Below are 57,671 nucleotides of genomic sequence, written 5' to 3' on the forward strand. Positions count from 1 at the left end.
TATCAGGACACCAATCGCCTGCAATCGCGCATCCTCCAGGGGCTGAAACCCGATGGGGCGGGGTTGACGGTGGTGGGCGACGATGCCCAATCGATCTATGCGTTCCGTGCGGCGACCGTGCGCAACATCCTCGACTTCCCCGCCGCCTTCACGCCGCCCGCCGCCGTGGTGACGCTGGAGCGGAACTACAGATCGACGCAGCCCATTCTCACCGCCGCGAATGCCGTGATCGCAGAGGCGCGGGAGCGGTTCAGCAAAACCCTCTGGAGCGACCGTGCCTCCGCCGAGAAGCCCCGGCTCGTCACCGTGGCGAACGAGATGGATCAGGCGCGGCATGTCGTTGATCAGCTTCTCGCCAACCGGGAAGACGGGATGCGCCTCCGGGATCAGGCGGTGCTGTTCCGCACCTCCAGCCATTCCGGCCAACTGGAGGTGGAGCTGACCCGGCGCAACGTGCCCTTCGTGAAATTCGGCGGCCTGAAGTTTCTTGACTCGGCACATGTGAAGGACCTGCTCGCCGTGCTCCGGTTCGGGCAGAACCCGAGGGACAGGGTGGCGGGCTTTCGGGCGTTGCAGCTTCTGCCCGGCCTCGGGCCCGGAACGGCGGGCAGGGTGCTCGATGCGATGGCCACAGCGCCGCGGCCGCTGCAGGCGCTGTCCGATTTCCCGGTTCCGGCCCGCGTGACCGGCTGGGCTGAACTGGTTCAGACCCTGCGCCCCCTTGGCTGGCCGGAGGCGTTGAGCCGGGCGCGGCTGTGGTATGAGCCGCACCTGGACCGGCTGCACGAGGATGCTGAATTCCGCCGCGCCGATCTTCTTCAGCTGGAGCAGATCGCCATGGCCTATCCCTCGCAGGAGCGGTTCCTGACCGATCTCACCCTCGACCCGCCGGATGCCACCAGCGGGCCTTCCGGCGTGGCGCTCAAGGACGAGGATTACGTGATCCTCTCCACCATCCACTCCGCCAAGGGGCAGGAGTGGCGCTCCGTCTTTGTCTTGAACGCGGTCGATGGCTGCATCCCCTCCGACCTCGGGGTTGGCGATACGGCTGAACTGGAGGAGGAGCGCCGCCTGCTCTACGTCGCAATGACGCGCGCGAAGGACCGGCTGACGCTGGGCATTCCGCTCAAGTTCCATGTCACGCAGCAAAGCCGCAACGGGGACCGTCACCTTTATGCCGCCCGCACCCGTTTCATCACGCGGGACATGCTGGAGCATTTCGACGTGACCTACTGGTCTCCCCCCATCGCCGCAGAGGCCGCGCCGCCGCCCAAGATCGACATTGCCCGCAAGATGCGCGGCATGTGGCAGTAGCCCCACCGGAAGCTGCTGCCCTGCCCGGCGGTGCTGCCCGATGACGCGGCTTGCCCCTCTCCGGTCCGACGCTAAGTCCTCCGGGCGCGGGGCTGCCGTGCGGGAATGGTGGAGATGGTCATGACCAACGCGAAATCCGGCCCGCAGCGGCCCCTGTCCGCCCCGGTGGTTGAGGCGGATGTCGGGAAAAGCTACTGGCACAAGGGGCCGCAGGATACCCTGCCGCCCCCGGATTTCGCTGGCCCCTACATGCGCAACCGCCCATTGCCCGTCACGCCGGTCGAAGGACGGAAGGCGTGGATCATCGGCGGCGGCATCGCGGGCATGGCGGCGGCCTTTTACATGATCCGCGACGGGCGCATGAAGGGTGAGGACATCACCATCATCGACACGATGCAGATCGAAGGTGGCTCCCTCGACGGCTCGGGCAATGCGGAGGAAGGCTACCTGATCCGCGGCGGCCGGGAGATGAACTGGACCTATGACAATTTCTGGGACATGTTCCAGGACATTCCCGCGCTGGAATTGCCGGAGCCATACAGCGTTCTGGATGAATACCGGCTGATAAACGACAACGATCCGAACTGGTCCAAGGCCCGTCTCTTGCACAACCGCGGCCAGATCCGCGATTTCTCCACGCTTGGCCTGACACGGGCGCATCAATGGGAACTCCTTCGCCTGCTGCTGAAACGCAAGGAGGAGCTCGACGACATCACCATCGAACAGTATTTCAGCGAGAGCTTCCTTCAGACCAACTTCTGGTTCTTCTGGCGCTCCATGTTCGCCTTCCAGAACTGGCAGAGCCTTCTCGAAGTGAAGCTCTACATGCACCGGTTCCTCGATGCGATCGACGGGCTGGCCGACATGTCGGCCCTGATCTTCCCGAAGTACAATCAGCACGATACGTTCGTGGTGCCGCTTTCCCGTCACCTGCGCGGACTGGGTGTGCAGATCCGCTTTGGCGTCAGCGTGCAGGATCTGGATATGGAGGAGGAGGACGGGCAGCGTCGGGTGACCGCGCTTCGCTGCACCGTGGAGGGTGGGGAGCAGGTCATTCCCGTCGGGCCGAAAGACGTGGTCTTTGCGCTTACCGGCTCCATGACCGATGCCACCGCCTATGGCGATGACGCGACCGCCCCGGAGCTCGAGGCGCGGCCCGGCCTGCCGCCGAAGGGGAGCGACTGGGATCTGTGGCTCAACCTCGCGCGGAAGTCACCGGTCTTCGGCAAGCCGGAAAAGTTCTGCGGCAACATCCCCGGGTCCATGTGGGAATCCGCCACGCTCACCTGCCGGCCCTCGCCGCTCACGGAAAAGCTCAAGCAACTGTCCGTCAACGATCCCTACTCCGGCAAAACGGTGACGGGCGGTGTCATCACCTTCACCGACTCCAATTGGGTGCTGAGCTTCACCTGCAACCGCCAGCCGCATTTTCCCGATCAGCCGAAGGATGTCCTCGTGCTCTGGGTCTATGCCCTGCTGATGGACAAGGACGGCAATCACATCAAGAAGCCGATGCCGCAATGCACCGGACGAGAAGTGCTCGCGGAGCTATGCTACCATCTTGGCATCGATGACTATATCGACGCGATTGCTGCGGCGACCAAGGTGCGCCTGTCGCTCATGCCCTATATCACCGCGCAGTTCATGCCCCGCGCAGCCGGCGACAGGCCACGCGTTGTGCCGGAGGGATGCACCAATCTCGCCCTGATGGGGCAGTTCGTGGAAACCTCGAACGACATCATCTTCACCATGGAAAGTTCGGTCCGCACCGCGCGTATCGGGGTTTATACGCTGCTCGGCCTGCCCAAGATGGTCACCGATATCGACCCGAGCCAATATGACATCCGCAATCTGCTGAAAGCCGCGCGGGCCATCAACAACAACGACCCCTTTCCGGGGGAGCGGCTGCTGCACCGCCTGCTCGACCGGACCTACTACGCCCACATCCTTCCCCCGCTGCCGGATAGGGAAAGCGCTCGGGAGCGGGTGGAGAGCGAGCTGGCGAGCATTCTGGGCAAGGGAAGTGTCGCTGCCGGTCGGCTGGCGACGCTTGCCGAGCAACTGCGCGAGCGCCTCTCCCGCCCGAAGGGTTAGATTTCCCCCTGCGGGAACGCAGGTGTCACGTCCCCCCTCGGGCTTCCGCTTGTCCTTGCAGAGGGACGTCACGGCAGAGCGCTAACTTTGCGAGGTGTGCCGTTCGGTTGGTCTGTCGTCCCGGTAGCGCTTCCGCTTCGGTCGCAACGAGCGACGGCTTTCATCCTTCCGGCCGGGAACTTGAGGGGCTGACAGGTACACGGGTTAACGCCGAAAGGCCGTCACTGTGGATCATCGTGGCTGCACGACCGTCCCCGGCTTCCAATGCCGACACACCATGCCAGTAGGGACAAGGCGCGCGCCGCTTCCGTCTGCGAATCCGCGACTTGATGTCCGGTGGATGCTCTCCATGGACAGACCCCAAACGCCGGAAGGGAGGATGACGGCGTGCCGTCAAATTCCGATACCCGGGAACATCGCCAGCCGCGAAGGGTTTCTTCCTCGACACAGGGAGATGACGAGATGAAGCACACGACGCGAAAAGGCGCACCTTGCGAACCGCTACGGGAGCGTCAGGCCGATGCCGGCCAGTCGCAACACCGCGAGCCGATTGATGGAACCGAACAGGCAGATGGCAACAAGCAGGGCTTGTGTGACTGATGGGGTTGGAGAGGACATGCGTGCTAGCTTGATAGCTAACAAGCCCAGAAAAGTTCTGATGTCCATGTCATTCTGTGACATCGGTTAATTTGTCCCGGAGGCCTCCCAAGCGTTTGGATTGCCTTGTTAATTTCATCAGGTTGCGCAGGCCTAAAATCTTTCTGCAGCAGCGTTCTAACGGGCCGCTGCAAAAGGTTTTTTGGCCTGTGTTGGAGCGAAAATCGTTCGCCATCTGACGAAATCCAGCCGGAAATATATTTCCGGGGTTTTCCGGGCGATTTTCCGATTTCTGACACATAAGCATGACACTTCAGGACTTTCTCAGCAGGCTTCTAACGCGCTGTTGTCCTGAGAGCTTCCTTGAGATCGAAACCAACCTCCTCCAGTTCCTCGCGAGGAGTGCCTATGAGCTTTCGTGCGGCAAGGTGCTGGACGGGGGCATTCACGGTCTCAACGGCGGCAAGCTGCCCTGCCCGGAACAGCAGCATGACCGGTTGATCGGCAGACTGCGGCAGGGACAGAACCTCATCCGCCCCGGCGCCCAGTCCCGCAATCTGAAGCTTGTGCTTGCCCTGATCGCTCCAGAACCACGGCACGGCGGCGTAGTCCCCTGTGGCACCCTTGACGAGGCGGCGGGCGATGTGGCGCGCGTGGTCCACGGCTGCCTGTACGGATTCGAGCCTTACCCGTGCGCCGTCGGTCAGCGGAAAGGCTGCGCAATCCCCGAGCGCCGAGATCGCGGGATCGGCGCTCACCAGCCGCCCATCCACGACCACGCCGTTCTGCACCGCAAGCCCTGCCTCCTCCGCCAGTTCCACGTTCGGGCGCACGCCCGTCGCGGCAAGGATCAGGTCGCCCGCGATGGTGCGTCCATCGGTCAGCCGGACGCCCTGCCCCGTTTCCACCGCCGCCACGCCGACGCCCAGCAGAACCTCCGTTCCCATTGCCCGGTGAGCCGCCAGAAACCAGTCGGACAGCGCGGGAGACAGTGCGCGCGCCATCAGCCGGGGCGCCGCTTCCAGCACGGTCACGTCAACCCCGGCCGCCCGCGCCATCGCGGCGAACTCAAGGCCGATGAACCCGCCGCCGATGACGATCGCATGTCGTGTCCGTGCAAGCCGCCCGCGCAGCAGCGCCGCATCGGCGAGCGTGCGCAGCTCCACCGTATCCGGCCCGTCCAGACCCTCCACCGGCGGGCGGAACGGGCGCGCACCCGTCGCCAGAACCAGATGGTCATAGGGATGCGCCGCGCCATCCGCCGTATGAACGGTCCGGGCATCCCGGTCGATCCTGCTCGCCCGGGTGCGGTCGATCAGCGTGAGAGCTGAGCGCGCGTAAAATCCGGCGGGCTTCAGCAGCAGCCGCTCCGCATCCCCGTCGGCCATGTAGGCCTTGGAAAGCGGCGGGCGTTGATAGGGCAGGCCCGGCTCCTCACCGATCAGCGTGACGGACCCCGCAAACCCCTCCTGCCGCAGGCTCGCGGCAAGCTGAAAGCCGCCCTGCCCCGTGCCGATCACCACCACCCGCGCGTCGGGAGGGAGCGGCGCCGTCATATCTGCGCCTCCGGCAGATGGATGACGAGCCCGTCCAGCTCCTCCCGCATCCTGATCTGGCAGGAAAGGCGGCTCGTCGGTTTCACTTCGGAGGCGGCGCAGTCGAGCAGGTCATCCTCCCCCTCCCCCCGGCCGCCGGTGGCATCGGCCCAGGCATCGTCAACGTAGCAATGGCAGGTCGCGCACATCATGGATCCGCCGCATTCGCCTATGATGCCATCCACGTCATTGGCGACGGCGGCCTGCATGACGCTGTCGCCGGGGCGGGCCTCGACCAGTGTTTCGGTGCCGTCGGCGGCGATATAGGTGATCTTCATGGGGTTGCTCCTCGGAAGCGTCCGGCACGGGGCCGGGGTCAGTTCAGAATGACGGGAAGGTTGATCGGGCCGCGGAAGCCGAAGCCCCGCCATTGCACGACCTCCGGGTCCGGCAGCGTGATGCCGGGGAAGCGCTCGAACAGCATTTCCAGCATCACCGCGCCCACCGTCCGGCGCGAGATATGCACGCCCCCGCAGTGATGCGGGCCGGAGCCGAAGGCCTGATGCGGGTTCTTTGCGCGGAAGACATCGAAGCGCTCGGGGTGATCGTAGAGATCCTCGTCATGGTTGGCGGAAGCCTGGATGGTCATCACCGTGTCGCCCTTCGGGATCAGGCAACCGCGGATTTCCACATCCTCCATCACCAGCCGGGAGGAGGCCTGGATCGGGGCGACCCAGCGCACGCCCTCCTCGAAGGCCTGCCCCCATTTGCCGGTGCGGCGGACCTCCTCCAACTGCCCGGGCTCGGTCAGCAGGCCATAGACGATGGTGGAGAGCGCATCGCGGGGCTCATTGATGCCGCCGCCGATGGCGATCTTGATATTGGCATAGATCTGCGCCATCGGGATCGGGTTTTCCGCGTTCACCATGACGGACAATGCCGAGCGGTCCGGCGTGGCGCGCACCCGCTCGACGCAACGGTCGAAGAGCGCATTCATCTCCAGATTGGCCCGGTCGGAGACGGCGAAGGGTTCGGGCCGCCAGCCGAAGTTCCCGGCCCCGTCGATCAGCGCCTGACTCCAGAAGATCATCTCCTCGTCCGTCGCTTCCGGGATGCCGAGGATATGGGCAAGGATCCGGGCGGCCAGCGGGCCCGAAATCAGCTTGTGGAAATCCACGATCTCGCCCTTCGGCAGCCGGTCGAGGTATTGGGCCGCGAACTGACGGTAGAGCGGCTGCCAGACCTCCTGAATGGTCTTGGGCATGAGGGCAGAGGCCATCGCCATCCGCTCCGCCAGATGCTCCGGCCCGTCCTTTCGCATCAGGGTGTGGGCCTGAAACGCCGGTTTCATCGGCGTGTTGGGATCGTTGGAGGAGAAGATCTCCGGCGTGTCCTTGACGTATTTCGTATCCGTGGCCTTGGTCAGAAAGGTCCGTCCCGCCGCCTTCACCCGTATCACCGGGGCCTCCCGGCGCAGGCGGTGGTAGATCGGATAGGGGTCGAGGTGAAGCTGATCGAGGGTGATCGTCTCGTCCAGCGGGGCGAGCGTGGCGTCAACTTGCATGGACGGCTCCTTGTTTGGCGATGACGCCGAGATGGGTTTCGAGCGCGGTCGCATCCGCGAGCAGGGCGGCGCTGCGCCCTTCGTGCACGATCCGGCCCCGGTCGAGGATCACGGCGCGATCGGTGACGCCGAGGATCTTGCGGGCGTGCTGCTCCACGATGATCGTGGCCATTCCCTCCTCCCGGATGATCCGGCGGATGGAGGCCAGCAGGTGCTCCACGATGATCGGGGCCAGACCTTCGGTGGGTTCGTCCAGCAGCAGGACGCGCGGGTTCAGCATCAGCGCGCGGCCCACGGCGAGCATCTGCTGCTCTCCGCCCGAAAGCTGGTTGCCCATGTTGGCCCGCCGTTCCGCCAGCCGGGGGAACATCTCATAGACCCGCTCCAGCGTCCATTTTCCGGGGCGCGCGGTGGCAGTCAGGTTCTCCTCCACCGTCAGGGACCGGAAGATGTTGCGCTCCTGCGGCACCCAGCCGATCCCGGCGGCGGCGCGGGCCTCCGGTGCGGCGCGGGTGAGGTCGGTTCCCCCCAGCATCACGGTGCCGCCGAACCGGCGGGTCACGCCGATGATGCTGTCGAGAAGCGTGGTCTTGCCCACGCCGTTGCGGCCCAGCACGGCCAGCGCCTCGCCTTCGTTGAGCACGAGCGACAGATTGCGGATCACCACCGCGTCGCCATAGCCGGTCGTCAGATCGCCGAGTTTCAGCAGATCATTCATGATCGCCTCCCAGATAGACGTCGCGGACGCGGGGATCGCCCATCACCTCCTCCGGCGTGCCGTCAGCGAACAGCGCGCCGTTCACCAGCACTGAAATCCGGTCGGCAAAGGAGAATACGAGGTCCATGTCATGCTCGATCAGCAGGATGGACACGTCCTTCGGCAGCGCCGCCAGCGTGTCGAGCAACTCCTGCCGCTCCGCCTCCGGCACGCCCGCGGCGGGCTCGTCCAGCAAGAGGACGCGCGGGTTCCCGGCAAGGGCTACCGCGATCTCCAGCAGGCGCTGCTTGCCGTAGGGAAGGTTGCGGGTCTGGTGGTCCATGACTTCCGTCAGGCGGAACCGCTCGCAGAGTTCCACGATCTCGGCCACGATATCCTTGCGGGAGCCAAGGCTCCGCCAGAAGTCGCCGCCGCCGCCCATCCGCTCCGAGACGGCGAGACCGATGGATTCAACAGGTGTCATCGCGGCAAAGAGCTGGTTGATCTGGAACGTCCGGCCAAGGCCCCGGCGCGCCCGCTGCTGTTGCGACAGGCGCGTGACATCGGCGCCCTCCAGCAGGACCTGCCCCTCATTCGCGGGCAGAACGCCGGTCAGCAGGTTGATGAAGGTGGTCTTGCCCGCGCCGTTCGGACCGATCAGGGCGTGGCGCGCCCCATGGGCGAGCGTGAAGGTCACATTGTCGGTCGCCGTCAGCCCGCCGAAGCGCTTCTGAAGGCCGATGGTCTGCAATGCCGCGCTCATTTGCCCCCCCGGATCCGGGTCCAGAGTGCGCGCGGCGCGGCATTGATCCGCTCCCGCCCGATCAGGACGATGACGACGAGGATGAGGCCGATCCAGAACATCCAGTATTGCGGGGTGAGGTTGGACAGCACGTCCTGCAACAGCTTGAACACCACCGCGCCGATCAGACCGCCGTAAAGGTATCCGACCCCGCCCAGCACCAGCACCAAGAGCACATCCGCCGAGCGGTGGAAGGCCAGCACGTCGAGGGAGACAAACATCGTGGTTTGCGTGAGCAACCCGCCCGCGATACCCGCGATGAAGGCGGAGAAGGTATAGATCGCCACCAGCCGCTTGCCGACGGGAATGCCGATGGTGGCAGAGCGCAGCGTGTTGTCGCGGATCGCCCGGAGCGACAGGCCATAGGGCGATGTGACCACCCGCCGCGCAACGAGGAACAGAACGAAGGTGACGATCAGACAATAGGCATAGGCCGTCGTGCCCATCAGATCGAACTCGAAACGGCCCAGAAGCGGGTCGATCCACACGCCCTGCAGCCCGTCGGCACCGCCGGTGAGCCAGGCGGCCTTGTTCGCGGCCTCCAGCAGCAGCATCGCGATGCCGAGGGTGACCATCAGCCGCGTGAGATCGGAGGCACGCAGAAGCAGGAGGGGCGCAGTCGCCAGCCCGAGCAGCGCCGCCGCCACTCCGGCGAGAAGCAGCCCTGTCAGCGGTTCGCCCGTCAGATGCACCGAGACCAGACCGGCCACATAGGCGCCAAGCCCGAAGAAGGCGCCATGCCCGAGCGACACGATACCGGCATAGCCCAGGATCAGGTCGAGGGAGACCGCGAAGAGCCCGAGGATCGCGATTTCGGTAAGCAGGAGATGCTTGTCGGGCAGCAGGAAGAAGCTGGCGGCCGCCAGCGCCCAGAAGATGATCTCGGCGGGCTTCCAGCGGCCCGCCCGGCCAAGGTTCGCGAGTGCACGGGACTCCAGCGCGGCGGAGCCGTGGGCCGGGCCGCGCGCCGTGGCGGCAAGGGTGAGGTCGGTGGCCATGGAGCGTCTCCTTTCAGCGGGCACGGGCGATGAGGCCCTGGGGGCGCCAGATGAGAATGGCGATCATGAGGAGGTAGATGAGGAAGGCCCCGAGCTCCGGCACGTAGTACTTGCCGGCCACATCGGCCACGCCGATCAGCAGCGCCGCAATGAACGGCCCGATCAGGCCCGCCGTCCCGCCGATGGTGACCACGATGAGAAAATAGACCATGTATTTCAGCGGAAACGTCGGATCCATGCCAAGGATTTCCACCGACAGCGCCCCACCGAGACCGGCGAGGCCCGAGCCCACCGCGAATGTGGCCGCGAAGATCGTGCCGACGTTGATGCCAAGCCCGCGGGCCACCCGCTGATCGTCCACCGCCGCGCGGAGCCGGGAGCCGAAGCGGCTGCGCGTCAGGACGAGTTGCAGGCCGATGACCATCACCGAGCAGAGCACGATGAGAAACGCGCGATACCGTCCGACCGGAATTCCAAACAGATCGAACCTGCCCTGAAGCCAGGCGGGCAGAGTGATGAGCTGCTGCTGGGAGCCGACGAGATAGTCGGTCGCCGCGACCACCATGAAGACGAGGCCGATGGAGAACAGGACCTGATCGAGGTGGCTGCGCCGGTAGAGCCGCGCGTAGAGCGTCCGCTCCGCCACCGCGCCGACCAGGGCGGGCAGCAGAAAAGCCAGCGGCAGGGTCAGAAGGAACGGCACCCCCCAGCGGTTCATGAAGATCGCAGTGGCATAGCCGCCCATCAGGGCAAAGGCGCCGTGGGCAAGGTTGATGAAATTCATCAGCCCGAGGGTGACGGACAGGCCCGCAGCGAGGATGAACAGCAGCATCCCATAGGCGATACCGTCGATGAGGATGGTCAGCATGAGCGGATGCTCCGTGGCAAGAGGCGATATCGGGAAGGTGCCGGTCGTCTTGCCGCCCCTCCGGGGCACGCGGCGACCGGCCCGGTGCCTGATGCGGCACCGGGGAGACATCGTTGAGGACGGCGAAGACCTTCCAGAGGGAGGTTAGCTCGGAGAGAGATCAGGAGCCGGTCTTGGCCGGGTCCTTCACCGCCTCGAACGTCTCGAACTCCATGTTCCAAAGCTCGCCGTTCTGACGTTCGACCTTGCGCATGTAAACGTTCTGGATGATGTCGCGCGTTTCAGGATCGATGCTGATCGGGCCACGCGGGCTGATCCAGGACAGGCCCTTCATCGCTTCGATCAGGCTGTCGCCATCGGATTTTCCACCCGTCTTTTCCAGCGCCGCATAGATCAGATGCATCCCGTCATACCCGCCCACAGCCATGAAGTTGGGGCGCATTCCGGGGTTCGCTTTGGTAAAGGCCTCGACGAAGGCACGGTTCTCGGCGCTGTCATGGGCGGCGGAATAGTGGAAGCCCGTGATCGCGGCGAGCGCCGGATCGCCCATGCCGTTGAGGATATCGTCATCCGTGATCCCGCCATCGGCCAGCAGCCGGACACCTGACTTGTCGAGGCCCCGCTCCACATACTGCTTCATGAAGGGCGCGCCGACGCCGGAGGGCACGAAGACAAAGATCGCGTCCGGCTTGTGGTCTGCCACCTTCTGGAGGAACGGCGAGAAATCCGGGTTCGCCAGCGGCACGCGCAGGGATTCAGCGACAGTGCCGCCCGCCTTGCCGAAGTCCTGCACGAAGGTCTTCTCCGCATCGATACCGGGACCGTAGTCGGAAACGATGGTGACGACCGATTTGATGCCTTCCTTCCCCGCCCATTCCGCGATCTTGGAGGTGACCTGCGGCGTGGTGTAGCTTGTCCGCACGACATAGGGCGACTGTTCGGTGATCGAGGACGTGGCAGCCGCCATGACCACGGCCGGAACCTTTGCCCGCGTGGCAAGGGGCGCGGTGGCCATGGCCAGCGGCGTGAGGCCGAAGCCTGCCAGCACCGCCACCTTGTCCTTGACGATCAGCTCCTGCGCAAGGCGTTTGGTCGTGTCGGCCACGCCCGCGTCATCCTTGACCAGAAGTTCAACCTCGCGCCCGTCGGCGGTCGCGCCGTGTTGGGCGATGTAGAGCCTGGCCGCCGCCTCGATCTGCCGCCCCGTGGAGGCGAAGGGACCGGTCATCGGCAGGATCAGCCCGACCTTCAGCGGATCCCCGGCCGCCAGTGCCGGAAGCCCGGCCAGAGCGACGGATGCGCCGAGTATTGCGCCCGCAAGCAGGTTGCGTCGTTTCATTCGTTTCCTCCCCTGTGGCGCGGGCGGGGCTCCCTCCCCGCGCCGCATTGTTCCCGATCAGCCGTAGCGGCGGATCAGGCTTGCTCCCGGCAGACCGTCGAGCGGCATGTGAAGGCGAAGCGCGCGCATCAGGTTGCGGTGCGAAAGCCGCGCATGTTCCCGCAGCAGCGCCTCCACCCGCGCGCCTTCGCGCCCGCGGATCGCCTCCAGCACCGCCCGGTGCTGATCCTGCGCGACGATCAGATGCCGGCGCGCCTGTTCGGAATTCTCATTGAGCTGGACGAGCGCGCTGGCCGAGGCGAAGGGCCGCGCATTGGCCCGCTGCGCCTCCTGCTGGATCAGCGCCGAGCCCGTGGCCGCCACAAGACCCGCGTGGAATTCCGCATTCACGGCGGAATAGCGCATGATCTGGGCCTGACCGAAGACCGGGGCCTCCAGCACCGGGTCGATACCGTCGAGCACGCCGTCCAGATGGCGCAGCACGGCCTCCTCCACCCCCCGCTCGGCCAGAAGCCGGGCGGCAAGGCTTTCGATGGCGCCGCGGATCTCGATGGCTTCCGCGATCTCCCGCGGCAGGAAACCCCGGACCGTGAACCCGCCGGAGGCGAGCGGCTCCAGCAGCCCCTCCTCCCGCAACTGCTGGATCGCGGCGCGGATCGGGGTCCGCGACATGCCCAGCCGCTCTGCCAGAAGGACTTCGGTGAACCGTTCGCCGGGGACCATCACGCCCGTTACGATCAGGTCGCGCATCCCCATCACGGCGCGCGACGTTTGCGTGCCGGTCTGCGTGTCAACGGGGATAGCTTCCTGCGTCATGGTGGCTCCTCTGGATGTATCGGTATACACGAATCCCGATTCGCGCAAATTCATTGCGGTTCAACGGCATTTATATCCACCTAAAGTATGATATACTGTTAATGAGTGTATACACTCAGGCCGGTATCAACCGTAGCGGCAAGGCTGCAAGACCGCGGAGCGTGTTGTTGTAGCTGCGCAGCGGAGCACCCGAAAGTTCGATCCCGGCGCAGCGGCGGGCCAGCGCGGCGAGCACCACCTCCCCCTCCAGCCGGGCCAGAAGCTGCCCCACGCACATATGCACACCGGAGCCGAAGCCGACATGGCCCGAGGCGCGACGCCCGATGTCATAAACCTCCGGCGCCTCCCACCGGCGCGGGTCGCGGTTGGCGGAGGCGAGGAACATGAGCACCTTTGCGCCCTCCGGTATCAGCGCGCCGCCGATCTCCGCCGGGCGCGTCGTGGTGCGGAAGAAGGTCTGCACCGGGCTTTCAAAACGGATACCCTCCTCGAAGGCCGCGCGGGCAAGCGACGGATCATCCCGCAGCCGGGCGAATTCCTCGGGGAAGCGGGCGAGGCAGTAGAGCGCCGCCCCGATGCCGTTCACCGTCGTGTCCAGCCCTGCCGTCAGCAGGGAGCGGCACAGCAGAACCGCCTCCTCCGACGTGATCTCGCCTGTATCGACGGCAGCATGGACAGCGGCTCCGAAACCGTCCGGCGACAGGTTCTCCCGCCGGCACTGCTCCGTGACCCATGCGACATGTGGCGCTGCGCGCTCCAGCGCCTCGCGCCGCAGGCGGTTGTCCGGCCCGAAGGCGTTGAAGGCCAGCCCGGCATAGGGCAGCAGATGCTCCCTGCCTTCCCGGCACAGGCCCACGGCATCGGGAAAGACGGAAAGCGGAAACGCCTCCGCCAGATCGCTGATCCCGTCGATCCCGCCACGCGCGACCAGGTCCGCGACCAGACGATCGGCAGCGGCGGCGAAATCCTCCTTCAGCCGCCGCATCACGACGGGCGAAAGCACCCTTTGCAGCACGGCACGGGCGCGGTCATGCTCCGGCGGATCGGTTTCCAGCACGAGGCTCGGCGGGCGCCAGGGCTTTTCGCGCGCGAAATCCGACAGCCCGACCCCGCGCGACGAGCAGAAGGTCTGCCAGTCGTTCAGCACGGCATGGACCTCCTCGTAACGCGCCACCGCGTAAATGCCATAGCGCGACAGCCACACGAGCGGCCCCGCCTCGCGCAGCGCCTCCTGTGCCGGATAGGGGTCATCAAAATAGGCATGATCGAACGGATCGAGATCGGAGATCGGAAGGCCAACCGGCGCGGCGACTTCCAAAGGGGTAAGGACGGCGGGGGTCATGGTAGTCTCCTGGCAAAAGGGGGACGGCCGGGGTCACGGCACCCGGCACGGTCTTTGAGCGATGCGTCCGGGGGCGGGAGTCGGGGGCGGGAGCGGTCAGGACGCCGATTTGCCGGGGTCCCGCACGGCCTCATAGGTCTGGAATTCGACGTTCCAGAGCTGCCCATCCTGCTGTTCGACCCTGCGAATATAGACGTTCTGCACGATGTCTCGGGTTTCGGGGTCAATGGAGATCGGCCCGCGCGGACTTTCCCATGCCATTCCCTTCATCGCGGCGATGAGGCTGTCCCCATCCGACTGCCCGCCGGTCTTCTTCAGGGCCTCGGAGAGCAGGTGCATCCCGTCCCAGGCGGCGACCCCCATGAAGGCGGGGCGCGTGCCGGCCTTCGCCTCATAGGCGGCAGCGAATTTTCGGTTCAGATCGCTGTCATGCGCGGCGGAATAATGAAACCCGGTCAGGATCCCTTCCGCCGGGGGGCCCATGCGCGGCAGGGTTTCGTCGTCCGTCACCCCTCCATCGGCAATGAGCCGGATGCCGGATTTGTCCAGCCCCCGCTCCACATACTGCTTCAGCAGCGGCGCGCCGACTCCCGACGGGACGAAGACAAAGAGGGTCTGCGGCTTCAGATCCGCGACTTTCTGCAGGAAGGCGGAAAAGTCCGGGTTTTGCAGCGGCACGCGCAGGCTTTCCAGAACCTTGCCGCCCGCCGCCTCGAACCGTGTCCTGAAGGTCGTCTCCGCATCGACGCCGGGGCCGTAATCCATCACCAGCGTCACCGCGCTCCGGTCGCCTTGCTCCACGACCCAATCGGCGATCTTCGATGTGACCTGCGGCGTGGTGTAGCTGGTTCGCACGATGTAGGGCGATTTCTCCGTCACGACCGAGGTCGCCGCCACCATGACGATCTGCGGCACCTTGGCGCGGGCGGAAATGGGCGCCGCGGCAAGGGCAAGCGGCGTTAGCCCGAACCCCGCCAGCGCCTCCACCTTGTCATGCACGACGAGTTCCTGCGCCAGACGCTTCGTTGCATCGGCCACGGCCCCGTCATCCTTGACGATCAGTTCGATCCGACGGCCCGCGACTTCCTCTCCATGCTCGGCAAGATAGAGGCGCATTGCGGTCTCGATCTGTTTTCCATAGGGCGCGAACGGACCGGTCATGGGGACGATTACCCCCACCTTCAAAGGCTTCGCCTCGGCCAGAGCCGGGCGCAGTCCGCCTGTCGCGCTCAACGTTGCACCGGCCGCCGCGGCGACCAGAAAGCTGCGTCTGTCCATTTTCCCTCCCTCGCCAGACCTCCTCCGCCCAGCTCTGAAAATGTAGCAGTCACGGCTAAATCTACTTAGCGAATTCGTTTAATTATGATTATTTAAATCATGAATTATCGTGAGATCGACCTGAACCTCCTGATGGTGCTTGATGCGCTTTATGAAGAAGGCAGCGTCACCGCCGCCGCTGTGCGACTGAAAACCAGCCAGCCCACGGTAAGCTTCGGGCTGAACAAACTGCGTGCGTCTCTGGGCGATGAGCTTTTCGTGCGCGATGGCTCTGGCATGCGGCCCACCCCCTTCGCCCAGCAGATCGAGGAGCCGGTGCGACGGATCCTCGGTATCGTGCGGCAGGATCTTCTCCGCCAGCGCGGCTTCGAGCCGGCAACCGCGCAACGCAGCTTCGCCTTTTCGACCTCCGACATCGGGGAGCTGGTCTTCCTGCCCGAAATCATCGCCAGATTGCGCAGCGAGGCGCCGGGCGTCACGCTTCGTTGTCTCTCCCTGCCGCCAGACGAGTTGCAGGAGGCGCTGGCCGAAGGCATCGTGGACATCGCCCTCGGTTACTTTCCCGATCTGCAGGGCGCGCTCATCTATCAGCAGAAGCTCTTCGAGCATCCCTTCACCTGCGTCGTGCGCGAAGGCCACCCGGTGATCGGAGACAGTCTGACGCTGGAGCAGTTCGCCTCCCTCGAACACGCCGTGGTCGAGCAGAAGGGCCGCAGCCAGGAAATTGCCGAGCGCCGCATGGCTGAGCTGGGGATCGAGCGGCGCATCATCCTGCGCTCGCCGCATTTCATGTCCATCCCGCTGCTGGTGGCCTCATCCGACCTGATCTCCGTCGTCCCGCTTGCCGTCGGGCGGGCCTATGGCCGGATCGCGCCCCTGAAGCTCGTCCCACCGCCGTTCGACATCCCGGTCATCGAACTCAAGCAGTTCTGGCACCGTCGGCTGCATGCCGATCCGGGTGTCGTATGGATGCGCGGTCTCATCGCCCGGCTGTATCTGAATCGCGACCCCTCGACAGATATGAAATCTCCGATCTTCAGCCTGGGATGAAGCCGCAGGCCAATGGAAGCGTCTCCTGACCTGTGGCGCCAGCTGGGGGCGCTTCGCCAGCGGCGGTCGCGACGCTGCGGGGGGTGCTGTGCTTCACGCACGAAGCACCCACCGACGCCCTCGGCCCGCTGGCGGGAGGGCGCGCCGGTCTTGCGGGTGCGCCGAGCCTCCGCGCATATCCGCGGTTGACGGCGCCCTCAACGGGGGAGGCCGGAACCGGGGCGACCGGTGGATCGCCTCAGACGGTCGCCGAACCCCGGCAGTTGCAGACCGGCAGAAGCGCCCCGTTAGCCCTCAGCCATACAGTTTCGCGCCGGTGAACTCCTGAACTTCCGCCCTGCTGTTGCCGGGAGCAAGCTCGATGATCCCAAAGCCTTCGGGTAGAACTTCCAGCACCGCAAGGTCGGTATAGACCCGCGACACAACGCCCAGCCCGGTGAGAGGATAGGTGCATCGCTCCAGCAGCTTCGGGGCACCGGCACGGTCCACATGCCGCATGATGACGTAGATGTTCGGCACCCCGACAACGAGGTCCATCGCGCCGCCGACCGCAGGCGGAAAGCTATGGTCAAGCGTCGCCCAGTTGGCCAGATCGCCATTCTGCGCCACCTGATAGGCGCCCAGAACCGCGATATCCAGATGTCCGCCCCGCATCATGGCAAAGCTGGTGGAATGGTCGAAAAAGGCCGAGCCGGGGATCGTGCTGACGAACTTCTTCGAGGCGTCGATCAGGTCGGGATCCTCCATGCCCGGTGCAGGCTGCGGGCCGACACCAAGCAGGCCGTTTTCGGTCTGGTACATCACCTCGCGCCCCTCCGGCACGAAATGCGCCACGCGGTTGGGCATGCCGATCCCGAGGTTCACATAGGCCCCGTCGGGGATGTCCTGCGCCAGACGGCGCGCGATATCGTTGTCGGACAGCCGGTTCATGCCTGCACCCCGCCCTGGACTCCGCCCTGCGCCATACCGGCGGTGACCGAGGAGACGAAGATACCGGGCGTCACCACGGTTTCGGGCGGCAACGGTTCGTCCAGCACCTCGCGCGCCTCGACGATCGTGTGACGGGCGGCCATTGCCATGAGCGGGTTGAAGTTCCGCGCCGTCGCCCGGTAGCGCAGGTTGCCCCAGCGGTCTGCGGCATCCGCGCGGATCAGCGCGAAATCGGCCGAAAGCGGCGTCTCGAACACGTGGCCCTTGCCGTCGATCATCCTCACCTCCTTGCCCTCGGCCAGCAGGGTGCCATAGCCCGTGGGGGTGAAGAAGCCGCCCAGACCGGCCCCCGCCGTGCGGATACGTTCCGCCAATGTGCCCTGGGGAACGATCTCCAGCGCCACCTCCCCCGCCTCGTACCTCCGTTCGAACCAGATCGACCCGGGAGAGCGGGGATAGGAACAGATCACCTTGGCCACACGGCCCTCCTTCAGCAATGCCGAGATGCCCTCCTCGCCGGCCCCGGCATTGTTGGAGATCAGCGTGAGGTCCCGCGCGCCATTCTCCACAAGCGCCTCGATGAGTCCGAAGGGGACCCCGGCGGAGCCGAAGCCGCCGATCATCACCGAAGCGCCGTCCTGTATCGCTGCCACGGCGACATCCAGACCAGGAACACGTTTATCGATCATTCGCCCGGCTCCACCATTGCCACTGTCATCTTCTCCCGGCCAAGGGGCCGCATCACCGTCATTGCCACGACGCCCGCCACCATCAGGAAACCCAGTATCATCGAATAGAACTCCGGCAACAGTATGAGGATGCCTGCCACCCCGAGCACAACCCGCGCAAGAGGGCGCAGCCGTCCGGCGCGGTAGAGCCAGCCTTCCATCGCGGCAGTCATGGCCCAGATGGCGATCACGCTGAGGCAGATGGATCTGGCGATCGCCAGCGCCCCGCCCTGCATGATCAATCCGGTGTCGTACACAAAGATGAACGGCAGGATGAACAGGATGCCGCCAAGGCGCATGGAGTAAAAGCCGGTCTTCATCGCCGGTGCCTTGGCGATGTTCGCAGCCGTGATCGCCGCAAGCGCAACCGGCGGGGTGATGTAGCTCAGCATGCCCCAGTAAAGGATGAACAGGTGGCTGGCGAGCGGGTCCATCCCGGCCGCGATAAGCGCGGGCGCAAGCAGGATCGACAGGAAGATGTAGCAGGCGCTCACCGTCATGCCCATGCCGAGGATGAAGCTGGTCGCCGCCCCGGCGATCAGCATCAACGGCACGCTGCCGTTGGCGTAGAGCAGCAGCTCCCGCGAGAAGGCTCCCGCCACGCCGCTGTAGGACAGCCCGCCCACGATCAGCCCGATACCAGCGAGCACGGCGACCAACCCGGCAATCCCGCTGGTGATATCAAAAAGCAGCAGCTTGGCGCGGGCCAGCGTGATCCTTGTCCGCTTGCGGAAGGCGGTGGCGATCAGAAGCGCCGCCGAGGCCGCGTAGGGCGAATAGACCTCCTGCCGCAGACCCATGAGCACGTAGATCAGCACGACCAAAGCCAGCAGATAGGGCCAGCCGCGCAGGAGCGTCGGGCCGAGCTTCGGGATCTCGCCCTCCGCCGCGCCTTTCAGCCCGTGACGCGCGGCATACATGTCCACCTGAAAAAGCAGCGCGAGATAGAAGAGCACCGCGGGGATCAGCGCCGCCATGGCGATATCGGCATAGGGCACACCGAGAAACGATGCCATGATGAAGGCCACCGTTCCCATGACGGGCGGCATCAGCGTGGCTCCGGTGGAAGCGCAGCTTTCGATCGCCGCGGCATAGACCGCCGGGTATCCCGTCTTTTTCATGGTCGGGATCGAGAACGGGCCGATCGTGAGGATATTGGAAATCACGCTGCCGGAAAGGGATCCCAGAATCCCGCTTCCCAGCACCGCGACCTTGGCCGGGCCGCCCCGGCTCCGCCCGAGCAGCGCTGCGGCGAGATCCATGAAGAACTCCGACCCCCGGGTCACCGTCAGAACGGAGCCGAAGATCACGAAGCCGATCACCAGCTCCGCCACCACCTGCATGGGAATGCCGATGATGCTTTCCACCCCCATGGCATGGACGCGGAAGGTGCCCATCAGGCTGTACTCCGTCCCCCACAGGAAGCCCGGCATGTAGTCGGCGAATATCGGATAGGCGCCGAAGAACAATGCCGTCCCGAGCAGGATCAACCCCCCCGCCCGGCGCACGCCCTCCAATGCCACCAGCACCAGCCCGACGGAGGCGAGGTTCGCGGCCAGCGGCGCGTCGAACTCCCAGCCATTGGTGATGATCTGCAGGCCGTTCATGCCCAGATAGGCGCCGCAGGCCAGCGTGATCCCAACAAGCACCCAATCATACCATCGGGTCGCGGTGTCGCCTTTTCGGGCAGGGGTGACGATGAACGCGACCGACAGGAAGATGCCGATCAGATAATAGAGATAGCTGTTCCCCAGCGGCTGAAAGCCGAAGAGGTTGAGCAGGAATACCTGGTTGACCGCCATGACGAGGCCCACCGCACCCAGCACCATCGCCACGATCCGTGCCCACCCACCTGGCCGGGTATTTCCGCTTTCGGCGATTTCGATGCTGTGGTGCGGGGTCTGCTCCGGCGCTTCGCTTTGTCTGGGCATGCGAACTCTCCTGCGAGGGGAACCGCGGCGGCGCGTCACGGGGGACGGCCGCCGATGCATCTGCGATCAGTTGCTCAGGGTGGCCACGACTTCGGCCCGGCGTTTCAGCCAGGCGTCCGCGAACTCCCCGGCCGCCATATCCTTGTGCTCCGGCAGGAAGGTGGCCCAGGCGGCGGTGAGCGCATTCATCCGCGCAAGACGCTGGTCGTTCCACTTCTGGTTTTCTTCGGTCCAGATGCCCTTTTCGCGCAGGTATCGGATCGCGCCCTCATGGAAGGGAATATCGACAGGCGGCTGCCCCGAGATGTGCAGATCCCACCGGTTCATCGTCGCCGTGGCGTCCTTGTAGGTGCCGAAGGTCTCATCCAGCGCCTTGATGAAGGCATAGACCTCGTCATCCGACTTTTCGGCCAGAGAGACGATGACAGGATACCGGTAGGAGGTCATCCAGACCTTCTCGCCGTCCTTGAGACCCGCGGCGATGCTCTCCTCGAACGGTCCCATCATGGGCGAGACCTCCTTCAGCCGCGCCCAGCCCTCGGTATTGGAAGGATCGACCGCAACCCAGTGCAGGCCGCGCGGCGACTCCGCGAGTTCGTAAAGCTGGCTGACCGTGGCGGTGGTGCAGGTGGCGTCGGACTCCCCCTTGGTCATGGAAGCCATTGCCGCGGAATAGGTCGGGAACATCACGACCTTCACGTCGTCGAGCGTGAGATTACCGAAGGCGAGAATGCCCTCGCATTTGGTGTTGAGGGACGGGTTGCCCGCAACCAGCGCGATCCGCTTGCCCTTTGCGTCGCTGACGGTCTCGATCCCCGCATCCGCCGCCGCAACCATGGAAAAGGAGGCGGGCCGGCCCGCGACGGTGCGGAGGCTCCTCGGACCCCAGTCGGGCGTTGCGAAATCGTATATACCCTCGGAAACAAAGAAGGATTCCGTAGACAGGAAACCGAAGTCCGCTCTGCCCATCAATACCGGCTGCAACCTGCCGATACCGCTGCCCGACGGCTGGATCCTTACCTTTGTGCCGTATTTCTGCCCAAGCGCATCCGCGATGGCGGAGGCTTCGGAATAGCCGGCGGACCCCACGTCGTAGGATGACCAGATCATCGTCCGCGGCAACTCCTGAGCCGAGGCCGCCGCAGCGAGAGCCAACGGGACAAGCGCAGACAACCCGCTGCGCAAGATGCGCAGAACCGGTGAAGCGTTCATTTTGATTTCCCCCAAAATGAGTGGGACACGCAGGTGCAGGACGCCGCGCAACCCCCCTCGATCTCCTCCACTTGCCACGCTGTCTTGTACGGACCTATGTTTCAAGTGCGTTGAAAACATAACTGCCATAAGGAACCGGCATCTTGGACATGCGTCAGCTGCGCAGCTTTGTGCAGATCGTCGAGCTTGGCAGCATCACCGCCGCGGCAGAGCGGTTGCAGATTGCCCAACCCGCTCTCAGTCGGCAGGTTCAGGCGTTGGAGGAGGAGCTGGGCGTGCGCCTGCTCAGCCGGCACGGACGCGGGGTGATTGCGACGGAGGAAGGGCAGACGCTGGCAGATCGCGCGCGCAAGGTGCTCGATGACGTCGAGCTCATGGTGCAGGATATAACCGCGCGGGATCACCGGCTGCGGGGGACAATCACGCTGGGTCTGCCGCCCACCGTGGCAGAGGTTCTGGCCACCCCGCTGGTGGCTGAAACCCTGCGGCTCTACCCGGAGGTCAAGCTGCGTATCACCACCGGCTTTTCGGGGCATGTTCAGGACTGGCTTCAACGCGGCACCATCGACATAGGCGTGACCTATCAGGGCGCGAAGGTTCCGCTGGTGAAGGTGCAGCCCCTGCTGGTGGAGCGGCTGTTCCTGATCCAGCCACCGGGAAGCCCGCAGGCGCCTGTTCCGCTGCGGGAAGCTCTCGCCTCGACAGCGATCCTGCCCAGCCCCGACCACGGGCTGCGCAAGCTGATCGATCAGGCCGCGCTGCAGAATGGCGTGCCGCTCAACATCGCGCTGGAGATCGATATCCTGCCCACCCTTCTCGCCTTTGTGGAGCGCGGGGCCGGCAGCACCATCCTGCCGCTAGTCAGCGTCTTCCCGCTTGTGCAGGCCGGTCGCCTCGTGGCCAGACCGATAGAGGCGCCGGCCCTCGGCCGCATGCTGGTGATCTGGACATCGCTGAACCGGCAGCCCAGCCGCCTCATGGGGCCGTTCACCGAGATGCTGAACAACACCGTCCGCGACCTGGTCACCTCCGGCGAGTGGCCTGGCACGACCCTCTGACGAGGGCCAGCGTGCATGGCCTCACCACCCCGCCTGAGGCGATCAGTCAGCCGCGCTTGGCTAGACGGGATCCCAGGAAAAGACCTCGGGGCTGCGTTCCGCGGCAACCAAACCGCCCCGCATCGCGGGCATGGCACGTTCGGCAATGGTTTCCGGCGTCCAGCCTTCAGCGGAATGGACGCTCCGCACCGGCCGCATCGCGCTGAACAGGAAAAGCTCGTTCATCCGGCTGGCAAACACCTGTCCCGTGATCCCTTCCGCGGCTGCCGAGGCGAGAAAGACCACAAGCGGCGCATTCGTCTCCGGCGTCATCAGCTTCATGCGGTCAACCCTTACCTGCTGCTCGGGGCTGTCCACGCGGATGGAGGACGTCATCCGGCTCCAGGCGAAGGGGGCCACGCAGTTGGAGCGCACACCGAACCGCGCCATGTCCAGCGAGATGGACCGTGACAGGCCGACGATGCCCAGCTTGGCGGCGGAATAATTCGCCTGTCCGAAATTGCCGATCAGCCCCGACGTGCTGGTCATATGCACATAGGCGCCGCTTCCCTGCATCCGAAAGGGTTCGGCGGCGGCACGGCTCATGTAGAAACTGCCGTTCAGATGGACGCTTATGACAGCCTCCCAATCGGCGGGCTCCATCTTGTAGAAGATGACGTCCCGCAGAATGCCCGCGTTGTTGACCACCACGTCAAGCTGTCCGAAATGATCCATGGCCATTTCAACCGTGCGCCGTGCCGCGCCCCATTCCGACACGCTCTCGGTGCTGATGATCGCCGCGCCACCCATGGCCTCGATCATCGCCTTGGTCTCCTCCGCCGGCGCAGAGGAGCGTTCGCCCGTCCCGCCCAGCGAGACGCCGATATCGTTGATGACCACTTTCGCGCCCGCGCGAGCGAATTCGAGCGCGATGCCGCGCCCGATCCCCCCGCCTGCGCCCGTGACGATCGCAACCTTGTCGCGCAACCCCAGATCCACCGTCATCGTCTTTTCCTCCCTCGTTCCAGCGGTCAATCTCAATGATCGGGCACCTGTCGGGCCACGATGTTCCTCTGTATCTCCGACGGTCTCCGTAGCTCGAACCGGGCCGGTAGGCGTGGCGGGGAAAACCGCTGCGGCTTCCGGCAACCGCCTCAGAAGATCGCCCCGGACGACTGCTCCATGATCCGGTCGCGGACCGTCCAATAAAGGCGCGGCCATTTGACCTTCAGCATGGAGTAGCCCGGCCCCGGCCTCGCTCCGCTTCACGCGATCCGTGACTGGGGCAGAGATGGTCTCGTGATCCATGCGCCGTTCGTTCAGCACGGGCGTAAGTCCTGCCCGCCCTGATAATCGGCCAGCCGTCACGGTGACTGAGCGCGCCTTGGGCCTGCTGGCGGGCAGTGTCGCCAATCGCCGCTGCCGAGACGCTCCCAGCGCGCCGCGTGGCAAGGATCCCGGCCGCACGACCCAAGCGCGGTGCTGCCCTGAAAACCGCCCTCGGTTGGGTCGACTGATCCGCGATCCTGAGATCGTCGAGCCTCATCGCAAAACTGCGGAGAAGCCGGGCGGAAACGGCGCGCACCTCAAGACTGCCCCGGGCCATCAGCCGGTCGTCATCGGTCATTTCTCTCCGTCTTCCATACCGTCTTCCGCGACCTCCACCACGGCATCCAGCGCCCAGGCGCCATCGGGCCGGGCGAGCACGGGATTGAGATCGACGGAGAGAAGCCGAGGCCCCGCGGCCACGGCAAAGGCGGACAGACGCGACAGGATCGCCGCCAGCGCATCCAGATCCACCGGAGGCCGGTTGCGGGCGCCGGTCAACAATGGCGCGGAGCGGATCGACAGGATCATCTCCCGCGCCGCGGCCTCGTCGAAAGGACAGGGGCGCAGCACGATATCCTTCAGAACCTCAACAAAGATACCGCCCAGCCCAAAGGCCGCCACGGGGCCGAAGGTGGGATCACGGCTGATGCCCATGAAGCACTCGACCCCGCCCGTGAGCTGCCGCGCGACCAGCATCCCCGCGATCCGCGCATCGGGCGCGGCGCGGCCGACATCGGAGAGAATGCCGCGATAGGCCGCTCGCACCGCCTCGCCGTCGGCGAGACCGAGCCGCACGCCGCCGATGTCGGATTTGTGCAGGATATCGGGCGAGACGATCTTCAGAACCACCGGAAAGCTCAGGTCATCCGCCGCCGCCACTGCCTCTTCGACGGAATTGACAATCCGTTCCGGCGCGGCGGGAATGCCGGCGGCGGTCAGGATACGCTTGGCCTCATGCTCGTCCGGCGTATGCTCGGGGAGCGTGACGTCCGGCAGCGCGGGCAGGGTTTGCGCTTGCGGCCGGCGCATCTCCCCGACCCGCCCCATGGCGGCGATGGCCTTGACCGCCCGTCCCGGATCGGCAAAGCAGAGATAGCCCGCGTCCTCATAGGCCCGGCGGACCTCCTCCGGTCCCAGTAGGCAGAGGGCGAGCAGCCGGTCCGGGAAGTCCGCGCGGATCCGGCGCAATGTTTCGAGCAGACGGGGCGCAAGCGATGCTCCGCCCGCGACATAGGTCAGAAAGCACAGCACCGAACGGTAGCCGCCGTCCTGCAAGGCCGAACGGGCGAAGGTCTCGAACAGCGACAGATCGTTCAGCGCCTGCGCGGTGCAGTCGAGCGGGTTGCCCGGCGCGCCATAGGGCAGCACCTCCCGAAGGCGGTCCTGCGCGGCGCGCGGCATCGGAGGCATCGGCAGACCTGCCAGTTCAGCCTCGTCCGCGGCGACGATACCTGCCCCGCCGCTTATCGTGATGATCCCGAGCGTGTTCTCCCGCGGAAAGATACGCGCCCGCGCCGCATAGGCGAAATCCAGCATCTCGTCGGTATCGCGTACCCGGATCACACCATGATCCGCCAGCACCGCATCGGCTACCGCGTCATCGCCCGCGAGGGAAGCGGTATGCGAGGCCGCAGCCGACGCTCCGAGCTGACTGCGCCCCGATTTCAGCATGAAGACCGGCTTGCCCGCTGCGCGCGCGGCATCGAGCGCGGCCAGCAGGCGGGCAGGATCGTTGAAGCCTTCCTGATAGGCGCAGATGACATCGACCGCATCGCTGCCCGCCATCCAGCCTATCGCGTCGGCCACCGTCACATCCGCTTCGTTGCCCGTGGTGACGAGCACCGAGGCCCCGATCCCGCGTTCCCGCGCGAGAACGGAGAGATGCGCCCCGAATGCCCCCGACTGACTGGCGATGCCGACCCGGCCCGGCAGCGGCAAGGCAAGCTCCAGCGAGGAGGAGAAGGTTCCGAAATATCCCGTCGCGAGGTTGTAAACGCCAAGCGTGTTCGGGCCGAGCACACGCATCCCATGACGGGCGGCGATGGCGAGCACCTCCTCCTGCGCGCGCCGCCCCGCCTCTCCGGTTTCGGCAAACCCTGCGGAGAACAGCGTGACGGCCCGGCAGCCGCGCCGTCCGAGCGCCTCGACCACGCCGGGCGCATGCTGGGCGGCGACCGCGACGATCCCGGCCTCCGGCGCCTCGGGGAGGGAGGCGACATCGGGGTGGCAGACCAGCCCCTGCACCATGCTCCGCCCGGAATTCACCGGAAGCAGCCGCCCCTGATACCCCGCCTGAAGCATCGCAGCTATCGGCCGCCCGCCGATCCGCGTCGGATCGTCCGAAGCCCCAATGATCGCGACGGAGCGGGGCGACAACAATGCATCGAGCGCGGCGAAATCGTAATTCATCGCAAGATCGCGCATGGTCACACCACCGCTTCCGACCCAAGGAAGGCGGTCACCTGGCTGGAGAGCGTTCCGCCATTGCCGTGCAACAGGGCGATATCGGCGCGCTCTAGCTGCCGCTCGCCCGCCTCGCGCCGGATCTGCGCCACGCTCTCCGCGATCAGGAACATGCCGTACATGCCCGGATGCACGCAGGACAACCCGCCGCCATTGGTGTTCACCGCAAGCTCCCCGCCCGGGGCGATACGCCCGTCCTGCACGAAACGCCCGCCCTCCCCCTTGGGACAGAAGCCGAGGTCTTCCAGAAACAAGATCGTGTTGATGGTGAAGGCGTCATAGAGCATCAGCAGATCGACATCCGACCGATCCACCCCCGCCATCTCGAACGCCCGCGGCCCGCTGTCGGAGGCTGCGGTCACCGTCAAATCCGGCATGGACTGGATCGAGCGGTGCCAGCTCGCCCCCGCCGCTCCAAGGAAATAGACTGGCGTTTTGGGAAAATCCTTTGCCCGCTCTGCCCGGACAAGGATGCAGGCCGCCGCCCCGTCCGTCACGAGACAGCAGTCCCCTGTGCTGAGCGGATCGCTGACCATGCGCTTGGCCAGCACATCCTCCCGGCTGAGCGGGCCCCGCGCGAAGGCGTCCGGGTTCATGTTGGCCCAGCCCCGCGCCGCCACGGCAACATCGGCCAGCATCTCCCGAGTCGTTCCGAACTGGTACATGTGCCGGCTCGTCGCGAGCGCATAGGCGGTGATCGGGTGGCGCGGGTGATACGGGACCTCGTGCCACTGGGGTTCTGACATCGACACCAGCCGCCCGCCCGCCGTGCGCTGATTGGAGCCGTAGCAGATCAGCGCCGCATCGCAGAGCCCAGCCTCCAGAGCGAGGGAGGCTTGCAGCAGGTGCATCTCGAAACTCGAACCGCCGACGTTGGTGCCGTCGAAATACTTCGGTTTCAGCCCGAGATATTCCGACACGCTCAGGGTGGGAAAGGCGTGACTGCTCGTCGCGGCAAAGACCGCGTCGATATCGGAGAGGCGCATGCCCGCATCCGACAGAGCGGCGTGGACGGATTGGCCGAGCAGCTCCATCGCCGAATAGCCCGGCGCCTCGCCCAGCCCGGCGGTGCCCATGCCGACGATGGCGGTCTTGCCGCGAAGGGAATGTGCCATGCGTTATTCCTCCAGCTCGAAGACCACGCGCGGAGGCTCGCCCGTCTCGATACGCGCCTTGACGCGGGCGCCGATGGGGGCGGTCTCAACCCCGGCGATGGTCGCCATCATCCGGGGGCCTTCCTCCAGATCGACGAGGGCGATGTTGGAGGCCCCCTCGCGGGTGCGGTTGACGGTGATGGCGTAGATGGTGCCCCGACCCGTGGCCTCCACCCATTCGAGATCATCCTCCCCGGCGGGGGAGAGTACCCGGGGGTAGAACACATGCTCCCCCGTTGCCCGTGCCCGCTGGATCATGAACTTTCCCCGAGCGAGAAAAGCCTCATAGATCGCCTGCGGGCCGTTGGCATCCACCCCCGGTCGCATAAGCTTGTTCATCGAAATCCCTCCATCCCGCCACCATGCTCGCGCAAGTAGTGCTTCCCCAACAAATGCATGTTTTTGCTATCAGTGATGCCGGGGAAGCATTGCCACGCGCGCTCATGGCGTGCCGGGGGTGCCCGCCGATATGCCCGCACGCCATTCGGAAGGACGGGAGGTGTGCCAATCGGCGAACGCCCTCGTCACGCCTTTCGGCGCGAGCATCTCCAGCGGCTCTCCCGAAAGACGTGCCGTGCGAGGATGCCCGCTCGATGCGGGGTCAGACGCGGCCGGTGACCAGACCTGTCAGGTGCCCGCGCACGGAAACGGCGGTTTCCAAACCCCGCAGATGGGCAAGCCAGGTATCGCTGTCGGCATTGAGGACGGGCCTTGCCAGCGCGCGGAACTTCGCAGCCATCGCCGTGTCATCGGGGAAGGTCTCGGGCTCACCGGAGGGATCGGGCACGCGCAGCTCATGGTGCTCGCCCCGGGCCTCTACCCGCAGGGTCGCGCCGAACGGGTGGCGCAGGCCTTCAAGGCTGCTGTCCTGCCACACATCGACGCGGGCGGCGATTGCCTCGGCCTCCGGCGTTCCGAGCAGATCGTAGTCATCCCAGCCGAACCGCTGGCGGAGCAGGGCGACCGCCGCGGCGAAGGGCATGGAGAACTGACCCTCCACGATGCTCCGCGCCTGCCGCTTCGCCTCGATCGGCGCGCCCACGAGCGTGATGCCGTTGCGGTGCAATCCGACGGAGATCGCACCGACCTCCTCCGCCTTCCAGCCGTGTTGTTTCTGAAGGGCGAGCAGCCCATCCACCGCGGCATGGGTATAGCGGCAGGCGGGATAGGGCTTTACCCCGATGCGCAGCGTTTCCCAGATTTCGCCGAGTCCCGCAGTGGCATTTTCGGGATGCGGATCGTCCGTATAGCCGGCGAGCAGGCCCATGCGCCCCTCGATCGGTGCCCGCGAGCCGACGAAACCCTCCTGGGCCATGGTCGCCGCCATGAGCCCCTTCATCGCTGCCTCGCCCACCTGATACCGCTTGTTCCAGGCGCCGTTTTCAAGAAACTGCAATGAACCGGAAGCCTGGCTCGCCGCAATGCCGAAGGCGGCGGACATTCTTTCCGGGTCCAGACCGAAGATGTGACCCGCCGCCGCCGCCGCGCCGAAAACGCCAGCCGTCGCCGTAGGGTGAAAGCCGCGCGCATAATGCGCCGTTGGATCCAGCGCCATGCCCAGCCTGCAACACACCTCGAAACCGACAACAATCGCTTCCAGAAGCGCCTCGCCGGAAGCATCGGTGAGTTCCGCCGCCGCGAGGGCCGCCGGGACCACCGGCGCGCTCGGATGCAGCGAACTGTCTGAATGGGTGTCGTCGAAATCGAGGGAATGGCCAAACGTGCCGTTCAGCAACGCCGCTGCCGCCGCCCCGTAGCGACGGTTCAGGCCAAACACGGTGCAGGGCCCGCTTCCCGCCATGCCGAGCCGCTCGACCATGGCCAGAACGGCGGGACTGGACTCCGCCTCTCCCGCCGCGCGGAGGATCGAGCCGACAAGATCGGTGGTGAGCGCCAGCGCCCGCCGGGGAACCTCCGGCGGCATGTCCTTCCACGACGTCAGCGCGGCAAAGCGGGCCAGCGTCCCGGTGATGTCGCTCGCGGTTTCCCGTTCCATCTTCATTCCCCCCACCCTCTCCCAAAGGCTCCGCAAGGTCGTCCACCAAACAGGTCTGTGGCGCGACGCCCCACTGAAGTGCCCCTTCGGCCCTGGCTTCCGCAGGAGCGCAGGTAGGGCGCCACACCACGTGTTTCAGCCAGTCCGACTTGGCACCACCGGAAAATGAGCATTTTGACACACAATGGAAAATGCCGATTTGTTACTACAGGTATTGCAGGATCACATGACCCCGGCTTTGCCACCGCCCCCGGCGCCTGCCATGGCTTATCTACGCACCGCCCTCTAGCAGGCTGCTGAAAAAGGCTTTTTGGCCTGTGTTGGAACAGAAATCGTTCGCAATCTGGCGAAATCCATATTCTGCCGGGCGTTTCCGGGCCGATTTTCCGATTTCTGGCGCATAAGCATGACATTTCAGGACTTTTCAGCAGCCTGCTAGTCGCCCCGGTGGATGGCCGGATACGCCGTTTTCGCCCAACGCGCGGATCATGGGGAGCCGCACACGACAGCCTTGGAAACAGGTTGCGGTTGTGGCGCGGGCGTCAGTAGCAGGACAAAACCGGTTGTCCCGTGCCTTGGATCATACCCGATGTTTCCGATTCGGAAACTCGCCGTCGCGAGGAACTCGGAACCAAACGCAAGGGAAATGGCTGCTTGCTGCATTGAGCGGGGCGGAATAAGGTGCATTCATAACTGCCGTGCCCTCTATTTCGTGCAGGCGGATATGGCGCGATCCATTTTCCCGTTTCGCCATTCCAGTAATGCACGCTCGAATAAAGGTTGCACAAAGCCGACCGAATTCGCTCTCGCGCCTGATCCCGATTAAAGTCTCTATTGAGGTGCACTTTCGTGTCCGATATCTGGATTGTCTTTGCGATCATCGCTGCCGTGATCGTTCTTTTCGTCTGGGACAGGCTTCCGGTCATCATCGTCTGCATCGGTTGCGCGCTCGCTCTCTGGGCGACGGGCATCCTGACGATCGGGCAGAGTCTTGCGGGATTTGGCGACCCCGCCACAATCTTCGTCGCCTCGCTTTTCGTCGTCAGCGCGGGCATGGAGCGTTCGGGGGTTACGGCCTGGGTCGGGCAAATGCTGATCGACAAGTCCGGCAACAGCCGGGTGCGGTTGATCGTGTTCATGACCCTTTCCGTGGCGGTTCTCAGCGCGCTGATCAGTGTGAACGGGGCAGTCGCCGCACTTCTGCCGGTCGTCGTGGTGCTCGCCGTCCGGCTGGGACGCGCGCCGGGGCGGCTGCTGATGCCCTTGGTTTTTGGCGCACATTCCGGCTCGATGCTGCTGCTGACAGGGACGCCCGTGAACGTGCTGATCTCCGAGGCGCTCGCCGATTTCGAAGGCCGGAGCTTCGGATATTTCGAATTCGCGCTCGTGGGGATTCCGCTGGTGCTGGGCGGCGTGCTGATTTCGGTGCTGCTGGGGGAAAGCCTCCTGCCCGCCCGGTCCAGCAAGACATTGCCCACCGATCTGAGCCGGCACGCCTCGACGCTGGTTGAGCAATACCGGCTGTCGTCCGAAGTGCAGACGCTGCGCATCCGGGAGGACTCTCCGCTCGTGGGAACGAGCCGTCGCGCTCTCGACCTGTCCGACCGGGAGGGGCTGGCGCTCGTTTCGGTCACCCCGGGAGGGGAAGGCACGTCCGGGCAGCGCGCACAACTCAACGCCGGGGATATCGTCGTCGTGCGGGGGGAAAGCGCGGCCGTGGGCGAATTTGCGCAGGAACTCGGGCTGGTCATGGTCGATGCCGTCAGCGCGGACGAGACGACAAACACCTTGTTCAACCGGAATTCGGCGCTGGCGGAAGTGGTCATCAAGCCGCGCTCTCCGCTGATCGGCGAACGCTTCTTTCCCGGAATGGTCACGCCGAGCGGCGACCTTATCGTGCTGGCGATCCAGCGGCAGGGGAAGGATCTCACCTCGGGAGACCAGCTGGCCTCCGGCGACACGCTGCTTCTTCAGGGAACGTGGGAGGCGATGGAAACCCGGCTGGAGCCCGCCGAGGTTCTGGTCGTCGATTCCCCCGAACTCGTCCGCCGTCAGGCCCTCCCCATGGGGCCGGGGGCGCAGACGACGCTGCTGATCCTGGCGGGAATGGTGATCCTTCTTGCGACCGGGCTGGTGCCGCCGGCTGTCGCCGGTCTTCTGGCCGCGGGCGCCTTCGTGCTCACCGGCATCCTCAGCGTCGATCAGGTCTATCGGTCGATCAGCTGGACGACGGTGATCCTCGTCGGTGCGATGATGCCGCTGTCGGTGGCAATCCAGCAGACCGGCGCGGCGCAGTTGCTGGCCGAGAAGCTGGTGGCGGTGGTCGGGCAATCCGAGCCGCGTATGCTGCTGGCGGGGCTGTTCGTGCTGACAGCCATTCTCGGGCAGGTCATCTCCAACACGGCAACGGCGCTGATCATCATTCCCATCGCGGTCGTCACGGCAAAGCAGATGGGCATATCTCCTGAACCTGTCCTGATGTCGGTGGGCGTGGCGGCGGCGGCCTCCTTCCTGACGCCGGTCGCCACGCCCACCAACCTCATGGTCATGGAGCCTGGCAGCTACAAGTTTACCGATTACTGGAAGTTCGGACTGCCTTTCATGCTATGGTTCTTTGTGGTGGCGGTGTTCTGGGTGCCCGTGATCTGGAGCTTTTGAAGAACGACGTGCCAAGATGAGTGACATTTCGCTCCTTCTTCTGATCGTTCTTGCCACGATCGGCCTGTTCATCTGGAACAGGTTGCCTCTGGTCGTGGTCGCGATGGGCAGCGCGCTGTCGCTCTACCTCACGGGTATCCTGTCGCTCGACCACATCTTTGTCGGGTTCGGCGACCCGGTGGTGGTGTTCGTCGCGGCTCTTTTCATTGTCACCGCCGGGCTTGAGGCCACAGGCGTCACCGCCTGGATGGGCCAGCAGTTCGAGCGCCTGGTGGCAGGGAGCTCCAGACGGCTTCTGGTTATCGGGATGCTGGCCGTTGCCGCGCTTTGCCCGCTGATCAATTCCAGCGGGGCCATCGGCACCCTCATGCCGGTCGTCATGCTCATCGCCGTCCGACTGCGCGAGCAGCCGTCGCAATTCCTGCTGCCGATGGCGTTTTCCTCCGGCGCGGGATCGCATCTGGCACTGACCGGGGCGCCCAAGAATGTTCTGATCGCGAATTCGGCGCTCGACTATACCGGCCACGCGATAGGCTTCTTTGAATTTGCATGGGCCGGGGTGCCGCTTCTTGCCGGCACGATCGTGATCGTTCTGCTGCTGCGATCCCGGCTGGTTCCCGCCCGTATCGCGCCACGCCTGCCGCGCGATCTGAGACGCCATGCCGAAACGCTCGTGCAGCAGTACAGGCTCACCAGCGATACGTTCGTTCTTGGTCCGGTGCGAGGCTCCGCGCTTGCGGGAACGCGGGTGGAGGAGCTTCCGCTGGAAGGAGGGCTGCGGCTGATCTCCGTCATCGGACCGGCCGGGACGCCCCGGCGAAGGGAAGCACTGCGGGCCAGCGATCGTCTCGTGGTGCGCGGTTCGTCCGAGAAGGCCCATGATTTCGCCAGCCGGCAGGGGCTGAAAGTCGTTGCTCTTTCCGGGGCGGAGGCGGCGGGCGGGCTCATTGACCGCTCAACAGGCGTGGTGGAAGCGGTGATACCGCTGCGGTCTTCCCTGATCGGGCAGCCCATATTTCCCGGAATGGTCATCACGCCCGGGGATCTGGTGGTCATGGCGATTCAGCGGCACGGCGAAAACCTGATCGGGGAGGTGACGCTGCATGCGGGCGACCACCTGCTGATCCAGGGACCGTGGACCGCCCTGCGGCAATACGAGGCGCGGGAGGGTGTGCTGATCGTGGACCGGTCGGACTCCGTACGGCGGCAGCTTGTGCCTTTGGGTGTCGGCGCGAATGCCATGCTGCTGATCGTGGCGGCCATGGTCATCGCCATCGCCTCCGGGGCTCTGGCCCCTTCGGTGGCGGCGGTACTGGCCGCTGGCGCTATCCTGCTTCTGAACCTGCTGAGCGTGGAGGACGCGTTCCGGGCGATCAACTGGACCACCGTCGTCCTGATTGCGGCGATGTTTCCGCTCTCCGCCGCTTTGGTGGAGACGGGGGCCGCGCAGCTTATCGCCCATCATGTCGTCGAGGTTGTCGGCGCCGCCTCCCCCCGGTTGCTTCTGGCCATGATCTTCATTCTGGCGGTAGTCATGGGGATCGTGGTGTCCAACACCGCCACGACAATGATCCTGCTGCCGGTCGCCGTGATGGCGGCCAATGCCTTCGGTGTGTCGCCGCTCCCCGCAATAATGGCGCTCAGCGTGGCGACCTCGGCATCGTTCCTGACGCCGGTGTCCACCACATCGAACACCATGGTCATGGGTCCGGCGGGGTACAGATTCAGTGACTACTGGCCGCTCGGTCTGCCATTGACCGTTTGGTATTTCGTTGTGGCAGTCTGGCTGGTGCCGCTTATCTGGCCCTTCTGATCGGTTGCCGCTTTCCGCTGTTCTTCCATCGCGGGTGCACCACGCGCCTGAACATTGCAGATAAAGGGAAGGAGCTTCTCAAATGAGTGAACTGGATTCCGTTCTTGCCCATATCGACGCTGACATTGACAATGCGATCGCACGCCTGTTCGACACGCTGCGTCTGAAATCCATCTCCACCGACCCGGCCTATGACGCGGAGACACGGGCCTGTGCCGAGTGGCATGCCGCGGATCTCGCCTCCATCGGGTTCGAAGCGAGCGTGCGCGACACCGCCGGGCATCCGATGGTTGTCGGGCATGACCGGGGGACCAGCGGCACCTCTGTGCTCTTTTACGGGCATTACGACGTGCAGCCCGTCGATCCGCTCGATCTCTGGGATCACGACCCGTTCGCGCCCTCCATCGAAACGCGCGCGGACGGATCGAAATTCATCGTCGGCCGCGGTGCTGCGGACGACAAGGGGCAGCTCATGACCTTTGTGGAAGCCTGCCGTGCGTGGAAGGCCGTCACGGGCAAGCTTCCGATCGCCGTCACCATCCTCCTGGAAGGGGAGGAGGAATCGGGAGGCGTGAACCTTCCGCCGTTCCTCGACGCTAATGCCGACGAATTGCGTGCCGATGTCGCGCTGATCTGCGACACCAACATGTGGGACAAGGAGACACCGGCGATCACCACCTCGCTTCGCGGCCTTTGTGGTGAGGAGATCATCATCCACGCCGCCGATCGTGACCTGCATTCGGGCTTCTACGGGTCGGCGGCCGCCAATCCGAACCATGTGCTGGCCCGTATTCTCGCCGATCTGCGTGATGAAAGCGGCCGCATCACGCTGCCTGGATTCTACGACGGAGTGCCCGAACTTCCCGAGGCTTTGCGGGAGAGCTGGGCAAAGCTGGACTTCTCCGAGAAAGATTTTCTCGGCGAAGTCGGGCTCTCGGTGCCCGCCGGAGAGAAGGGACGCTCCGTGCTGGAGATGGTCTGGTCCCGCCCGACGTGCGAGGTCAACGGGATGGGGGGCGGCTATCAGGGCGCGGGCTTCAAAACCGTGATCCCGGCGACGGCGTCCGCCAAGATCTCCTTCCGGCTGGTGTTCGATCAGGATCCGCACAAGGTGCGCAACGCATTCCGCGCCTTCGTCAACGCCCGCATTCCCGCCGATTGCCGTGTCGAGTTCATAGAGCATGGAGCGGGCCGCGCGGTGGCCTTCGATACCTCGGCCCCGGTGTTCCAGAGCACGCTGACCGCGCTCAGCGAGGAATGGGGAAAGGACGCGGCCTTTGTTGGCGGGGGCGGATCGATCCCGGTGACCACCATGATCAAGGAGCGGATGGGTATGGATGTGGTGATGGCCGGCTTTGGCCTGAGCGACGACCGGATCCACAGCCCCAATGAAAAGTATGAGCTGGTGAGCTTCCACAAGGGCATCCGTTCGTGGGCGCGTATTCTCGCGGCGCTTTAAAAGTCCCGGCGGCGCGGCCGGCACGCGGGACTTCAACCGCGTGCCGGCCGCTGTCGCAAGTCGCCCGGTTCGGGTAACATTGCACCTATGTTTGCCGTCCCGGAGGCCCGATCATCCGAAAGCTTGGACTTGTCCTGTCGTTCTGCGTCGCGCTGTGCAGTTGTGCGCCACGGGGGACGATCACGATATCGCCCGAAGCCGCCCGGACGGGCGAGGTCACGGAGGTGTTGGTCGCGACGAGCCGCAGGCCCACCGCCGATGGGACCGGCTTGTCAAGCGCGCGGTCCCTGACACTGCATTGGGGGGCGTTCGCGATCTCCGTCCCGCCGGAACGGCAAACCGGCACGATCACCTTTCCACGACACGGCAAGCCCGACCCGGAGACGGATTTCCTGACGGTTTCAGAACAACATTTTGCGGATGAGCCCGCGTTCCTCCGCGCCCTGAACGCACGCCTTGTCCAACGGCCTCCGGGGGCGCGCGAGGTGACGATCTTCGTTCACGGCTTCAACACCAATTTCGCCGAAGGACTGTATCGCCACGCCCAGATGACGCATGACTTCGCCACGCCGGGGGTGGCCCTGTCCTATGCCTGGCCATCGGCGGCGAGCATGCGCGGTTACGCCTATGACCGGGAAAGCGCGCTGTTCGCCCGCGACGGGCTGGAAAAGGTGCTGACGCTGGTGGCGCGCAGCAAGGCGGATAACGTGATACTTGCCGGGCATTCGATGGGTGCGTTGCTGGTGATGGAAGCGGTGCGCCAGATCGCCATCCGGGGCTCCGATAGCGTTCTCGACAAACTGCGCGCGGTGGTGCTGCTCTCCCCCGATCTCGATATCGATGTGTTCCGAAGCCAGGTTTCGGCACTTCGGCCAAGAGAGATGCCGATCTACATAGCGGTTTCGGGTCGGGACCGGGCATTGTGGATATCGGGGCTGCTCCGCGGCAGAACGGAACGGTTGGGCGCGCTCCGCGACACCGGGCGGGTCGCCGATCTGCCGGGGGTCATCGTGATCGATCTCAGCGATGTGCGGGGAACGGGCGACCGGCTCAATCACTTTGCGGTCGCCACCTCTCCGGAGCTGATTGCGCTCATCGGCGGGATCGACCGGTTCGGCGCCACGATATTGCGGGACGACAATCGTCAGTCCAACGTCTTCGAAGCGACGGTCAATGTCGTGGCAGGTGTCAGCGAGGCGGTCCTTCTGCCCTTGGCGGGGCCGCAGTAGGCCCCTTCCCCACGGACCAGAGCACCGCGGCAAGAAGCGCCGCGCCGGCCGCGATGATCCCGAGCCCGGCAAAGGCTGCCGGTAGCCCGGCCCGTGCGCCCAGCCAGCCCGCCACCGAATAGGCGACCAGCAGGCAGGCGCTTGTCAACGATAGTTGCGCGGCGAACAGGGCCTGAAGATCCGCCGGCCGTGCGATACGGCGGATGAGATAGGCCGCCGGCGTCAGGGCAAGCGCACATCCCAGACCGATCAGGAACCAGAGGGTCAGCAGACCGGGAATGGACCACACCACCATACCCGCCAGCAGACCCGCTGACAGCAATACTGCCCCGCCTATCATGATCGACCGCTCCGGAAGGACGCGGAGCGCCGGTGTGATCACGATGGCCCCGCAAATGGACCCGAGTCCAAACACCGCAAAGGCTATGGCACTCGCGTAGCGGGTCATCTCGAACGTGCCCTGCACGATGACCACGGTATTGACCATCACCATGGCGCTCCCGCAGCCCACCGCGATGTCGAGCGCGATAAGCCCGCGCAGTTGGGGTGTCCGCAGAAACAGCCTCGGCCCGCGGAGGAATGCGGCGACCATCCGTTCGCTCCGCCTGCCTGTCGGCTCCGGCGTGCGCATCCGGCTGACGAGCCATGCCGACAGCAGGAGGGCAAGCGCGCTGATGACGAAGACGCCCGTCGATGCAAAGGCCAGGAGGAGGCCCGCAGCGAGAAGCGGGCTGAGCGAGGTTTCAAGCTCGCTTGCGATCAGTGAGCGGGCCAGCGAGTTCGTGTAGTCATGTTGATTGGCCAGCAGATAGGGAACGATCGTCTGATAGACGAGCGTGAAGATGGCGGAGGCCAGCGAGAAGACGAAAACAAGCGCATATACCTGCCAGATCGCGGTGATGAACGGCAGCAGCACCAGACTGCCCGCGCGAAGGATATCCAGTGTGATGAGCATCGGTTTGCGGGGCACATGCCGGATCAGCACGCTCACGAAGGGGGCGGCGATGATATAGGCCAGCATCTTGAGAGAAAGCGCCGTACCCATCACCGTGCCGGAATCGCCCCCCGCCAGATCATAGGCCAACAGTGCCAGCGCAACCGTCGCCATGCCGGTGGCCAGCAGCGCCAGCACATAGGCCGCAAAAAGTCTGTAATAGCTGGCCTTGTCGGCCACCCCCGTCCAGGCAAGGGGCGCGTCTTCCTCAGGCATCCTGCGGTGGCGCGGCCGGTCCCGCGGGCTCCGCGATCCTGTCGGTGCCCCCATTCTTGTCATCGCCGAAGAGCGTCACATACAGGACCGGCAGGACGATGAGCGTCAGAACGGTCGCGACCAGCAATCCCCCCATGATCGCGAATGCCATTGGGCCCCAGAAGAGGGTCGGCGCGATCGGCAGCAGGCCGAGAACCGTCGAAAGCGCGGTGAGCAGCAGGGGTCGCAATCGGTTCATCGCCGATGAGACCGCCGCCTCGCGCACGCCGGCCCCCGCCGCCCGTTCATCGTTGATCTGTGTGATCAGGATGACGGCATTCTTCGCGATCATGCCGAGAAGCGCCAGAATCCCCAGAATCGCCACAAAGCCCAGCGGGCGCGCAAAGAGCAACAGCGCCCCCACCACGCCGATCAACCCCAAGGGCAGAAGCAGCACGACGATGCCCACCATGCGGAAGTTCTTGAGCTGCACCATCAACAGCGTCAGCATGAGGAACGCCATCAGCGGAACCACGGCGAACACCGCTGCCTGACTTTCCGCCGATGTCTCGGCCGTTCCGCCCGTCTCGATCCGGTGACCGAAAGGGAGTGACGCATTCAGCGCCGCGATCTTGTCGGAAAGATCGGCGACGACCGTCTCCGGCAACAGTCCGGGCGCCACATCGGCGAGCACGGTCAGCGTCGGTTCACGGTTGCGCCGCCAGATCAGCGGCTGTTCCTGCGTGAAGCTGAAGGTGGCGAAGGAACTGAGGGCAACGGTCCGCCCCCCCGGCACCGGCACTTGAAGGGTGCCAAGCCCATCCAGGGAAATCCGATCCTCCGCCTGTGCACGCGCGATGACGTTCACAAGGTAGATGTCGTCCCGCAGCTGGGTGACGGTCGAGCCGGAAATCGCTGTATTGAGCACGGCGGAGAGCTGTGAGCTGGTCAGCCCAAGGCGCCGGGCCTGCTCCTGATTGATCTCGATGCGAAGCTGACGGGCGGGCTCGATCCAGTCGAAATGCACCCTCCGCGTGCCGGGGTGAGAGGCGATCACCTCTGCAAGCCGAAGAGCTTCGGTGCGAATTACCTCAGTATCCGAACCGCTCAGCCTGTATTGCAACGGCCAGCCGATCGGCGGACCCATCTCCAGCGGGCTGACCCGCACCACCGCCTCAGGCATGTTCTCCACCAGAAACCTGTCAAGCGCATCCTGAAGCCGCAGGCGCGCGTCCAGGCTCTTGGCCATCACGACGATCTGGCTGTGGTGGTCGCTTGGCGGCCGGATGGCGAGCGGGAGATAGAAGCGTATGACGTTCCGGCCGATATAGCTGGTCCAGAAATCCACGTCCTCACTGGCGGCAAGGTATCGCTCCACCCGGGAGATGGCCTCCTCGCTGGCGAAGATCGAACTGGATCGGGGCAACTGAAAGTCGACGATCAGTTCGTTGCGGTCAGATGGCGGGAAGAACTGCCGGTTGAGTTGCTGCATGCCCAGAACGGCCACCGCAAAGGCAACGGCCGTGATGGCAATCGTGATCCAACGGCCGCTGATCGCGATATTGAGGAACTTGCCGAAGGCGCGCAGGAACCGGCCCGGCTCCTGACTGACCGCTGCGGAAGGCGGCTTGAGCAGCACACCCGCAATGATCGGCGTGAACACGACAGCGACCAGCCATGAGGCGATCAACGTGATCGCCACCACCTGAAACAGGGAGATCGTGTATTCGCCGGCCTGGCTCTGGGCAAAGCCGATCGGAACGAAGCCGGCAATCGTGATCAGCGTCCCGGTCAGCATCGGTGCGGCAAGACGACGGTAGGCATAGGTCGCCCCCTCCGCCACCGTATCGCCCGCGGCAAGCCTGCGCAGAACCGCGTCCGTCGTCGTCATCGCGTCATCGACCAGCAGGGCCAGCGAGATGATCAGCGCGCCAAGCGACACCCGTTGCAGGTCGATGCCCATGACATCCATGACGAGGAACGCGGCCGCGAGCGTCACGGGGATCGCCACGGCCACGACGGCTCCGGCCCGCACACCGAGCGTGACAAAGCTGATGACCAGAATGATGGCAATCGCCTGATAGAGCGAGGTGATGAAGTCCCCGATCGCCGTCGTCACGACGCGGGGCTGATCGGAAACCAGATGCGGCTCTATCCCGATCGGCAGGTCGGCGACGATACCCTTCATGGCGTGGTCGATCTCTGCCCCGAGCTCAAGGATATCGCCGCCTTCCCGCATGGAAATGCCAAGGCCGATAGCCCGCTTGCCGTTCACATGCAGAAGCGGTTGCGGCGGGTCCACGAAGCCGCGCCGGACGGTTGCGATATCGCCGAGCCTGATCGCGCGCCCGTCGGCGAGCAGCGATACGTCGAGGATATCGTTCTCCGATTCAAAGGCCCCGCTGACCCGCAGGATCAGGTTTTCCTTGCCCGAGTTGATGGTGCCCGAGGGTCGCACGACGTTCTGTGCGGCGATAGCGGCGAGGATCTGACCGTAGTCCAGACCCATGGCAGCAACCCGGTCGGGCTGAAATTCGATGAAGACGGCCTCATCCTGCACACCAATGAATTCGACCTTGCCGATCCCGTGCACCTCGCCCATCAGGCGTGTCCGTACGAAATCGACATAGTCGCGCAGTTCGCGCTCGCTGAATCCATCCGCGGTGAAGCCGTAGACGATGCCGAAGACATCGCCGAAATCGTCGTTGAAGAACGGCCCCAATACCCCCTGCGGCAGCGTGTGGCGTATGTCGCCGATGCCGTTGCGCACCTCCTGCCAGACCGCGCCCACGCGCTCCGGCGGGAAGGCGCCCTCAAGATCGACATAAATGGTCACGATCCCCGGCCGGGTGATCGAACGGACAGCGTCCAGGCCTGTCGTTTCCTCCAGCTTGCGTTCGAGCCGGTCGGTAAGCTGGCGCTGGGTCTCCTCGATTGTGGCACCCGGCCAGACGGCAGTGACCAGCATCGTCTTGATCGTGAAGGAAGGGTCTTCGTCACGACCGAGGTTGATGAAGGCGAACGCGCCCGCGATGACGGCGACCAGCATGAAGTAGATGGTCAGGGACCGGCTGCGGATCGCCCATTCCGACAGGTTGGGACCGATCATGATCCCTCCCCGAGGAGGCGGACCTTCTGGCCCGGACGCAGCGCCTGCACCCCGGCTGTGACGACCCGGTCGCCGATCTGCACGCCGTTAGAGATGCCGACAGAAGACGGCGTGAACCGTGTCACCTCGACAGGCCGAAGCGAGACCGTGCCGGTGTTCGTATCGACGATCCAGACCGCCGGCGCGCCATCCGCGGAGGTCAGGGCCGAGGCGGGGAGTTCGATCCCTCCGTAACCGCCAAAATGCACGCGCCCGTTGACGGTGGAGCCCAACCGGAGCTCCTCCGGCGGGTCGATCAGACCGACGCGGACGCGAATGGTGCCGGTCGCCGGATCCACACGCGGTGCGATCTCCCGCACGCGTCCGGTGGCACTGACACCCGGATTGAGGCTTAGCCTTATCGAGACTTCCGGGTCAGGCGGGCTGGCCGTCACAATCGCCGCGGGCACGTCGAAGACGGCATCCTTCCCCCCGTCCCGGGCAACCTGAACGATGCGCCGCCCGGGGGTGACGACTTCGCCCGCCTCCGCACCCACTGCCGTGACGACGCCCCCGGCATCGGCTTCGAGCACTGTGTCGTCCAATCGCCGGCGCGCTATTCCCACCTGTGCATCGGCGGCGTCGAAGGCGCTCTGGGCCGAGGTCATGACCTGTTCGGCCCGCTCGAGCCCCGCCCGCGCCAGAAACGCGCGCTCATAAAGCTGGCGCTGACGCTGGTAATTCGATCGCGCCTCGGAAAACTGGGCGCCTGCTGCGGTCTGCGCGGCCTCGGCGCTGCGCAGGGCGTTTTCCTCATCCGCCGGATCGAGCCGTGCGAGGACCTGCCCCGGCGCGACCGTATCGCCGACATTCACCAGCCGCTCGACAAGCCGCCCGCCGATACGGAACGCCAGTTCGACCTGGATCTGGCTTTCCACCGTGCCGGACAGGGTGACCGTCTCTCCCGAGGCGCTTTCGGCCACGACGATGCTCCGCACGGGACGCAACTCGGGCGCAGCCGTCTTATCCTCCTCCCGACAGGCGGTGAGGGTCGTGATCATCAGAACAGCAAAAACCATGCCACATGTCGCCGGTCTTACTGTGAACATGCTGAAATCCCTTCAGTATCTCGGGGCAGCCGCGCTGTATATTCGGGTGACGGGAACCGTCGCTGGATCAGTTCGGCCCCAACGGGACGCCGAGCAGGTACCAGGCGACGAGCATCAGGGTCCAAAGCACCAGAAGCACCACCGTATAGGGCAGCATGAGAGCCACGATCGTTCCGATCCCGGCGTCCTTCTCATACTTCTGGGCGAACCCCACCATGACAGCCAGATACACGTTGAGCGGCGTGATGACGTTCATCGGGCTGTCGCCCACGCGATAGGCCGCCAGCACCAGGTTGGGCTCACCCCCGAGACGCATGAACAGCGGAATGAAAACGGGCGCCAGAATGGCCCATTTCGCCAGCGCGCCTGTCAGGATGATGTCGATGAGCGCCACCAATAAGATGAAGAGAAAGATGTAGCTGGTCGCTCCCAGCGGCGCGGCCTGCAGGATATCGGCGAGGTTGACCGCCAGAACCGTCGCAAGGTTGGTATAGTTGAAGAAGGCGATGAAGTTGGCGATGACAAACAGCAGAAAGATCATGCCGGACAGTCCGCCCCAGGTCTTCACGATAAGGCCGATCGCGGCGGTCATGTTTTCGATCGTGCCCGCCGCGCGGCCATAGGCATAGCCAACGAACAGAAATACCGTGCTGATCAGAATGATGAGCGCGCTCATGAAGGGCGAACCCGACATGATCCCGCCCGTGTTCTGATTGCGCAATATGCCCCATGGGATCGGCGGCACCGTGAGCGCAGCGATGATGAGCGCGACGATGAGCAGGGTACGCCCCGCTGCCTTCAGCCCGCGCTGTTCCGCGTCCGTCAGCCCGTCATGCACCTCCACTGGCACACCGCCGGTATAGGGGCCAAGGCGGGGCTCCACGTATTTCTCGGTTATGATCGTGCAGATGATCGCCATGACGATGGAGGAAACGATCATGAAATAGAGGTTGCCGACGGGGGTGATCTGCGCCGCGGGATTGACCGAACGCACCGCATCATTGGTGACTTCCACCAGAAGCGCATCCGTCGGCGTCACGAAGACGTTGACCAGAAACACTGCGGCAACACCGCTGAAACCCGCAGCGAGGCCCGCCAGAGGATGCCTGCCAAGGCTATGAAAGGCAGCGGCCGCCAGCGGCACGAGCACGAGGTATCCCGCATCCGCCGCAATCGAGGACAGGACGCCGACCGAGACGATCATGAAGGTGAAGATCCCCCGCGGCGCGATCGCCACGAGCTTGCGCACCAGCGTCGCGATCAGCCCGGATTCCTCCGCCAGCCCGACACCGATCATCGCCACGAGGATCACCCCAACGCCGGTGAAGGCCAGGAAATTGGCCACCGGACTGGTCAGCATGAACCGTATTCCATCCGGCGACAGAAGGCTGCGGACGCTGCTTTCCCGCTCAACGATATCGCCGAGTGCCACGTCGTAGCCTTCATAGACCACCGACGTGCCCATCAGGCCGAAAATCGTCGACAGGACGATGATGATGCCGATCAGGATCAGGAATATGATTGCCGGGTGGGGCACGGCATTGCCGACCCTCTCGACGGTTCCCAGAAATCCAGACAGTGTGCCTTCGTTATCGGGACCAGAGGGTTTGCTTCCAGCCAAGTCGTTGCCCCCGAAATATATCAGTCGAGATAGCCAAAAAGATGCCTGCCACGGGGGCCATCACGACCGAATGGTGTAATTCACTTTAGATGGAGCGCCTACTCATCAGCCGCTGTTCATTGTCTGGCAGAAAAAGCAGACGCCTAGTTTAAATTCGGAAGGGCGAGGAATCTTCCCCCTTCTTGCAAGGAGAATGCTCGCAAATTCCATAAATTGTCCAGCGATAAAGCGTTGGCGGTAACCAGGCGTGCGATTAAAATAATACGTGCGGCGTCCGCAACATACGGACTGCAAACGGCATCGGCTTTGGCGATACTATGCCTAACACCATAAAAAGTTTCACTCTGCAAAGATGTTCGAAAAAATGAGCGGCTTTTCCTGAATATCCTTATGGGCTGGCTTTGTTCAGGGTTTAGTCCCCTTTCGACCCTTCGCGATACTTTGGCGCGAACAGATGGTGGAGACTGCTGCCGGGGAGATGATCGCCAGAGCTATCGCAAACCTGCCGTCGATACAGGCTGGAAGCCGGCTCCGGGCGGCCATCGGAGTATCCGGCGGAGTGTCCTCCCGCACACGACACGGGCGGTTAGAGGGGGCGGACGGCCGGATGGCACCGCAACCCTCTCCCGAAATCATCAGCGTGCGCAAGCGGACATCCTTTTCAGTTCAGCCGCCTCGACGCCGGGCGTTCTTGTCAGGCGAACTGCCCCACAGCCCGATCCCCGAGCGCCCTGCCGAAGCCCGCGTTGCTCGGGCCTTGGTCGCATCAAGGCGCTGCATCGACTATGCCGGAGATCCTCCCGATGTGACTCCCCCAAACCATTCCCCGCATGATTGCCGGGAAGGCACGCGATAATCGCGGGCGGAGAAGCGCGGATCACAAACCATCATCGCCATCGGCTGATCTGTTGCTAATGTGCCGCCCTTACCGCAGCCTTCGTCATGGCGAGAACAAGGGCCGCCCGGTATGGGCCCGGCGTGCGGGCATCGGCCATCATGTCATCCGCGTTCGGCAAGAGGGATTCCACGGCTGCAACCGAAAAATCATCATTCAGGCGGGCCTCGGCCTCCGACCAGCGATACACACCGTCCTGCCCTGCCCCCGTCACCGCGACAACCGCCGTTCCATCCTGACGCACCGCCACGGCGACACCGGTGCTCGCATAGCGGGAGGCGGGGTTGCGGATGCTGGCATAGCCGAAGCGCCTCGGCTGGGGCACCTTGATGCAGGTGATGATTTCGCCAAAATCGAGCGCCGTAGCGAAAAGCCCGGCAAAGAACTCCTCTACCGGCAACTCGCTTCTGTCCGTCACAATCACCGCGCCGCAGGCGAGCAAGGCGGCCGGATAATCCGCAGAGGGATCGTTGTTGGCAAGGGAGCCCCCAATCGTTCCCCGGTTGCGGATATGAGGATCGCCGATCTGGCGGGCCACCCGCGCAAAAGCAGGAAACCGGCGCAGGATCGCGGGATCACCCGACACGGCCGCATGCGTGGCCATCGCACCGATCTGAAAACCGTCCGCGATTTCATGGATGTCGGAAAGCCCCGCAATCCCCGACAGGTCGATCAACGCGGAGGGCTGGTTCAGTCCCTGTTTCATGGTCGGCAGAAGTGTTTGCCCCCCTGCCAGAACCATTGCCCCGTCGTCACCGGAAAGGAGTGCCAGCGCTTCGGCAAGATCGCGCGGACGGTGATAGGCGAAGTCGTGCATCACGCCTCTCCCCGGTGCATCATTTCTGCGCCTTTCTCGATGGCGGCGAGAATATTCTGATATCCCGTGCAGCGGCAAAGATTGCCATGCAGCAACTCACGCAACTCCTCCCGATCCGGCACCCCTCCTCCCGGGCGAACGAGCGACAGGGCCGTCATGATCATGCCGGGCGTACAGTAGCCGCATTGCAGGCCGTGGGTGTCCGCAAACGCCTGCTGCATCGGATGGAGCCCCTCGGGCGGGGTGATACCTTCGATCGTGGTGACTTCGGCCCCGTCACAGGCCGCGGCGAGCACGGTGCAGGACTTGACGCTGCGCCCGTTGAGGTGGACCGTACAGGCCCCGCATTGGCTGGTGTCGCATCCGACATGTGTGCCGGTGAGACGGAGACCCTCCCGCAGTAACTCGACGAGAAGCCGCCGTCCCGGCACGGTCCGCGTGATCTCCCGCCCGTTCACCTTCATCGTCACTTCGATCATCCCGCGGCCCTCTTTCCCATTTCCTCTCCGGTTTCCCACATCCGTCGGAAATTCGTATATTGGATTTCGCGCAGTTGTGCGATAAACATTCTGACGTAAGTTCGAGGGGCTGCCAATGAGTCTTCCGCCATTTGCCGATGATTTTTCGGAGACGCCCCTGTGGTGGACGCTTGCCGGTGGAATGGCACGGGGTGCTCCCGCTCCCTTGCCGACGCGCGCCGATGTGGTGATCGTGGGGGCGGGTCTGACGGGTGCGGCGGCGGCGCAGACACTGGCGGCGGCAGGGCGGGATGTGCTGCTGCTGGACGCGGGCGTTCCGGGCGGGGGGGCCAGTTCGCGAAACGGGGCGATGCTTGGGCGGTATTTCAAGCACAGCTTCGGCCAGATGATGGAGGAGCGCGGCCTCGACACGGCAAAGGCCTGGTTCGGAGAGTTGGGTCAGGTCTATGATGATGCCTTTGCCCGCATCGCCGCGCTGAACCGCCCAACCGGCTTTCGCAACTGCGGCCGGGTGGTGGGCGCAGTCACTCCGGGCCATCGCGACAAGCTGTTCCGCGAATGGGAGCTTCGAGCCCGGCACGTGGGCGAGGCTGTCGATTTCCTGACGGCGGGCGACGCCGAACTGGTATCCGACCGCTACGTCGGAGGTGTGCACATCCGCGCCAACGCGGCAGTTAACCCGGCGCTCTACACTCGCGCGATGCTCGATGAGGCCATGGCGCAGGGCGCGCGCGTTCTCGGCGATACCCCCGTGACGGCAATTCAGAAAGAACCGCGGGGCTTCGCGGTTCACACAACGCGCGGGCAGGTCATTGCGCGAGACGTCCTGGTGGCGACCAACGGCTACACGCCGAAAGGCCAGCGCTGGCACCACAGGCGGCTTATCCCTATCGTCGCTTTCATGATCGGCACGGAACCGCTTCCCGAAGCGACCGTGGCGCGTCTGCGGGCGGGGCGGCGCACCTATCACGACAACCGCAAGAATTCGACCTACTACCAGATCACTCCGGATAATCGGCTGGCGCTTGGCGGACGAACGGGGTTGTGGCACCCGTCACTTCGCCATATGGCCCTGCGCCTCCGGGAGGAGATGGCCTATTTCTTCCCGGAGCTGCGGGATGTTCGGATTTCCCACGCCTGGCGGGGCAAATGCGCGGCGACGGAGGATCTTTTTCCCCATGTCGGTCAGCATGAGGGCATACATTTCGCAATGGGCTACTGCTTCTCCGGCCTCGCGATGGCGCCCTATCTCGGCAACAAGGCGGCCATGGCGATCCTTGGCCGCACGGAGGAGGCGCGGAGCCTGTTCCGCCTCGATGCTCCGGGTGCCGTGGCATGGCCGGCGCGGCAGGAATGGCTGATCCCGGTCGCGATGCAGTATTTCCGCTGGCGGGAACCCTTGCCCCGCTGACCCGGGAAAAGTTGATCGCCGGCATAGCCGATCCTCAGAACAGGAGACCATCCGTGTCCCAAGAGCGCGCAGCCTCACGCTTCCGCGCCCGCCTTCGCGCGGGTGCTTTCATGGCAGGCACCTTCATCAAAACCCCCGCCTCCGAGATTGTGGAGATCATGGCGCGGGCCGGGGTGGATTTCATCTGTCTGGATGCAGAGCATTCGGCCTTGGGCCGGCGTGAGCTGGACTGGTGCCTTGCCCTGGCGCGGGCTCTCGACCTGCCAACGCTGGTCAGGCTTTCCCATGCCAGCCCGGAAGCCGCGCTTCAGGCATTGGACGGCGGAGCCTCCGGGCTGCTCGTTCCCCACGTCCGCTCACCCGCGCTGGCTGCCGATGTGGCCCGCTGGGCAAGGTTCGGCGCAGGTGGACGCGGTTATGCCGGTTCCACCCGGCATGGAGATTTCACGGCGCGACCCATGGCCGACTTCCTTGCCGCCGCAGGCGAGGAAGTCAGTGTCATCGCCCAGATCGAAGACCCGGAAGCTCTGGATCAGGTGGAAGCCATCGCGGCGACACCCGGCATCGACGGCGTATTCTTTGGCGCGGCAGACCTTGGCGTCGGACTGGGGCTCGGACGCTCCGGTGGCGCGGAAATCGACCGGGCATTCAGCCGCGTCGCCTCCGCAGCGCAGGCATCCGGCCGGGCGTTTGGCGCCTATGGCGCGACGCCCTCCGCCCTTGCCGGATTGCGGGCCCGGGGCGTCTCCCTGGCACTCATCGGTTCCGATCAGGGCATGGTGCTGGCAGGCGCGCGGACTCTGGCCGAAGCTGGCTCCCTTCAAAACGAAAGGATCACACAATGACCATTCAGACCATGCCGCGCCTGCCCTGTTTCGTGGAATTCCCGACGGATGCGGCTCCCTCCGGTTGGCGGCTGACGCGGGCGCGGGGCAAGCGCTTCATCGTGGACTATGCCGTGGCGGGAGCAGAGCCTCTCCGCCAGCAAGCCGCCATAGAAGCGGTCGCGATCTTTCCCGATGCTCCCGGATGCGTGACACAAGAAGATCGGACGGCCGAAGCCCCTGCCCGCTCTCTCTGCCTGCTCGGGGAGGGTGATTTTTTGATCGCGGCCGCACCCGGAACGGCGATCGCCATCATCAAGCCGATCAGCGGCGGCGCCCCTGCCGATGCGATAAACGACGCCGATTATGCTGCTGCCGAAGACGGGATACTGCCACTCGCGCCCCCGGGCCATCCGGTGCAGTCCGGGCCTCGGGTCATCCACGCGGATGATATCCACGCGCCCGCCGACAAGCCGCGGCTGAAGATCCTGCGCAGCCGATGCCTCAGCTTCAACTGGATCGAATACACGGGATTGCGTGACCGAACGAAGCTTTCGCCCCACGCGCATGAGGATTTTGAGCAGGGGTCGTTGGCGCTGGCGGGCAGTTTCCTGCACCATCTGCGCACGCCGTGGGGGCCCGACGCGACCGTCTGGCGCGAAGATCTGCATCTCGAGGCTCCGTCCCCCAGCCTTTGCGTGATCCCTCCGAAAGTCATTCACACGACCGAAGGTCTGGGGTCCGGTCGTCATCTCCTGATCGACATCTTCGCGCCGCCGCGCGCGGACTTTCTCGCCAGGGGCTGGGTCTCCAATGCGGCAGACTATCTCTGACACCATTCCGCACTGATCGCCGCAAACGGGAGATTTTTTGCCTTTAATGTTTTTCGCACACTTGTGCGATTATTATTTCGGGCGTAGAAATGTCGAGACAGGGACCCGACCCATCGGTTCCCGGCGCACCAGCAGCAACCAGCCGCCGCTCCCTGAGCGCTATGGCGGCCCCAGGACGGGACGATGCGATGCCTTATTCACTTGGGATCGATATTGGCGGAACCTTCACGGACCTCGTGCTTTTCGAGCCGCAGAAGGGGGTTCAGCACAACCTCAAGGTCCTCACCACACCGGACCGCCCCTCCGAGGCGGTGATCCGGGGCGCAGAGCGCATCATCCGGCGCGAAGGCGTCGATCCGGCAGAAGTCAATCGCGTCGTCCACGCCACGACCCTGTTCACCAACGCCCTGATCGAGCGAAAGGGCGCCGTGACAGCGCTGCTGACGACCGAAGGTTTCCGCGATGTTCTGGAGATCGGCCGCGAGCGGAAATTCGAACTTTACGATATCTTCATCGAGATGCCGCGGTCCCTCGTCCCCCGCACCCTGCGTGCCGAGGTGAGGGAACGCATGACCCCGCGCGGCGAGGTGGAAACGCCCCTCGACATGGAGAGCCTGAAGGCGGCGGTGGAAAGCCTTGTCACGCAAGGGGCCACGTCGATCGCGATTTCCTTCCTTCACTCCTATGCGAACCCGGCGCATGAGGACGCGGCGGCAGAATTCATCCGCACTGCCTATCCGGGCGTCTCCGTCACCACCTCCTTCGAGGTCGCACCCGAGATCCGCGAATACGAGCGGACCTCCACCGCCGTCGCCAATGCCTATGTCAAGCCGCTTGCAGGGGCCTATCTGACCGAACTCGAAACCCGGCTGAAGCAGATCGGCGTCACCGCGCCCCTGTTCCTCATGGTTTCGAGCGGAGGGCTGACCAATATCGACGAAGCCCGGCGCAACCCGATCCAGCTCCTTGAATCCGGCCCCGCTGCCGGCGCGCTGTCGGCGGCGTTCTTTGGGGAGCGGTCGGACGTATCGCATGTGCTGGCCTTCGACATGGGCGGCACGACAGCGAAACTGTCCGTGGTCGATGAAGGAGAACCGCTGATCTCCTACAAGTTCGAGGCTGCCCGGACCCGGCGCTTCAAGGAAGGCTCCGGCCTGCCCATCAAGATCTCCACCATCGAACTGATCGAGATCGGTGCGGGCGGTGGCTCCATCGCCCATATCGACAAGATGGGTCTCATGAAGGTCGGCCCGGAAAGCGCGAGTTCCAAACCCGGTCCGGCCTGCTACGGCCTGGGCGGCGAGCTTCCCACGGTGACCGATGCGAACCTCACGCTCGGCTATCTGAACCCCGACTTCTTTGCCGGTGGCACGATGAGTGTTGACCCGGAGGCGGCCGCCTCGGCGCTTGGATCGCTCTCCGGTGCCACGGGGCTTTCCGTTCCCGAACTGGCCTGGGGCGTGCATGACATCGTGAACGAGAACATGGCCAGCGCCGCACGTGTGCACATCGCCGAACGCGGCAAGGACACGCGGCGCTATGCGCTCGTCACCACGGGCGGCGGCGGTCCGCTGCACGGCTATCAGGTGGCGCGGAAGCTGGGCCTCGGCCGGTTGGTCTGCCCACCGGGCGCGGGCGTGGCCTCGGCGCTTGGCCTGCTGATCGCCCCCGCGCGGGTGGATCGGGTGGCGACAGTCGCCCGGCCCGTGGCCGAGGTGGACTGGTCCGCCCTCGAGATGACCTTCGAGCGGCTGGAAGCAGAAAGCCGCGCGGTTGTCACGGAGACCGTACCGCAGGCGGAAGCGATCAGCGTGCGCCGGCTGGCCGACATGCGCTACATCGGTCAGGGCTTCGAGCTGGTCGTGGAACTGCCGGAAGGCCCCTACTCCGCCGCCTCGATGGAGCCGGTGCTGGCCGCCTTCCGCGCGGCTTACAGGGAGGTGTTCACCCTGAACCCGCCCACCGACCGGATCGAGATCGTCAACGTCCGCATCACCGTCTCCGCCGAAACCGGCTCGGCGCGGATGGCACGTCAGACCGATGGCGCCGATCCGGAAACAGCCGTGAAACAGCGCCGCCAGATCTATTTCCCCGAACTTCGCGACTTCACGGAAACCCCGGTCTATGACCGGATCATGCTGCCGGGCGGTATCGACATTCACGGCCCGGCGGTGATCGAGGAGCCGGAATCCACTCTCGTGGTGGGCCCCGAGGGCAGCTTCCGGGTGGAGCCCAACGGCAACATCGTCGTCACCATCGCCAACTGACGCTCAGGGACAGGAACAGCAAGATGCTCATGCAAACCCCTCGGTTCGACGCCGTCACACTCGAAGTGATCTGGACCCGGCTGGTCTCCGTGGTCGATGAGGCAGCGGCAGCGCTGGTGCGCAGCTCCTTCTCCACGCTTGTGCGGGAATCCTACGATTTCTCCTGCATCATCACCGATCCGAAGGGCCGGTGTCTGGGACAGGCAACCGACTCCATCCCCTCCTTCATCGGCACGCTGCCGAAGACGGTGCGGCATTTCCTCGACCATTTCCCGGCGGAGACGCTGAACCCGGGCGACGTGCTCATCACCAACGACCCGTGGATGGGCACCGGCCACCTGCCGGATCTCACCGTGGTGAAGCCGATCTTCCTGAACGGCAAGCTGACCGGCTTTGCCGCCTCCACCACGCATTCGCCCGACATGGGCGGGCGCACAGGCACCTCCGACATCCGCGACGTGTTCGAAGAAGGTTTTCAGGTGCCGATGCTGAAGCTGATCGACGCAGGGAAGGTCGACCAGACCTTCATCGCGCTGCTGCGCAAGAACGTCCGCGTTCCCGATCAGGTGGTGGGCGATCTCTGGGCGCAGGTCTCTGCACTGGAGTTGATGGAAAAGCGGCTCTTTGCCCTCATGGACGACTACCAGCTCACCGAACTCGTGAGTCTCGCCGACGAGATTCTTGATCGGTCGGAGGCCGCCATGCGGGACGCCATCCGCAGGTTCCCGGACGGTGAATACGACTACGAACTGAACACCGACGGTGTGGTGGAGCCGCTGACCATCCGGATCAAGGTCAAGGTGCAGGGCGACAGCGTGCTGGTGGATTACGACGGCACCTCCCCCCAGGTGGACCGGGCGGTGAACGTCGCGCTCTGCTACACCTATGCCCAGACGGTTTACGGGCTGAAATGCATCCTGGCGCCCGACATGCCCAACAACGATGGTGCGCTGCGCCCGATCGAAGTGGTGGCGCCGGAGGGATCGATCCTGAACCATCGCTACCCCGCCTCCGGCCAGACGCGAACGCTAACCGGGCATTTCCTGCCGTTCGCCGTGTTCGGCGCGCTGGCGAAGGCCGATCCCACCCGCGTCGCCGCCGGCCCCGGTTCGCCGCTTTGGAGCCTTCAGGCCACCGGTGTCACACCCACGGGTGAAACTTATGTGAACAAGTTCTTCTTCAACGGTGGCACAGGCGGCACGGATCAGCGCGACGGCTACAACGTGCTGAGCTGGCCCTCCAACATCTCCTGCGTGCCGGTAGAGATGATGGAGCAGCAGTCGAACTTCCGCGTGCAGCACAAGCGCTTCCGCATCGGCTCCGGTGGCGAAGGGCGGCATCGCGGCGGGCTGGGGCAGGAGACGCTGCTGGAATACCGCTCGGATCTGCCGGTCGTGGTCGGTTTCCACGCCGAGCGGACCGTGGTACCCCCGCCAGGAATCGCGGGCGGCGACCATGGGCAGCCGGGGGTTCTGGAGATCAACGACCGGGCGCTGACGCCGAACGAGCAAAAGGTGCAGCATGTCATCCGCAAGGGCGACCGCATCCATATGCGGACGCCGGGTGGCGCCGGTTTCGGGACGGCGGCGGAACGCGATCCGGCGGCGGTCGAAGCTGACCGTGCCGCTGGCTACATCTGAGCGGAGGACGCGATGAAACTCACCGGCGAACAATTGATCCCCGCCTCCGTGGAAACGGTGTGGCAGATGATCAACGACCCCGAAGTGCTGAAGGCCTGCATTCCCGGCTGTGAAAGTCTCGAGCGCGGCGAGGATGACCGGCTGACGGCGACGGTCGCGCTCAAGGTCGGACCGGTCAAGGCGCGGTTCGCCGGTGACGTCACGCTGAGCGAGATCGATCCTCCGAACGGCTATCGCATCTTCGGCAAGGGATCGGGCGGCGTGGCGGGCTTTGCCGAAGGGGGCGCGGTCATAGCCTTGGCCCCCGTGGAGGGGGGTACGCTGCTCACCTACGATGCGGAAGCGAAGATCGGCGGCAAGCTTGCGCAGCTCGGCACCCGGCTGATCGACTCGACCGCCAAGAAACTCACGCTCCAGTTCTTCGATGCCCTGAACCAGAGGATCACCGAGACCGTCTGACTGGGTTACGGACACACCCGAGCGCCAGCCTATCCTCGCCGATGGGAGGGTGCCTGCGGGGAGGAAGCTGGTTGCCTGTCTCCCGAAACGGGTGGCGATGCGGCGGGACCTGCTTGAGTTTGCAGAAAACTCTCTCGATCAGGTTGCCGCGGCAGAGGTCGGACAGGACTGTGCGGTGCGGGTGGCTGCGCCGCTGGAACACGGGCCTGTCCCCTTACCGCCACCCATGCGACCAGGCACGGCTGTCCGAGCCGCGATCGGCAATCACGGGTGCCGGGCGGTGCGTCCGGCAATACCGGGGCCACTGTCCTGCCGGAGGCGTTACCAGGTGCGATACGGTCCGGCGTCACAGGCAGGCGGACGGGACGGGCCATTCTGATCGACAATGGCGTGGATCCTGCAACTTGGTCCGCCGTGAGAATGGCCAAGGGCATGATCCTCGGCCCTTTCCCACCGGCGACGAGCTGATGGGCGCGGACTCTCGAGGAACCCATCAACGCGACCGGCTGCGGTGCGCGCTGCGCTGGCTTCTCAAACACTTTCAGCCAGATACCGCACCTACTCCGGGGGTGAGGCGACCATAAACTATGGTAGCGGTCGGGAAGATCGCGCCGTAGCGCAGGATGTGGAATCCCGTTCACCACACGTCGGTTCCGAACTCAGGGCCTGCCTCTGGACGGCCTTCGGCAATAACGGCTCGACTCGCCGCCACTCGCCCTCGCTCAGATCACAGCGGGCCATGGAAACCCTGCCACCCGCTGCGGAAGTGAACAACGCCCCCCGGAAGAACCGGCACTTTGACATCGAATTCGACACCTTGCCGTCAGGAAGTGTCCCGGGAGCAAGCCACCCTTGAGCAGCCGCGATGTCAACTCTGGTGGCGGCCGCGGAATACCGGCCCCTTCCGTCGACCTGCAGGCAGCGCCTCCCCCGTCTCGTCGAGGCCAGCCGGTCGCGGATAGCTGCGGCCCCAGATCGTGAGACGGTCCCTTTCCAGCATCCTCCGCTCCGTCCGGTCGAGCCGTGCGCGGGCCGATCCTGCATCACCCTGCGCCTCGCGCAGCGCGCGCGACCACAGACGCAGCGCGGAATGGGGGCTCCACGGTAAAGCCGCCCCCGCGAGCCACGCCCTGAGTTCAGGCGGAAGCCCGTCGTAACGCTGCATCGGGCACCGGCGGCGTCGGCACTTCAAGGAGGTGGCAAGGTTCTGCCCCATCGTGGGATTCCCTCCCTCCGAGGCAGCAGGCCATGCGCTGCAAGGCCGGCACGGCATGCCTCTGGAGACTTGCGGTTGGCAGACAGACGGCTCAAGCCACGCGGCGCTGTTCCCATTGCGGGAACGGATCGGGCAACTGCTTCCACAACTCCGGGGTAAAGTCCTGGGCATCGATCAACGCGGCGTCCAGGGCCGCCGTCAGCGCCTCCCGGTCCATGCCAGCGCCGATGAATACCAGTTCCTGCCGCCGGTCACCCCAAGGGTCCTGCCAGACCTTCGCCACCTCGGCGAGACTGTCAGGATGACCGGGCCAGCGGTCCCGCGGCACGGAGGCCCACCACCCGCCAAGCGGTGTCACGCTGGAGACGGCGCCGGCAAGACTGAACTCCACCGCCCAGTTCGGTCGGCTCGCAATCCAGAAATGCCCCTTCGCCCGGATCACGCCCGGCAGATCGCCGTTGAGAACGGCGTGAATCGCGCGCGGGTCGAATGGCCGCCTGGCCCGATAGACAAAGGAGGAAATCCCATATTCCTCCGTCTCCGGGACGTGGTTTTCGAACCCGTAAAGCTCCTTGGCCCAGAGCGGATGCTCATGCGCCCTGTCGAAGTCGAACCTCCCCGTGTCAAGGATGTCGTCAGCCGCCACCCGACTGAAATCCGTCTCTATCAGCCGCGCATCGGGGTTAAGGGCGCGGACGATCTTGCGGGCCAGACCCAGCAGGACCGGGCCCGCGGCGGTGACCTTGTTCAGGATGATGACATCGGCGAATTCGATCTGGTCGGTCAGCAGGTTGACCAGCGTGCGCTCATCCTCCGCTCCGAGGCTCTCGCCGCGATCGGCAATGAAGTCGTGGCTGGAGAAATCCCGGGTCAGGTTCACCGCATCAACCACGGTCACCATCGTGTCGAGGCGGGCGATGTCCGACAGACTTTCGCCCCCTGCATCGCGGAAATCGAAGGTCGCGGCTACGGGGAGCGGCTCTGCGATCCCGGTGGATTCAATGAGCAGATAGTCGAAGCGACCCTCCTCGGCGAGACGCCGCACCTCAAGCAGCAGATCGTCGCGCAGGGTGCAGCAGATGCAGCCGTTCGTCATCTCCACCAGCTTCTCCTCCGCCCGCGACAGTTCGGTTCCACCGCGCACGAGATCGGCGTCGATATTCACCTCCGACATGTCGTTGACGATCACCGCGACGCGACGGCCCTCGCGATTGTTCAGAACATGGTTGAGAAGGGTCGTCTTGCCTGCGCCCAGAAACCCTGAAAGTACAGTGACAGGCAGCCGGAGATCCGGGGCAAGGGGGCTGACGGTCATGGCACGCTCCATATGTAATGTTATTACGTTTCATTACTGGATGGGTATTTCTGTCGCAACCCTTTTGTGAGACGCTGATCCGGTTTCGATGCCGACCTCCCGGTAGCCCCGATGCGTCCCACGGAAACCAGCGCGGCGCCCGCGTGCTTTAGAAAATGCGCAACTGACGACCGGGAGACGCAACCCGCAAACCGGCCGCAGATCGCTCCGGCAAGGGCCGGCAACCGGAAGGGTTCACCCCGCGAATACGGTGGCGCTGGAGCGGATGACCAGCTCCACCGGCAGGATCGTGTCGCTTTCCGCCTCCTCTGCGCCGCCAAGCTGATGAAGCAGGCGCTCCGCCGCCATGCGGCCAAGGGCGGTACGCGGCTGGCGGATCGTCGTCAGGGGCGGCGAGACATGTGACACCAGCTCGATATCGTCAAACCCGATGATGGAAACCTGCTCCGGCACGCGAATGCCGTGGCGCTGAACCTCCGCCATGAAGCCGCATGCCATGGCGTCGGATGCGAGAAACAGACCGGTGGGCCGCAGATCAGCAGGTTGCGCGATCCAGGAGAGAGCCGCACGCCGCCCGGAGTCGAGCGAAAAATCCCCCGCATAGAGAGCATCTTCGGCAAGACTTAGCCCGCGCATCGCCAGCCGATCCCTCACACCGGCCAGCCGCGCCACGCTCAGCACGCTTTCCGGCGGGCCCGCGACATGGCCGATGCGCCGGTGCCCCAGATCGACGAGGTGGTCGATCGCCAGCCCCGCCGCGGCCCGGTTGTCGATCTTGACCCGCGGTGCGGCCAATCCGTTGATCCATTCGCAAGCCTCCACCACGGGAAGGCGGCCCGTCACGATTTCCGCAGGCAGGGTGCCGTCCAGAACGATCAGCCCGTCCGCCAGCGAAGGTTCGGCACAGTCGCGGAGCCGATCGGCACCGGCCGTCCATGTATCGACGATCAGCAGATTATAGCCCGCCGGACCCAGCACGGAGGCGATACCCGAGAGAATTTGGGAAAAGAACGGGTTGGCGAGATTTGGAACCAGCGCCACGATCGCGCCCGTCCGTCGGTGCCGCAGGTTGCGCGCGGCCTGATTGAGCCGGTAGCCCGTCGCCTCCACCGCATCCATGACAGCGGCCCGCGTCTCCGCGCTGACCAGCGCCGGGTTTGAGAGCGCCCGGCTGACGGTGGCCGTCGAGACGCCCGCTATCCGCGCGACATCGCCAATTCTCGGTCGCTCCCTGCTCACCTTTTTCTCCCGCTTCCCTGTGATCAAAATCATTGCAACCGATTACATTGCATGTCTATGCTGAATGCAATCGATTACATCGTGCCGTCGCGGCGAGGGAGGAGCGATGAGGACGATCAGGGGACCGGGTCTTTTTCTGGCGCAGTTCGCGGGGGATACCGCGCCGTTCGATGATCTTTTGCCGCTTGCGAAATGGGCGGCGTCGCTCGGGTATGAGGGGGTGCAGATCCCGACCGGGGACCAACGGCTCTTCGATCTGGAGAGTGCTGCCGCTTCGCAGGATTACTGCGATGACGTTGCGGGCAGCCTTGCCGAAGCGGGCATCGCGATTACCGAACTTTCCGCTCATGTGCAGGGTCAGCTGGTCGCCGTGCATCCGGCCTATGACATCTGCTTCGACGGCTTTGCGCCGCCGTCGCTCCGGGGCCTGCCCGCGGCGCGGACGGAATGGGCGGTGGATGAGGTCAAGCGGAGCCTGACGGCCTCGCGCCGCTTGGGGTTGCCCGCGATGGCCGCGTTTTCCGGGGCGCTCGCCTGGCCCTATCTCTATCCCTGGCCGCAGCGCCCTCCGGGGCTGGTGGAGGAGGCGTTCGACGAACTGGCGCGCCGCTGGCGTCCGATCCTCGACCATGCGGAGGAAGAGGGCGTCGATATCTGCTTCGAAATCCACCCGGGCGAGGATTTGCATGACGGCGTCAGCTACGAGATGTTTCTTGAGCGCGTCGGCGGGCATCCGCGGGCCTGCCTGCTCTACGACCCCTCACACTTCGTGCTCCAGCACCTCGATTATCTGGAGTTCATAGATATCTATCATGAGCGCATTCGGATGTTTCACGTCAAGGACGCGGAACTCAACCCGACGGGGCGCCAGGGCGTCTATGGCGGCTATCAGCCGTGGCTGAAACGGGCGGGTCGCTTCCGCAGCCCCGGTGACGGACAGGTCGATTTCGGCGCTGTATTCTCCAAGCTCACCGAATATGATTTCGCAGGTTGGGCGGTGGTGGAGTGGGAGTGCTGTCTGAAACACCCCGAAGAC

45 protein-coding genes (2 of these 45 cut by a window edge) are annotated in these 57,671 nt (G+C 64.8%); 16 read left to right on the forward strand and 29 right to left on the reverse strand.

Annotated elements, in window-relative coordinates:
• From CDV49_RS10200 to CDV49_RS20485, 3 genes are all read left to right on the forward strand, one after another.
• A protein-coding gene (locus CDV49_RS10200; protein ID WP_088215433.1) for an ATP-dependent helicase crosses the window boundary here: on the forward strand, nt 1-1,314 show its 3' portion. 690 nt of this gene lie to the left of the window's left edge; 1,314 of the gene's 2,004 nt are visible here — the last part of the coding sequence; its start codon lies beyond the left edge, outside the window; the stop codon is at nt 1,312-1,314.
• Nucleotides 1,315-1,434: 120 nt separating this feature from the next.
• Nucleotides 1,435-3,408 (forward strand): oleate hydratase, encoded by a 1,974-nt coding sequence (locus CDV49_RS10205; protein ID WP_088215434.1) that lies wholly within the window; start codon nt 1,435-1,437, stop codon nt 3,406-3,408.
• Nucleotides 3,409-3,870: 462 nt separating this feature from the next.
• Nucleotides 3,871-4,008 (forward strand): hypothetical protein, encoded by a 138-nt coding sequence (locus CDV49_RS20485; RefSeq protein ID WP_179209169.1) that lies wholly within the window; start codon nt 3,871-3,873, stop codon nt 4,006-4,008.
• 332 nt (nt 4,009-4,340) lie between these two features.
• Here CDV49_RS20485 and CDV49_RS10215 read toward each other — a convergent pair whose 3' ends face one another.
• From CDV49_RS10215 to CDV49_RS10265, 11 genes are all read right to left on the reverse strand, one after another.
• A complete protein-coding gene (locus CDV49_RS10215; protein WP_088215436.1) occupies nt 4,341-5,561 on the reverse strand; it encodes an NAD(P)/FAD-dependent oxidoreductase in 1,221 nt (406 codons plus the stop codon).
• A complete protein-coding gene (locus CDV49_RS10220; RefSeq protein ID WP_088215437.1) occupies nt 5,558-5,878 on the reverse strand; it encodes a 2Fe-2S iron-sulfur cluster-binding protein in 321 nt (106 codons plus the stop codon). Before CDV49_RS10220 ends, CDV49_RS10215 begins: the two co-directional genes overlap by 4 nt.
• A gap of 38 nt (nt 5,879-5,916) precedes the next feature.
• Nucleotides 5,917-7,104 (reverse strand): cytochrome P450, encoded by a 1,188-nt coding sequence (locus CDV49_RS10225; protein WP_088215438.1) that lies wholly within the window; start codon nt 7,102-7,104, stop codon nt 5,917-5,919.
• Nucleotides 7,094-7,822, reverse strand: coding sequence for an ABC transporter ATP-binding protein (locus tag CDV49_RS10230; RefSeq protein ID WP_088215439.1), 729 nt, complete (start codon nt 7,820-7,822; stop codon nt 7,094-7,096). Before CDV49_RS10230 ends, CDV49_RS10225 begins: the two co-directional genes overlap by 11 nt.
• Nucleotides 7,815-8,564, reverse strand: coding sequence for an ABC transporter ATP-binding protein (locus CDV49_RS10235; RefSeq protein ID WP_088215440.1), 750 nt, complete (start codon nt 8,562-8,564; stop codon nt 7,815-7,817). Before CDV49_RS10235 ends, CDV49_RS10230 begins: the two co-directional genes overlap by 8 nt.
• Complete coding sequence (locus CDV49_RS10240) at nt 8,561-9,601, reverse strand: branched-chain amino acid ABC transporter permease (protein WP_088215441.1); 1,041 nt, start codon at nt 9,599-9,601, stop codon at nt 8,561-8,563. The genes CDV49_RS10235 and CDV49_RS10240 overlap by 4 nt, the downstream gene beginning before the upstream one ends.
• Nucleotides 9,602-9,614: 13 nt before the next feature.
• On the reverse strand, nt 9,615-10,469 hold the full coding sequence (locus tag CDV49_RS10245) for a branched-chain amino acid ABC transporter permease (protein WP_088215442.1): 855 nt from the start codon (nt 10,467-10,469) through the stop codon (nt 9,615-9,617).
• 160 nt (nt 10,470-10,629) lie between these two features.
• A complete protein-coding gene (locus CDV49_RS10250) occupies nt 10,630-11,808 on the reverse strand; it encodes an ABC transporter substrate-binding protein (protein WP_088215443.1) in 1,179 nt (392 codons plus the stop codon).
• Nucleotides 11,809-11,865: 57 nt separating this feature from the next.
• Nucleotides 11,866-12,624, reverse strand: coding sequence for a GntR family transcriptional regulator (locus CDV49_RS10255; protein WP_179209170.1), 759 nt, complete (start codon nt 12,622-12,624; stop codon nt 11,866-11,868).
• Nucleotides 12,625-12,739: 115 nt separating this feature from the next.
• On the reverse strand, nt 12,740-13,966 hold the full coding sequence (locus tag CDV49_RS10260) for a cytochrome P450 (RefSeq protein ID WP_088215445.1): 1,227 nt from the start codon (nt 13,964-13,966) through the stop codon (nt 12,740-12,742).
• A gap of 96 nt (nt 13,967-14,062) precedes the next feature.
• The gene (locus CDV49_RS10265; RefSeq protein ID WP_088215446.1) at nt 14,063-15,244 is read right to left on the reverse strand and encodes an ABC transporter substrate-binding protein; all 1,182 of its coding nucleotides are present in this window, start codon (nt 15,242-15,244) and stop codon (nt 14,063-14,065) included.
• Nucleotides 15,245-15,343: 99 nt separating this feature from the next.
• Here CDV49_RS10265 and CDV49_RS10270 point away from each other — a divergent pair, with 99 nt between their 5' ends.
• Entirely contained in the window at nt 15,344-16,294 is a 951-nt protein-coding gene (locus CDV49_RS10270; protein ID WP_088215447.1) for a LysR family transcriptional regulator, read from the forward strand.
• A gap of 294 nt (nt 16,295-16,588) precedes the next feature.
• Here CDV49_RS10270 and CDV49_RS10275 read toward each other — a convergent pair whose 3' ends face one another.
• The 4 genes from CDV49_RS10275 to CDV49_RS10290 all read right to left on the reverse strand — a co-directional run bounded on the left by CDV49_RS10275 (nt 16,589) and on the right by CDV49_RS10290 (nt 21,095).
• Nucleotides 16,589-17,224, reverse strand: coding sequence for a 3-oxoacid CoA-transferase subunit B (locus tag CDV49_RS10275; protein ID WP_088215448.1), 636 nt, complete (start codon nt 17,222-17,224; stop codon nt 16,589-16,591).
• Nucleotides 17,221-17,913 (reverse strand): 3-oxoacid CoA-transferase subunit A, encoded by a 693-nt coding sequence (locus CDV49_RS10280; protein ID WP_088215449.1) that lies wholly within the window; start codon nt 17,911-17,913, stop codon nt 17,221-17,223. Before CDV49_RS10280 ends, CDV49_RS10275 begins: the two co-directional genes overlap by 4 nt.
• Nucleotides 17,910-19,883, reverse strand: a complete 1,974-nt coding sequence (locus CDV49_RS10285) for a TRAP transporter permease (protein WP_218821932.1) — start codon at nt 19,881-19,883, stop codon at nt 17,910-17,912. Before CDV49_RS10285 ends, CDV49_RS10280 begins: the two co-directional genes overlap by 4 nt.
• A gap of 66 nt (nt 19,884-19,949) precedes the next feature.
• On the reverse strand, nt 19,950-21,095 hold the full coding sequence (locus CDV49_RS10290; protein WP_088215450.1) for a TAXI family TRAP transporter solute-binding subunit: 1,146 nt from the start codon (nt 21,093-21,095) through the stop codon (nt 19,950-19,952).
• 149 nt (nt 21,096-21,244) lie between these two features.
• On the opposite strand from CDV49_RS10290, the gene CDV49_RS10295 reads away from it, so the two are divergent.
• Complete coding sequence (locus tag CDV49_RS10295) at nt 21,245-22,153, forward strand: LysR family transcriptional regulator (RefSeq protein ID WP_088215451.1); 909 nt, start codon at nt 21,245-21,247, stop codon at nt 22,151-22,153.
• Nucleotides 22,154-22,213: 60 nt separating this feature from the next.
• Here CDV49_RS10295 and CDV49_RS10300 read toward each other — a convergent pair whose 3' ends face one another.
• The 5 genes from CDV49_RS10300 to CDV49_RS10325 form a co-directional block, all read right to left on the reverse strand.
• Entirely contained in the window at nt 22,214-23,137 is a 924-nt protein-coding gene (locus tag CDV49_RS10300) for an SDR family NAD(P)-dependent oxidoreductase (protein ID WP_088215452.1), read from the reverse strand.
• A gap of 618 nt (nt 23,138-23,755) precedes the next feature.
• Entirely contained in the window at nt 23,756-25,885 is a 2,130-nt protein-coding gene (locus CDV49_RS10310; RefSeq protein ID WP_088215454.1) for an acetate--CoA ligase family protein, read from the reverse strand.
• Nucleotides 25,886-25,887: 2 nt separating this feature from the next.
• Nucleotides 25,888-27,039 carry a thiolase gene (locus CDV49_RS10315; protein WP_088215455.1) on the reverse strand — a complete coding sequence of 384 codons (1,152 nt, stop codon included), beginning with the start codon at nt 27,037-27,039 and terminating at the stop codon, nt 25,888-25,890.
• Nucleotides 27,040-27,042: 3 nt separating this feature from the next.
• Nucleotides 27,043-27,417, reverse strand: coding sequence for a Zn-ribbon domain-containing OB-fold protein (locus CDV49_RS10320; protein ID WP_256947307.1), 375 nt, complete (start codon nt 27,415-27,417; stop codon nt 27,043-27,045).
• Between the two features lie 262 nt (nt 27,418-27,679).
• Entirely contained in the window at nt 27,680-29,074 is a 1,395-nt protein-coding gene (locus CDV49_RS10325; RefSeq protein WP_088215517.1) for an MmgE/PrpD family protein, read from the reverse strand.
• Nucleotides 29,075-29,923: 849 nt separating this feature from the next.
• On the opposite strand from CDV49_RS10325, the gene CDV49_RS10330 reads away from it, so the two are divergent.
• The 4 genes from CDV49_RS10330 (at nt 29,924) to CDV49_RS10345 (ending at nt 36,233) form a co-directional block, all read left to right on the forward strand.
• Nucleotides 29,924-31,732 (forward strand): SLC13 family permease, encoded by a 1,809-nt coding sequence (locus CDV49_RS10330; protein ID WP_088215456.1) that lies wholly within the window; start codon nt 29,924-29,926, stop codon nt 31,730-31,732.
• 16 nt (nt 31,733-31,748) lie between these two features.
• Nucleotides 31,749-33,545: an SLC13 family permease gene (locus tag CDV49_RS10335; RefSeq protein WP_088215457.1), complete on the forward strand. Its 1,797-nt coding sequence runs from the start codon at nt 31,749-31,751 to the stop codon at nt 33,543-33,545.
• 82 nt (nt 33,546-33,627) lie between these two features.
• Entirely contained in the window at nt 33,628-35,004 is a 1,377-nt protein-coding gene (locus tag CDV49_RS10340; protein WP_088215458.1) for a M20/M25/M40 family metallo-hydrolase, read from the forward strand.
• Nucleotides 35,005-35,273: 269 nt separating this feature from the next.
• Nucleotides 35,274-36,233, forward strand: coding sequence for an alpha/beta hydrolase (locus CDV49_RS10345; RefSeq protein ID WP_179209171.1), 960 nt, complete (start codon nt 35,274-35,276; stop codon nt 36,231-36,233).
• Here CDV49_RS10345 and CDV49_RS10350 read toward each other — a convergent pair.
• The 6 genes from CDV49_RS10350 to CDV49_RS10375 form a co-directional block, all read right to left on the reverse strand.
• Nucleotides 36,193-37,443: an MFS transporter gene (locus CDV49_RS10350; protein WP_179209172.1), complete on the reverse strand. Its 1,251-nt coding sequence runs from the start codon at nt 37,441-37,443 to the stop codon at nt 36,193-36,195. The two genes, CDV49_RS10345 and CDV49_RS10350, sit on opposite strands and share 41 nt — an antisense overlap.
• Complete coding sequence (locus CDV49_RS10355) at nt 37,436-40,531, reverse strand: efflux RND transporter permease subunit (RefSeq protein WP_088215461.1); 3,096 nt, start codon at nt 40,529-40,531, stop codon at nt 37,436-37,438. Before CDV49_RS10355 ends, CDV49_RS10350 begins: the two co-directional genes overlap by 8 nt.
• A complete protein-coding gene (locus tag CDV49_RS10360) occupies nt 40,528-41,589 on the reverse strand; it encodes an efflux RND transporter periplasmic adaptor subunit (RefSeq protein WP_088215462.1) in 1,062 nt (353 codons plus the stop codon). Before CDV49_RS10360 ends, CDV49_RS10355 begins: the two co-directional genes overlap by 4 nt.
• A 97-nt stretch (nt 41,590-41,686) precedes the next feature.
• The gene (locus CDV49_RS10365) at nt 41,687-43,240 is read right to left on the reverse strand and encodes an AbgT family transporter (protein ID WP_218821933.1); all 1,554 of its coding nucleotides are present in this window, start codon (nt 43,238-43,240) and stop codon (nt 41,687-41,689) included.
• A gap of 911 nt (nt 43,241-44,151) precedes the next feature.
• Complete coding sequence (locus CDV49_RS10370) at nt 44,152-44,952, reverse strand: FAD binding domain-containing protein (RefSeq protein WP_088215463.1); 801 nt, start codon at nt 44,950-44,952, stop codon at nt 44,152-44,154.
• Entirely contained in the window at nt 44,952-45,431 is a 480-nt protein-coding gene (locus CDV49_RS10375) for a (2Fe-2S)-binding protein (protein WP_088215464.1), read from the reverse strand. The genes CDV49_RS10370 and CDV49_RS10375 overlap by 1 nt, the downstream gene beginning before the upstream one ends.
• A gap of 115 nt (nt 45,432-45,546) precedes the next feature.
• On the opposite strand from CDV49_RS10375, the gene CDV49_RS10380 reads away from it, so the two are divergent.
• The 6 genes from CDV49_RS10380 (at nt 45,547) to CDV49_RS10405 (ending at nt 52,865) form a co-directional block, all read left to right on the forward strand.
• On the forward strand, nt 45,547-46,842 hold the full coding sequence (locus CDV49_RS10380; protein WP_088215465.1) for an NAD(P)/FAD-dependent oxidoreductase: 1,296 nt from the start codon (nt 45,547-45,549) through the stop codon (nt 46,840-46,842).
• Between the two features lie 53 nt (nt 46,843-46,895).
• The gene (locus CDV49_RS10385) at nt 46,896-47,687 is read left to right on the forward strand and encodes an HpcH/HpaI aldolase family protein (RefSeq protein WP_179209173.1); all 792 of its coding nucleotides are present in this window, start codon (nt 46,896-46,898) and stop codon (nt 47,685-47,687) included.
• On the forward strand, nt 47,684-48,499 hold the full coding sequence (locus CDV49_RS10390; RefSeq protein WP_088215466.1) for a hypothetical protein: 816 nt from the start codon (nt 47,684-47,686) through the stop codon (nt 48,497-48,499). The genes CDV49_RS10385 and CDV49_RS10390 overlap by 4 nt, the downstream gene beginning before the upstream one ends.
• Nucleotides 48,500-48,687: 188 nt before the next feature.
• Nucleotides 48,688-50,766, forward strand: coding sequence for a hydantoinase/oxoprolinase family protein (locus CDV49_RS10395; RefSeq protein ID WP_218821934.1), 2,079 nt, complete (start codon nt 48,688-48,690; stop codon nt 50,764-50,766).
• Nucleotides 50,767-50,789: 23 nt separating this feature from the next.
• Nucleotides 50,790-52,406: a hydantoinase B/oxoprolinase family protein gene (locus CDV49_RS10400; protein WP_088215468.1), complete on the forward strand. Its 1,617-nt coding sequence runs from the start codon at nt 50,790-50,792 to the stop codon at nt 52,404-52,406.
• 12 nt (nt 52,407-52,418) lie between these two features.
• On the forward strand, nt 52,419-52,865 hold the full coding sequence (locus CDV49_RS10405; protein ID WP_088215469.1) for an SRPBCC family protein: 447 nt from the start codon (nt 52,419-52,421) through the stop codon (nt 52,863-52,865).
• 868 nt (nt 52,866-53,733) lie between these two features.
• Here the strand turns inward: CDV49_RS10405 and CDV49_RS10410 are convergent.
• From CDV49_RS10410 to CDV49_RS10420, 3 genes are all read right to left on the reverse strand, one after another.
• On the reverse strand, nt 53,734-54,138 hold the full coding sequence (locus CDV49_RS10410) for a DUF6525 family protein (RefSeq protein ID WP_306424944.1): 405 nt from the start codon (nt 54,136-54,138) through the stop codon (nt 53,734-53,736).
• A gap of 34 nt (nt 54,139-54,172) precedes the next feature.
• Nucleotides 54,173-55,396, reverse strand: a complete 1,224-nt coding sequence (locus tag CDV49_RS10415) for a GTP-binding protein (protein ID WP_088215471.1) — start codon at nt 55,394-55,396, stop codon at nt 54,173-54,175.
• Between the two features lie 234 nt (nt 55,397-55,630).
• Nucleotides 55,631-56,635, reverse strand: coding sequence for a LacI family DNA-binding transcriptional regulator (locus tag CDV49_RS10420; RefSeq protein ID WP_088215472.1), 1,005 nt, complete (start codon nt 56,633-56,635; stop codon nt 55,631-55,633).
• Between the two features lie 106 nt (nt 56,636-56,741).
• Here CDV49_RS10420 and CDV49_RS10425 point away from each other — a divergent pair, with 106 nt between their 5' ends.
• On the forward strand, nt 56,742-57,671 hold the 5' portion of the coding sequence (locus CDV49_RS10425; protein ID WP_088215473.1) for a sugar phosphate isomerase/epimerase family protein. Its footprint extends 129 nt past the window's final position; the window shows 930 of its 1,059 coding nt (coding positions 1-930); its start codon is at nt 56,742-56,744; the stop codon falls past the right edge of the window.

Origin of the sequence: Haematobacter genomosp. 1 (assembly GCF_002196855.1) — a bacterium.
Lineage (GTDB): Bacteria > Pseudomonadota > Alphaproteobacteria > Rhodobacterales > Rhodobacteraceae > Haematobacter.

Coding starts and splice junctions, on each gene's coding strand:
- CDV49_RS10205 (WP_088215434.1), top strand. CDS start 1,435: ATGACCAACGCGAAATCCGGCCCGCAGCGGCCCCTGTCCGCCCCGGTG.
- CDV49_RS20485 (WP_179209169.1), top strand. CDS start 3,871: ATGAAGCACACGACGCGAAAAGGCGCACCTTGCGAACCGCTACGGGAG.
- CDV49_RS10215 (WP_088215436.1), bottom strand. CDS start 5,561: ATGACGGCGCCGCTCCCTCCCGACGCGCGGGTGGTGGTGATCGGCACG.
- CDV49_RS10220 (WP_088215437.1), bottom strand. CDS start 5,878: ATGAAGATCACCTATATCGCCGCCGACGGCACCGAAACACTGGTCGAG.
- CDV49_RS10225 (WP_088215438.1), bottom strand. CDS start 7,104: ATGCAAGTTGACGCCACGCTCGCCCCGCTGGACGAGACGATCACCCTC.
- CDV49_RS10230 (WP_088215439.1), bottom strand. CDS start 7,822: ATGAATGATCTGCTGAAACTCGGCGATCTGACGACCGGCTATGGCGAC.
- CDV49_RS10235 (WP_088215440.1), bottom strand. CDS start 8,564: ATGAGCGCGGCATTGCAGACCATCGGCCTTCAGAAGCGCTTCGGCGGG.
- CDV49_RS10240 (WP_088215441.1), bottom strand. CDS start 9,601: ATGGCCACCGACCTCACCCTTGCCGCCACGGCGCGCGGCCCGGCCCAC.
- CDV49_RS10245 (WP_088215442.1), bottom strand. CDS start 10,469: ATGCTGACCATCCTCATCGACGGTATCGCCTATGGGATGCTGCTGTTC.
- CDV49_RS10250 (WP_088215443.1), bottom strand. CDS start 11,808: ATGAAACGACGCAACCTGCTTGCGGGCGCAATACTCGGCGCATCCGTC.
- CDV49_RS10255 (WP_179209170.1), bottom strand. CDS start 12,624: ATGACGCAGGAAGCTATCCCCGTTGACACGCAGACCGGCACGCAAACG.
- CDV49_RS10260 (WP_088215445.1), bottom strand. CDS start 13,966: ATGACCCCCGCCGTCCTTACCCCTTTGGAAGTCGCCGCGCCGGTTGGC.
- CDV49_RS10265 (WP_088215446.1), bottom strand. CDS start 15,244: ATGGACAGACGCAGCTTTCTGGTCGCCGCGGCGGCCGGTGCAACGTTG.
- CDV49_RS10270 (WP_088215447.1), top strand. CDS start 15,344: ATGAATTATCGTGAGATCGACCTGAACCTCCTGATGGTGCTTGATGCG.
- CDV49_RS10275 (WP_088215448.1), bottom strand. CDS start 17,224: ATGAACCGGCTGTCCGACAACGATATCGCGCGCCGTCTGGCGCAGGAC.
- CDV49_RS10280 (WP_088215449.1), bottom strand. CDS start 17,913: ATGATCGATAAACGTGTTCCTGGTCTGGATGTCGCCGTGGCAGCGATA.
- CDV49_RS10285 (WP_218821932.1), bottom strand. CDS start 19,883: ATGCCCAGACAAAGCGAAGCGCCGGAGCAGACCCCGCACCACAGCATC.
- CDV49_RS10290 (WP_088215450.1), bottom strand. CDS start 21,095: ATGAACGCTTCACCGGTTCTGCGCATCTTGCGCAGCGGGTTGTCTGCG.
- CDV49_RS10295 (WP_088215451.1), top strand. CDS start 21,245: ATGCGTCAGCTGCGCAGCTTTGTGCAGATCGTCGAGCTTGGCAGCATC.
- CDV49_RS10300 (WP_088215452.1), bottom strand. CDS start 23,137: ATGACGGTGGATCTGGGGTTGCGCGACAAGGTTGCGATCGTCACGGGC.
- CDV49_RS10310 (WP_088215454.1), bottom strand. CDS start 25,885: ATGCGCGATCTTGCGATGAATTACGATTTCGCCGCGCTCGATGCATTG.
- CDV49_RS10315 (WP_088215455.1), bottom strand. CDS start 27,039: ATGGCACATTCCCTTCGCGGCAAGACCGCCATCGTCGGCATGGGCACC.
- CDV49_RS10320 (WP_256947307.1), bottom strand. CDS start 27,417: ATGAACAAGCTTATGCGACCGGGGGTGGATGCCAACGGCCCGCAGGCG.
- CDV49_RS10325 (WP_088215517.1), bottom strand. CDS start 29,074: ATGGAACGGGAAACCGCGAGCGACATCACCGGGACGCTGGCCCGCTTT.
- CDV49_RS10335 (WP_088215457.1), top strand. CDS start 31,749: ATGAGTGACATTTCGCTCCTTCTTCTGATCGTTCTTGCCACGATCGGC.
- CDV49_RS10340 (WP_088215458.1), top strand. CDS start 33,628: ATGAGTGAACTGGATTCCGTTCTTGCCCATATCGACGCTGACATTGAC.
- CDV49_RS10350 (WP_179209172.1), bottom strand. CDS start 37,443: ATGCCTGAGGAAGACGCGCCCCTTGCCTGGACGGGGGTGGCCGACAAG.
- CDV49_RS10355 (WP_088215461.1), bottom strand. CDS start 40,531: ATGATCGGTCCCAACCTGTCGGAATGGGCGATCCGCAGCCGGTCCCTG.
- CDV49_RS10360 (WP_088215462.1), bottom strand. CDS start 41,589: ATGGTTTTTGCTGTTCTGATGATCACGACCCTCACCGCCTGTCGGGAG.
- CDV49_RS10370 (WP_088215463.1), bottom strand. CDS start 44,952: ATGCACGACTTCGCCTATCACCGTCCGCGCGATCTTGCCGAAGCGCTG.
- CDV49_RS10375 (WP_088215464.1), bottom strand. CDS start 45,431: ATGATCGAAGTGACGATGAAGGTGAACGGGCGGGAGATCACGCGGACC.
- CDV49_RS10380 (WP_088215465.1), top strand. CDS start 45,547: ATGAGTCTTCCGCCATTTGCCGATGATTTTTCGGAGACGCCCCTGTGG.
- CDV49_RS10390 (WP_088215466.1), top strand. CDS start 47,684: ATGACCATTCAGACCATGCCGCGCCTGCCCTGTTTCGTGGAATTCCCG.
- CDV49_RS10395 (WP_218821934.1), top strand. CDS start 48,688: ATGCCTTATTCACTTGGGATCGATATTGGCGGAACCTTCACGGACCTC.
- CDV49_RS10400 (WP_088215468.1), top strand. CDS start 50,790: ATGCTCATGCAAACCCCTCGGTTCGACGCCGTCACACTCGAAGTGATC.
- CDV49_RS10405 (WP_088215469.1), top strand. CDS start 52,419: ATGAAACTCACCGGCGAACAATTGATCCCCGCCTCCGTGGAAACGGTG.
- CDV49_RS10410 (WP_306424944.1), bottom strand. CDS start 54,138: ATGCCGTGCCGGCCTTGCAGCGCATGGCCTGCTGCCTCGGAGGGAGGG.
- CDV49_RS10415 (WP_088215471.1), bottom strand. CDS start 55,396: ATGACCGTCAGCCCCCTTGCCCCGGATCTCCGGCTGCCTGTCACTGTA.